The following is a 57,671-nucleotide window of genomic DNA, read 5'->3' as shown; positions in this document are numbered from 1 at the left end:
TATTATGATCCTGTTACCAGGACGGTAAAGACAGGCGAGAAGATAGGTGAGACTTCAATTACCATCACAGACAGCGGCTCAACTATGACATTCACGGTAAAGACGGAAGTCAACGAAGCCAGTGCGAATGTTCCCGTAGGAGCTCAGAAGATCCAGGACATCACAATAACGTCAGATAATAACTGGCTTAGTGATACAATAAGCAATCTTCCTAAGACTGACGGAAAGGGCAATACCTACCGTTACTTCATAAAGGAAGAATCGACCGGTTCATATATACCGGTTGCATACAGTACAAGCGAGGGTGGTGCTGTTTTGGGTGATTCGGTATTACAGCTCGATCTCACCAATGCAGCAACACAAAGTCCCGTTACTCTGCCGGAATCAGGCTCAACAGGTACAAGGCTCTATCACACCCTCGGAGCATTGATGTTACTCCTGGTGGCTGCCGGATACGCAGAGTTTAAGCGTCGGAGGTGGTATAATGAATGATTAGACTGCCTTTACATCATGGAAAGACGCTCAGAATCATAAACGAATGATTGTCCGGAGGAGAAGGGGGGCAAACTCCTTCGGACACCTGCCAAAACTATTATAAAGGAGAATTATTATGAAAGAAAAAAGAAGATTCACTGCGATCATCGCAGCAATGGCTTTAGCCGCCACAATGGCGATCCCGAGTATAATGATGACAGCAAATGCTGCAACGGCAAATAAGGTCACGATCACCAATGAGCAGGGCGAAGGCAGCGAATATACACATAAGTATACTGTTTACAAGATCTTTGACGGTACAGTGACAGACGGTGCCCTTGAGGGGATCACATTTGCTAAGTCCGGAGGATTTTCAGCTTTCCTTACAGCGTTGAAGGCGGATACGACAATTGGCGGAGATTTTACTTCTGCAACAAATGAAGCAGCTGTTGCAAATATTCTCAGCGGATATACAGCAGATTCTGATAAGCTCAAGGCATTTGCCGCTTTCGTAGCAGCTAATCCTTTGCTGGTAACGACCGCTGCTTCAGCTGCGGCCAGTCCTATCGACCTTGCAACAGACGGTTATTACCTGATAGTTGAAGATCCCACCACAGGCACTCCCGAGGATGTGGGAATGACAAGGTATCTGCTTACACAGTATGATGCTTCTGCAGGTGTTGACATTGATGCAAAGTCGGCTATTCCTTCTGTTGAAAAGAAGATCAAGGAAAATGCTTCTTATACAACTGATGACGGTTACGGTGCAGGATATAATGATACAGCTGATTACTGTATCGGAGATACTGTTCCCTTTGAGCTGATAGGTTCACTTCCTTCCAATATCGGAGACTACAGCACATATAAGTACGTTTTCCACGACACTCTCGGCACACAGTTCACCTTGAACACTGACAGTATAGTTGTTACTGTTAAGAACGGCTCAACGACAAAGACCGTTAAACCTACTTCATACAGCACGACCACAGCTGATGGAGATACGCTTACAGTGACCTTCAATGATCTTCTCAGCATTAAGGATACCGATGAAACAGCCATTACTATTAACAGTGACTCAAAGATATATGTAAATTATACGGCAGTTCTTAATGATTCTGCTGTGATCGGCCGCAACGGTCAGACAAATGAAGTTTATCTGGAGTATTCAAACAATCCTGATGCAGGTGGCAGTGGAACGACTTCAAAGACACCTGTTGATAAGGTCGTTGCATTTACATATGAGCTGGATGTAAACAAGAAAGACAGTGCAACAAATGCAGCACTGGATGGTGCACAGTTTGTACTTTATAAGACGATTGACGGTGTTGATTACTACGCTAATCTTTCAAGTTCAAAAATAGTTGACTGGGTACCCGGTTCTTACAGCGGTACGACCTTTACCAAGAGTTCCGATAATACTAATCTGAACGGAACCGCAGCAGCTGCTCCGACTCTTACAAGCGGAAGCTCATTCTCATTTATCGGTCTTGATGACGGCACATACAAGCTGAAGGAAATTACAGCTCCCGATGGATATAACAAGCTTGCTTCTGATATAACCGTTGTTATCGATGCTGATACTTCAAATGCTCAGAATAAAGCCGGCGACGGTACAGAGCTTGTAAAGCTGGAGCTTAAAGTCGACGGTGAATCAGTGCAGTCATTTGACGCAAGTATAACAGATGATACGTCTACCACTGACGTAGATGAGGCAGCTGAACAGGCAGCAGGCCTTACAGCAGGTCAGCTGGCATTTGATGTAGCGAATACATCAGGTTCAACTCTTCCCGGCACCGGCGGTATGGGTACAAAGCTCTTTATCCTCGGCGGCGGCGTAACTGCTGCGGCAACAGGTATCTACCTTATCTCCAGAAAGCGTGCAAAGAAAGAAGAGGAAGAGTGATAACTGCTCATTTATCCCTTCTTTGAACTGAGATAAAAACAATAACGAATAATTAAGACCTGCGCCTCCGTGAAACGCTTATATCTCACATTGATGAGATGCGGTAACGGAGGCGGTCAGGGAGAAACTCATAAGGAGGCAGTCAGCTATGGAGCCGAAGCGCAGAAAGCGTGATATAATTATACCGTTTATCTTCGGCGTGATCTTTCTTGTGAGTCTCTCCGTGATGTTTTATCCGACTTTTTCTAACTGGTGGAATAAGCGCCATCAGGCGCGAGCCGTTGCGAGCTATAAAAGAGCGGTTGCGGAAATAGACACCGGTGAGACCGATCGTATGCTTCGTGAAGCCCACGATTATAATGAAAAACTGGCAGGACTTTATGCTCCCTTCACCAATTTCAAGCAGATCGCGGGCTATGATGATATTCTTGATATATCGGGTACAGGGATTATGGGATATGTTTCGGTTCCCAGCATCAATGTGGAGCTGCCCATATATCACGGCACCTCGGAAGGAGTACTTCAGATAGCCTCGGGACATATACAGGGTTCGTCCTTCCCCGTGGGCGGAGTTTCCACCCATGCGGTAATATCGGGACACAGGGGACTTCCCTCAGCGCGGCTTTTCACCGATCTGGACCGTATCGTCGAGGGGGATACATTCACTATCAACGTGCTGAATGAAGTCCTTACATATGAGGTGGAGAGCATCATGGTCATACTTCCCGATGATACCGACAAGCTAGCGATTATACCGGGAGAGGACGAAGTAACGCTCATGACCTGTACTCCCTACGGAGTAAATTCGCACCGGCTGCTGATAAGAGGTCATCGCATAGAAACATTTTATGACAGGAAGATAAAGGTGGCAGCAGATGCACTTCAGGTGGATTCAATGACGGTCATACCTGTAGTCTTCGTGCCGCTGCTCATGATGCTGCTGGTATACTGGCACATCAGCGGAAAACGCCGCAAGAAAATACGTATAGACAAGTACACCGTAAGAAAGCTCATAAAGCGGGATTGACAGGGCAATGCCGTTTTGATATACTTTGAAAGGAGGGCGGAACATGAGAAATAATGCAGCAGAAATACTTTCAAAGCGCATCACTGCGCTGTTCTGTGTAATGGCTGCGCTCCTCTGTATCTCAGCTGTGCTGCTGAGGCGTGTGTGTACCGCCTCCGCCGCAGATGGTCAGGGTAAACTGGCTGTCTGGTGCGTAAGGGATGATGACATCGTCTCTGAAATGCACTGGCAGATATACCGTGTGGGATACCGCACTGACAGAGACTATGTGTTTGAGGGGGATTTCAGTGACTATCGTCCCACTCTCGGAGACCGTACAAAACCTATGCTGGAATGGGACGCTGAGACAGTTGCCGATGCGGGAGAAACTCTGAAGCGGATTATTATCGCGGATAAGGTGCCTTCCATAGCAGAGGGTGTGACGGACAGCAAGGGCTGTGTCACATTCAGCGGCCTTGCCGACGGATTATATCTTGTATGCGGCGATATTCTCCGTAAGGAAAACACTATTTACATTCCCTCGGCGATATTTCTTGAGATGAACGGCGATGATGCCGCTGTGCTCAATGCTTATCCCAAGATCGTTCTGCGTACAATGAGTTCGGAAACGGTAAGCTATTCCGTGCGCAAGGTGTGGCAGAATGACGAGGATCAGCCTCAGAAAAGAAGTACAGCCATAACTGTTGAGCGTTACTGCGATAACGAGCTGTATGACGAGTTTGTGCTGAGTGATGAAAACGACTGGACATATAAATGGACAGACAGTGAGGGACATCAATGGTTCGTGCATGAAAAAGCTGTCCCCGAGGATTACACGGTGGTATACAAGGACAACACGACGCAGTTCCTTATCATCAATACCTATGAGGGGGATAAGCAGACTGTTACTACGACCACAACTGTGACTACCGCAGGGGGAACTGTCAGCACTGAAACGAGCAGAACGCAGACGACTGTAAGCAGTACCGCAAAAACAGTCACTACTACAGGCGGAAAGATACCGCAGACGGGACAGCTGTGGTGGCCTGTTCTGCCTCTTGCCTGCGGAGGAGTCCTGATGACTGGTCTGGGACTGAGACTTCGCAGGAAAGACTCTGATGACGATGAAGAATAAAGCTTGGGGTACAGGCTGGAGCTTTTAAAAACTATGCAGCTTATCATGCTGTTTCTTGTTATGATTTACATCGCAGAAAGAAAAGCAGCCGAAGCGATGAGAACGGAGGAATGAAATGCGCAGAGGAACGATATTTGTTACAATGGCTGTTCTGAGCATTGCATTTTCGGGCTGTGCGGGAAAAACTAAAGCTGATGTAAGACCGCTGCTCGGTCTGAAGTGGTTTGCAAGCTGTGATGATGTAAAAGCAAGCCTTGGAAGCTATAAGCTTCTTGACGAGCGTGAAAACAAAGACAGCGGAAACTCTGTTCATCAGATAATGCTGGATTACAGCGATGTCAGGCTGTATGAGACGGATTGCGATCTTACCCTTTGTTTTACGGATTCGGGACTGATAGGACTCAACTATCACGATATGGATAAGCAAAAAAGCTATAAAGAATGGTTCGGTACCTTAGAGACGAGATACGGCCTTCCCACGGAGGAGGGCAGCGGCATGGCTTCATGGTACGGCAACCCTCTCGGCAAGGACACGGCGATATACCTTTTCAACCTTCAGGAGGGAGTACAGGTGTCCTTTTATGCGACGGCCGATTCTCCCGATAAAAGCTATGAGCGAGCTGTCCCGGCTCCCGAGATAAGGACTCCCGTTATTCCTGTGAGCGATAATTCGGAAGAGCCCGTTTCCGAAAAGGCAAGTGAGACTGAAAACGCTGAAGTTGCCTCTTCAGGCGGTGAAATGCTCCGTTCAAATCTGAGAGAGGGCGATATAGTTTCTCAGAATATTATCGGGACAGACAGCGTGGGAAATATGAGCATTGTTGTTACGGATACCGCAGGTGAAGCAGTTACCGACGCTGTGGGCGAGACTGTAACGACTGTTGTGACCGCAGTTACAAGTGACGCTGTTACGGATAAAAACGTCAGCTCCGCAGCATCAGGGACGACAGCCGCTGCCGTGACTGCTTCGGTTACGGTGAACAAGACGACGGAGCCTGTAACGTCAGCTCCCAGGACAGATAAGAAGAACGCCTTCCTTATAAACGGTCTGACCTTTTACGGTTCTCCCGAGACCGAGCTGAAGAAGCTTAAACGCTATTCAAAGACCTACGAATACCGTACAGAAGAACCCGGACAGCCATGGGAGCTTGTTATGGAGTACGAAAATGTTACGTATCTCGGCAGGAAATGTAACAGCGTACTGTGCTTTACGAGTCTGGGACTTGTGGGTATAAATTTCTTTGACAGCAGAAAGACGGACTTTGATTACTGGAGGAGGACATTGACTGATATATACGGAACTCCCGATGAAGTGCAGTATGACTATATTTCATGGAGCGGCGCCGTAGGTGAGGGTACAATGGTTTATGTGTTCGCACTTGATGACGGAGTGCAGATCTCATTCTTCACGGATGACACAGGTTCGGAGATCGTGTAAATATATGACAGGAGCCTGACGGCTTCACGGTATAAACAGAATACTTACCTCTTGCAGCATTCGGCTGCGGAAATTTCTTAATAAGGGAAATGGAAGGGGAATGGAAGCTGTCGGCACAGTTCGGTGCCGACAGCTTTTTGTATGTTACGGCAGTATATGCGGAAATAATTCTTCGGGAAGCTGCACGATGCGGCAGAAAATACATGGGGAAAAGCTCGTATTCCCTCTTTTTTCGCCGGCATATGCCGGGAAAGGCCGATGATACGCAGAAAGAAAAGCTTTCCAATGAGTGTGACAGCGGGGTATACTTATTCGGAAGGAGGATTTGCCATGAAGATGATATTTGCAGTTGCTGCTTCGGTCATGACTTTGCTTGCACCCATGACCGAAATTGAGACCGCTTCTGCCGGTAGCTTTGATTACAGCATATTTGAAGGGGAGGTAACGGTGACGGGCTATAGCGGTGAGCCCGAAATTATAGAGATCCCCGAATTTATCGGGGGATGCCCCGTTACTGAGGTGAGAGACAACGCATTCTATAACTGTCATTCGCTGAAAAGTATCAGTCTGCCTGATACTGTACTGAAGATAGGACATCACAGCTTCTATGCCTGCTATGAGCTGGAGGAGGTCAGGCTTCCTGCTGAGCTTGAAGAGATAGGCATAGGCTGCTTCTGCGGCTGTGCGGCTCTGAAAGAAATCGATATACCCGAAACACTGAAGGTACTGCCCGACTCCTGTTTCAGAGCCTGCGGTTCTCTGGAGGCGGCAGTGCTGCCCGAGGATCTGGAGGCTGTGGACAAATTCTGTTTTGCGGGCTGTACGGAGCTAAGGTATGTGCAGACGGGAAGTTGCCTCGGGAGTATAGGCGAGAGGAGCTTCTATATGTGCGGCAGGCTGGAAAGCATAGTCGTACCGCCTTCTGTCCGTACTATCGGCGCTGAAGCGCTGGGGTATACCTGTGACGGAAATCTCATGCTCAGGCAGACGGATATGCTTATCGTAGGCCGGGAGGACTCTGCTGCGGAGGAATATGCAAAAGAAAACGATATCTCCTTTGCTGCCGATGAAGAAAAAGAAGTCTTTGCGGAGATAAGCAGCGGCTCTGTGACAGACTGTGAAAACGCGGCATCCTGGCTGGGAGCAGCCGTGTTTCTTCTGCTTGCTGCGGTGTTTTTTCTCTTTTTTATCAGGGAAAACAGACACAGCTTAAATGATGATGAGGACGTCTGACCATAAATTGCGCTTTTTTTCAATCAGACCATTTTTAGGAATGTTTCATAAAAGAGCTTGCAATTTCAGAAAAAATGTGATATTATAGATATGTAAGTATGCGTTAAGTCGATTTTTAATCTGGGCACTTAAAATATCGGCTTAACTTCGCGAAATTTAATATACCGATCTGGAGGGATCAGATTGAAGAAAGATATTATTAAGCGGTCTGTCTGCACTGTGGCAGCTGCTTGCATGGCCTTTGGGGCTGTGGATTTTCCCTCTGTAAGCAGGATCTGTAAGAGGGCTTCGGCTGCCGATAATATACTGAAGTATGAGTTCGAGGACGGCAGCACGGAAGGCGGCAAGATCTACGCCAACGGTACTGAAGGGGTTAAAACCGATGATCTGCCCGAGGAGACCGATCTCAGCGGTTTCTCGGGGAAGGGCTTTTCATATCTCGATCAGAAGGGCACTTCCATCAGTGTGGATGTGGATGTCCCGAATGAAGGCCTCTATGAGCTTACCGTATGCTACTGTGAGCCTTCCGATCCGAACAAAAAGGTCCAGTATCTCAATGTCAACGGCTCAAATCAGGGCGAGCTGACCTGTCCGTTCAGCGCCTCCTTCACGGAGATCTCGGGAGGAGTCGTAAACCTTAAAAAAGGAAAGAATACTATTGAGCTGAAGGCTTACTGGGGCTATGCTTATTATGATTATATCACTCTCAGGCCTGCCTCGGAAAAGCTGTCGAACCTGTCGCCCGACAGGCGGCTTTCTAATCCGCAGGCTTCACAGTCTGCAAAGAGACTTTACAGCTATCTCTGCGATACCTACGGAAATCATATAATCTCAGGTCAGCAGGAGTACTGCGGTGACCATAACTATAATCTCTGGAACAGTCCCGATGTGTTCATAAAGGACAACGAGGCTGAGTTTGAGTACATTCTTGAAAAAACAGGCAAGCAGCCCGCGATCCGCGGTATCGACTTTCTTGCCTATAATACGTCTTCGGACTGGCGCGATCACGCCCCCGAGCGTGCTATCGAGTGGACAAACAAGTACCACGGTATTGCTACTGTGACCTGGCACTGGAACGTTCCCTGTGAGAAGGACAGCAGCGAGATCGCCTTTTATGTTAAGAACGCAAATCCGAAGTACACTACGTTCAGTATTTCCAGGGCTCTTGAGGAGGGCACATGGGAAAATAAGGTGCTTATGGCTGATATCGCCCTTATCGCAGGGGAGCTCAAAAAGCTGAAAGATGCTGATGTGCCTGTTCTCTGGAGACCTCTCCATGAAGCTGAGGGCGGCTGGTTCTGGTGGGGAGCGGAAGGTCCCGAGCCCTGCAAAAAGCTCTATCGTCTGCTTTATGACCAGCTCACCAATGAGTACGGTCTTGATAATCTTATATGGGTGTGGACAGGCTATACCTCGCCTGCATCGGCTTCCTGGTATCCGGGAGATGACGTTGTGGATATAGTCGGCTATGATAAGTATAACGCTGCCGACGGCCTGCCTAACCTGAGCTCCATAGCCTCAACCTTTTATAGTCTTGTACAGGGAACTGACGGCAGGAAGCTTGTGGCAATGTCGGAAAATGATACCATTCCTTCACTGGAAAATCTGGTGAACGACAAGGCGGCATGGCTGTATTTCTGCCCGTGGTATATGAACTATCTTACCAGTGAGCAGAATAATCCCGTCGATAACCTCAAGGAGATATACAACAGTGAATACTGCATAACCCTTGATGAACTTCCCGACCTGAAGAAATATCCCATAAATGAGGGGGATCAGCCTTCAGGTACGACTTCGGCGACTACTGCTGTCACGATCACAACGGTTACTTCAACCACTGTTTCTGACGTCACAACTTCCGCAACGACTTCACAGCCTGTGACATCGGATACCGTTACAACTCAGCCCGACAACCTGAAGAAGGGCGATGTGAACTGTGACGGCAAGGTGGATCTTGCCGACTCCATACTTATTATGCAGGCGCTGGCAAATCCCAATAAATACGGCCTTGAGGGTTCATATGAGAAGCATATCACCTCTCAGGGACAGATCAATGGTGATGTTGATAAAAGCGTGAAGGGACTTACTCCCAATGACGCTCTGAGAATACAGGAATACCTGCTTGGTATTTCCGAATTTGACTAAATAAGCTTTTTATGATTCAGATCACTATAAAAGGGAGGAAAACATGATGAATCACAAAAAAACCATTGCTGCGGTATTGAGCATTGCTACTGCGGTAACAACTCTTACATCTGTGGCGCCCATACAGGCTGCGGATACCGAAGAAGAGCAGAAATTCTGTGCCCCCATAAGTGAGGTCGTAACAGACTCGGGACTTGATATCGACTATGCCCGTGCGCTCCAGTATTCGCTCTATTTCTATGATGCGAATATGTGCGGCTGCGAGGTACATGATCATTCACGTCTTGAATGGCGTGACAACTGTCATACCTACGACGCTCACGTTCCCATGATCGAATGGGACAAGATCACCAATCAGTCCAGCAAGGGCGGTACTAACCTTTCGGCTTCGTTCATGACAAAGTACAAGGATATACTCGATCCCGACGGCGACGGCACTATCGACGTTTCGGGCGGTTTCCACGACGCCGGCGACCACGTTGAGTTCGGTATGCCCGAAAACTACACGGCTGCCACACTCGGCTGGGAATACTACGAATACCGCGATGTTTTTAAGAAGCTGGAGCAGGACGATCATATGGAGGTAATTCTTCGTCATTTCAATGATTACCTTATGAAATGCACCTTCCGTGATAAGGATGGTACTGTTATTGCACACTGCTATCAGGTAGGCGATGGTGAGATCGACCATGCTATCTGGAACAGCCCCGAGGTGGATACGATGCCTCGTCCCGCTTTCTTCCTGACAGCTGACAAGCCGCAGATAGACTATGTTGTTTCTGCCTGTGCTTCACTGGCTATCAATTACCTCAACTTCAAGGATACTGATCCGGAATATGCAGAGAAGTCGCTTGATTACGCAAAGTCTCTCTGGAACTTTGCAAATGAAGCTATCAAGAAAAATCCTCCTAAGGAGGGACAGGAGAAGGATCCGCTCCTCTCCGATAACGGCGACGGCCCCGGTCGTTTCTACAAGTCAGACAAGTGGCAGGATGACTACTGTTGGGCTGCTGCATGGATGTACATCGTTACAGAGGACGAAAGCTGCTTCGATAACGCTGTTAAGTATTTCGACTACTATGCTCCTTCCGGCTGGTGCTACTGCTGGAACGATATGTGGAGCGGTGCAGGCGTAATGTGGGCTGTTGTAAACCAGCAGCACCCCGAGCTTGATCTCGTTCAGAAGATAAGAGATGCACAGGGTAAGAACCAGTACGTTTTCAAGGATTTCTGGGACAGTGACTGTGTTGGAAAGTGTCTCAATGCATGGAAGCAGAAGGAGACTCCCGGCGGATTTGCTCACCTCGATACATGGGGCAGCTGCCGTTACAATACAGCTATGCAGTTCATCTGCCTTATATACGATAAATACGTAAACGACAGCAAGCCCAGCGAGTGGAGCGAATGGGCAAAGAAAGAGATGGATTATGTTCTCGGTAAGAATGACATAACCTATAAGGAAACAGCGAAATATGCCGTACTTGCAGGAAAGAACGGTACTCATGGCCCGAGAGCATTTGTTGTCGGCTACAATGACAACGCTGTAAAGAATCCTCATCACCGTGCTGCTTCGGGACTTCTCATGGCTGAGGATCCACGTGAGCAGAAGCATATCCTCTGGGGCGCTCTCGCAGGCGGTCCTGACGGAGACGACGGACACGATGACGCAACAAAGGACTGGACAGAGAATGAGGTAACTATCGACTATAATGCTTGTCTCCCCGGTGCGGCAGCAGGTCTCTATGCAGTATACGGCACACCCGAAATGGCTGTAACTCCCAACTTCCCGCCTAAGGATGAAAAGCGTGTTTACGGCATAGGCGGAGGCGATGAAGGCGGTTCCGGCTTCTGGATAGAGGCTGTTGGTATAGACAGCCGCAACAATGACGGAACAGGTGCGGTTGAGGTCTCACTTAAGGTGCTTACAGGCTCTGCAAAGCCCAAGGGCAATATTACCGTAAGATACTTCATTGACGCTTCCGAGGTACAGGATCCTTCTATCATTGAAACAAAGAAGCTGTACGATCAGTCGGAAATGGAGATCGAGGGTGCTGTATGTACTGTCAGCGAGTTAAAGAAGTATAAGGATTCCGACTCTATCTATTATGTAGAGCTTTCATGGGAAGGCTGTTCTATCGCAAACAACGGCAAGAAGAGCCAGTTCTCCGTAGGATTCTACGGAAAGGGCTATACAGATCCCGAATCTCATCAATATATTGTTTATGACTGGGATCCTACAAATGATTATAGCTATAAGGCACTGAAGCTGGGCAAGAAAACAGACTTCTTCGCAGTTGATGATCCCCCTGAGGTACGCTGCGACGCTATCTGTGTTTATGATGACGGCGTTCTCGTAGGCGGTACCGAACCCGACGGCACAAAGCCCGAAGAGGAAAAGAACGATACAACGTCCACAACTACAACTACTACTTCCAAGACAACAACATCTACAACAACAACTAATGTAACCACAACTACAACTACATCTTCCGGTTCTTCCGATACACCTGCTGTATCTATGTGGGGAGACGCTAACTGCGATAATATAGTTGATCTTGCAGACGCTATTCTTGTTATGCAGTCACTGGCAAATCCGAATAAATACGGTGTCGGTGGTTCTGCTGCAAAGCCCATTACAAAGCAGGGACAGGCAAATTCAGATGTTGATGTTTCCACAAAGGGCCTTACAGGCGATGACGCTGTTCGTATACAGATGTATCTTCTCAAGAAGATCTCAAGTCTCGACCCTGCCAAGGCATAAAACAGGCTGCTGTATGTGCAGCTGATATACAGAAGATCATGCCGCAGTACTTCCGTTTCGTTACGGAACGCTGCGGCGTTTCTTTTGCGTCGGACGAATATTATATGCCCTTATACGGGAACGCAAGGGCAGCGTTCCTTACATTATTAATACAGCGCTGTATGAGCGGCCTCCGTTTACAGATGGGAGAGCCCTTTATCACCCCTTTCTGTATATGGGCGGAAAAAGACTGAAATTCAATGGAAAACCGTTGAATTTCAAAAAAACTTTTTCAGTTTCTGTGTTTTGCATAAAAACGGAGATATAAATATGTAGGATATTACCAATGGGACGACGGCTGTCTGTATAAGCTGATCGGTTTCTGTCAATGATAGCCTTTGAGGTGATATTTATGAAGAGAACTTCATGGAACGTCATGGCGGCGGGACTTATTATCGCTGTACTTATTTCTAATGCGGGCAGTTTTATCAGGGACGGGCAGAAGCTGGATGAGCTCCGCGGAAGTGTGCTGAGGCTGCATATACTTGCTAATTCCGACAGTGAAGAGGATCAGAGACTGAAGCTCATGGTCCGTGATGAGCTGCTGAGAAGGAATATATTCGCCGATGCTGAGGATCTAAGCGAAGCGGAGAGAGCTGCGGAGGAAAGACTGGAGGATATTGAGGCTGCTGCCGAAGAAGTGCTGCGTAGGAACGGCTGCGGCGATACCGTCAGGGCAGAGCTGGAGGACACTGTCTTCGATGAGAGGGTATACGGCGGTATAACTATGCCTCCCGGAAGATACAAAGCCCTTCGTGTCAGGATAGGCAGAGCTGAGGGACATAACTGGTGGTGCGTGATGTATCCACCGCTGTGTCTGCCTGCTGCCTGCGACAGTGAAGATAAGGCCTGTATTGCCGATAATACAGAGGAGGAAGAAGAGTTTTTTGACGAAAAAGAGCTGGATATTCTGAGAAAGCCGCGAAAATATAAGGTGAGATTTGCAATATGGGATAAAATCAAGAGTATTATAGATGAGTGAATTGTGAAATGTGCCAAAAATTGTTGGGGCTCTTGACTTATTCGGGACAGTGGTGTATACTATTTAAGTAAACAAAGCAGGACTATGCGTTCTCACCGTCGGGCTATGCTGAAACGGTCAATATGTATCGGATATTACGGGTGTTCTTGCGGCAGCCGTAAACTGTTCAGTGTGTATTGGTGAGTGCGGATAATTTCTGCACTCATTTTTGTTTTTAAATTATATTGCTTGGAGGTGCTTGACTATTAGCAAACAGGAACTGCAGATCAACGAAGAGATAAGAGACAAGGAAGTTCTCGTAATCGACGCTGACGGTAAAAAGCTCGGCGTATTATCCGCCAAAGAGGCTCAGCAGATAGCCTTCGAACAGGATCTGGATCTCGTTAAGATCGCTCCGCAGGCAACACCGCCCGTATGCCGTATCATGGACTACGGAAAGTATTGCTTTGAGCAGGCTAAGCGTGAGAAGGAAGCAAGAAAAAATCAGAAAGTCGTTGCTATCAAGGAGATCAGAATGTTCTCTACCATCGATACTCACGATTTTGAAACGAAGGTAAATCAGGCTGTCAAATTTTTACAGGGCGGCGATAAGCTCAAGGTATCAGTAAGATTCCGTAAAAGAGCTATTGCACATCCCGAACTTGGAAACGAGTTGCTTGATCGTTTCAAGGAAGCAGTTTCTGCGGCAGGCACTGTGGATAAGCCGGCTAAAATGGAGGGACGCAGCATAGTTATGTTCGTTTCCCCTAAGGCCGCTAAGTAAGGAGGATAAAATAATGGCAAAGGTAAAGGTTAAAACTCACTCGGGCGCTAAGAAGCGTTTTAAGATTACAGGAAGCGGTAAGGTAAAGTATCAGCACACCAACAAGAGACACAGACTTACTCAGAAGGACACTAAGCGCAAGAGAATCGCTCGTAATGCAGGCATTGCAGATTGCACAAACGCTCCTACAATCAAGAAGCTCGTTCCTTATATGTAATCTGGGCGGCATTGTCCGTAAAGTTTTGAGCTAATTCCCGTAATTTTAATTTTGGAGGTAAAAGACTATGGCACGTATTAAAGGTGCAATGATGACTCGTAAGAGAAGAAATAAGACTTTAAAGCTTGCTAAGGGCTACTGGGGCTCTAAGAGCAAACACTTCAAGATGGCTAAGCAGGCCGTAATGAAGTCAGGCAATTACGCATATATCGGAAGAAAGCAGAAGAAGAGACAGTTCAGACAGCTCTGGATCACAAGAATCTCAGCTGCTGCTAAGCTCAACGGCATGAACTATTCAACATTCATGAACGGCTGCAAGAAGGCTGGTATCTCTCTTAACAGAAAGATGCTCTCAGAGATCGCTATCAACGATGCAGCAGGTTTCACAGCTATCGCTGACAAGGCTAAGGCTGCTCTTTAATTGCAATTAAAAACACGCTTCTTAATTAATTTAAGAGCGTGTTTTCTTGTAGGAGGCAGAACAGTTCTGCTTCCTGCAAGCTACGTTTCTATAAGTATAACGGAGGTGTGTGTAGTATTGGATAATATTATAACCTCTAAAGATAATCCTACTGTCAAGCTGTATCAGAAGCTTTCTTCTTCAAAAAAAGAAAGACTTCAGTACGGCTTATTCGTGTTGGAGGGTCTGAGAATAGTTACCGACGCTCTCCGCGAGGACAGCGGCATTACTCAGCTTATCCTTACGGAAAAGGCAATGGAACGCTTCGGTGATGAGCTTTTACAGGCTGATTTGAGAAACACAAGGACTATTGTCATTTCAAATGAGCTTGGAAACAGGATCGCTTCCACCGACAGCCCCCAGGGTGTCTTTGCGGTGTGCAGGATACCTGTGCAGAGAAGGGTAAAGGATATTCTCAGAGAGGGCAGCAAGTACCTCGTTCTGTTCGGGCTTCAGGATCCGGGGAATGTGGGCATGATGATAAGAACTGCCGACGCTCTTGGCATTGACGGCGTTATCATGTCGGGAAGCTGTGATCTGTACAGCCCGAAGGTGATACGCTCAACTATGGGTTCGGTCTTCAGAATGAGGATCGCTGCGGAAAATGACGCCGATACCCTTTTCAGTGAACTTGAAGCAGCAGGAGCTGTCACCTCAGCGGCAGTCATTGACAAGGATGCTCAGCCCGTTACGGAGTGCAGCTTCGGCGGAACTCAGGCCGTATTCATCGGCAATGAGGGCAACGGCCTTCCTGACAATGTCGCACAGCGCTGCACAAGACGCATAATAATCCCGATGCACGGTAATATAAACTCCCTCAATGCCGCTATGGCTGCGGGCATACTTATGTGGGAGCTCAGCAAATAATTTTTTCTCGGATAAGGAGGTACGGCTATGGACGAAACTAAATACTGGGTATGGCTCAATATGGTGTTCGGTACGGGAAATCACCGTATCTGGGAGGTGATGAGCTTCTTCCGTACTGCGGAAAAGGCATATCTTTCACTTTCGTCGGAAAGTCCCATAGTCAGCCTTAATGAGAATGAGAATAAAAACGTTCACGGTGTGACGCTGCAGCGTGCGGAGGTATTCCTCGAAAACTGCGCAAAACACGGTATCGGTACAGTGGCTTTCACAGGCAACGATTATCCTGCCCAGCTCAGGCATATATACAATCCGCCCTCGGTGCTGTACTATAAGGGAAATATCTCCTGCCTGAAAAACGAGTTCACGGTAACTGCCGTGGGTACGAGAAAAGCCTCGGCTTACAGCCTGAAGGCCGCAAAGGAGATATGCTCGGAGCTTTCCGCAAGGGGGGCGGTCATAGTCAGCGGATTTGCCGTCGGCATAGATCTGGCTTCGAGTATGGCGGCTGCCGATATAGGACGGCCAACAGTGTGTGTCATGGGCTGCGGAGTCGATGTAGACTATCCGAGACAGAATTTCTCTTACAGAGATACCATACTCTCTGCGGGAGGTGTATTTATATCTGAGTTTCCTCCCGGGACTCCGCCAAATTCGCCGAACTTCCCGAAAAGAAACCGTATCCTTGCGGCTCTGGGAAAGGCTACTGTGGTCTTTCAGGCAGGTGCCAAGAGCGGTTCGCTGATAACTGCCAATCTTTCGGCGGGTCAGGGACGTGAGGTGCTTTGTCTGCCGCCGGCAGATATTTTCAGCGGCGATTATGCAGGCAATGTAAAGCTGCTCCGAGACGGTGCGATACCCATGTATGACGCTTCGGACGTGGTGGAGTGTATTACCGGCAGGAAAAATCAGCCTGCTGAGCCTGCTGCCGTTAAAAGAGGCGCAGAGCTGTTCGGCGGGGATAAGGATGATGCCTCAGCAGAGGCGTTTGCGGCTTTTGATGTGCCGGACAGTACATACGAAAGGGCAGAGGAGAAGCACCGCGATAATAATGCTGCGGAGCTTCCCGACGATCTTACTGACAGTCAGAGAAGTATAGCCAATGAGCTGGCAGACGGTCCTAAACACGCCGACGAGCTGTCAAGAGCTCTTGATATGGATTCCTCGGCGCTCATGACGGAGCTTACCGAGCTGGAAATATTCGGCGTTGTACGCTCGCTGCCGGGAAAAATGTTTGAACTTATTAGATAAGGGGATAAACCAATGTCAGATTTAGTTATAGTAGAGTCGCCTGCAAAGGCAAAAACTATTCAGAAATATCTTGGCTCCGGATATGAAGTTATTGCTTCAATGGGCCATGTCCGCGATCTTCCGAAGTCAAAGATGGGCGTGGACAAGGATAATGACTTCAAGCCTCAGTATACCGATATGAAGGGCAAGGAGGACGTTATCAAGGAGCTTAAGAAACGAGCTAAGAAGTGCGATAAAGTATATCTCGCTACCGACCCCGATCGCGAAGGGGAAGCGATCTCGTGGCATATAGCTCAGATGCTCAAGCTCGATATGAACGAGGACAACCGCGTTGCCTTCAACGAGATCACTAAAACAGGCGTAAAGAACGGTATGAGCCATCCTCATAAGATAGACGTTGATCTTGTAAATGCACAGCAGGCAAGACGTATCCTTGACCGTCTGGTAGGCTACGAGCTTAGTCCTTTCTTGTGGAAAAAGGTCAAGAGAGGCCTCTCCGCAGGACGAGTACAGTCAGTTGCGGTGCGTCTTGTAGTTGACCGCGAAAACGAGATAAGAGCCTTTGTACCCAAGGAATACTGGTCTGTGGACGCAAAGTTCATGGCTCCTTCGTCAAGAAAGGTATTTGACGCCTCTCTCATCGCCGTAGACGGCGAAAAGCTGGAAATACCCAACCAGGCAGAAGCCGACAACCTTCTTGCAAGACTTGAAAATGCGGAATATACCGTCAAGACGGTAAAAAAGAGAGTCACCAAGAAACAGCCGGCACCTCCCTTCATTACCTCTACACTTCAGCAGGAAGCTTCACGTAAGCTCAGCTTCAGTGCAAAGCGCACCATGAAGGCTGCACAGGAGCTTTACGAAGGTGTGGACGTTCAGGGTGTAGGTGCAGTAGGTCTTATCACATACATGAGAACAGACAGCCTGCGTATCTCTGACGAGGCAAAGAAGGCTGCCGCTGATTATATCGGTACGGTTTACGGCAGCGACTATCTGCCCCCCGAGCCGAGAAGCTTCAAGACCAAGAGCAATGCTCAGGACGCTCATGAAGCTATACGTCCTTCTACTCCCGAGCTTACTCCGGAAAGAGTAAAATCCAGCCTCAGCTCGGATCAGTATAAGCTTTATAAGCTCATCTGGGAGCGCTTTATCGCCAGCCAGATGGCAAACGCTCTGCTGGATACGGTGTCTGCGGACATAGAAGCAAACGGCTGTACCTTCAGGGCTTCGGGCTACTCTGTAAAGTTCGACGGTTTTATGGCTCTCTATGTGGAGTCAACCGATTCCGAGGACGGTACAAAGAAAATGCTCCCCGAGCTCAAGGCAGGAGATAAGCTCAAGCTGAAGTCTGTATCGGGTAATCAGCATTTTACACAGCCGCCTCCGAGATATACGGAAGCTTCTCTTATAAAGGCTCTGGAGGAGAACGGCATTGGCAGACCGAGTACCTATGCTCCTACCATTACCACTATAACCTCACGCCGCTATGTGGAGCATGAGGGCAAGGCGCTGAAGCCTACGAATCTGGGCGAGGTAATCACCGAGCTTATGAAGGATCACTTCAAGAAGATAGTCGATGCGAAATTCACTGCCGAGATGGAAAACAACCTCGATGAGGTCGAGCACGGCGAAAAGAACTGGGTAAGCACTCTTCACGAGTTCTATGATGATTTTTCAAAGACTCTGAAAAAGGCTGAAGAGGCCATGGACGGCAAGCGCGTAAAGGTGCCCGATGAGGAGACCGATGTGGTATGCGAGCTCTGCGGCAGGAACATGGTGATAAAATACAGTAAATTCGGTAAATTCCTTGCCTGCCCGGGATTCCCCGAGTGCAAGAATACCAAGAAGATAGTTACAGAGGCGGACGGAAGCTGTCCGCGCTGCGGAAAGAAAATGCTGCTGAAAAAGTCCAAGAAGGGCAGAAGCTTCTACGGCTGCGAGGGCTTCCCCGAATGCAGCTTCATGACATGGAACGTTCCCACTAAGGAGGTTTGTCCTCAGTGCGGCAAGACACTCTTTATGAAGGGCGGAAAGTCAGGAAAGCTGGTCTGTGAGACAGAGGGCTGCGGCTATGAAAGAGAGCTGAAGAAATGAGTATATGCGTTAACGTTATCGGTGCGGGACTTGCAGGCTGTGAGGCTGCATGGGCTGTTGCCGGAGCGGGGATAAACGTTAGACTTTATGAGATGAAGCCGGAGAAGTATTCTCCTGCTCATAAGTACGGCGGTTTTGCCGAGCTGGTATGCTCAAATTCGCTGAAGGCGGCAAGACTTGAGTCCGCTGCAGGACTCCTGAAATATGAGATGGAGATGCTCGGCTCACTGACTGTTCCCTGTGCTAAGGCGAATTCTGTGGAAGCAGGAGGTGCTCTTGCAGTTGACCGCGAGAAGTTCTCCGACGCAGTTACCGAGAAGATAAAGAACCACCCTCTCATAGAGGTGATAGGCGGCGAGGTGACAGAGCTCCCCGAGGGTACGACTGTTATAGCTACAGGTCCTCTTACTCAGGGGGCTATGGCGGATATAATAAAAGAGCTCTGCGGTGAAGGACTCAGCTTTTACGATGCTGCTGCGCCTATTGTTACGGCGGAGAGCATAGATATGGAAAAGGCCTTCTATGCTTCAAGATACGACAGAGGCGACGCTGATTACGTTAACTGCCCCATGAACAAGGAAGAGTATCTTGCCTTCCATGAGGCTCTTATCGGTGCGGAAAAGGTTCAGCTGAAGGACTTCGAGACGCATCCCTTCAGCGTTTATGAGGGGTGTATGCCCATTGAGGAACTGGCTTCGAGAGGCGTTGATACCATGCGCTTCGGTCCCATGAAGCCTGTGGGTATTGACGATCCGCGCACGGGCAGAAGACCTTATGCAGTGGTACAGCTGAGAAAAGAAAACCGCGAGGGTACTCTTTTCAATCTTGTGGGCTTCCAGACCAATCTTAAATTCGGCGAGCAGAAGAGAGTATTCTCAATGATACCCGGACTTGAAAATGCCGAGTTCATGCGCTACGGCGTAATGCACAGGAATACATTCATAAATAGTCCCGAGCTGCTTAATGCTGATTTCTCAATGAGGGAGCGTCCCGGGATATACTTCGCCGGACAGATAACAGGTGTGGAGGGCTATATGGAAAGCGCTGCCAGCGGCCTTATAGCCGGGATAGCTGTGTCAAGGAAGATAAAAGGCCTTGAACCTCTCAGGCTTCCCACAGATACAATGACGGGAGCACTTTCACACTATATCAGCGATCCCTTCAACAGCGGCAGCTTTCAGCCTATGGGTGCGAATATGGGCATCCTTCCCGACATCGGCACAAGGATCCGTGACAAAAAAGAACGCTACGGCGCATATGCAGAGCGTGCCGTTAATTCCCTGAGAGGAGAACTTGATAGAATTGGCTTTGAAAATAATAGTTGATGCCTTCGGAGGAGATAATGCTCCTCTGGAGGTGATTAAGGGCTGTGAAAGAGCAGTCCGTGAGCTGGGAGTGAGCATAATCCTCACAGGCAGCGAGCCGAAGATAAAAAAATGTGCCGGGGAGAACGGCCTGAGCCTCAGCGGTATAGAGATAGTTCATACCGATGATGTTTTTGATATACATGAGGAACCGAAGGAGATAATCAAGTCAGGGAAGAATTCTTCCATGGCTATGGGACTGTCTCTTCTTGCGGAGGGCAGGGGCGATGCCTTTGTTTCGGCAGGAAGTACGGGCGCTCTCGTTATGGGAGCTACCTTCATCGTCAAGCGTATCAAAGGTATCAAAAGGATAGCTCCGTCACCTGTGCTGCCCGGTGACAACGGCAGCTTCATACTCCTCGATGCAGGCGCCAATACCGAATGCAGGCCTGAAATGCTGGTGCAGTTTGCCATAATGGGCAGCGCTTACATGGAAAAGGTAATGGGTGTGAAGGATCCGAAGGTCGGTCTTCTGAATATCGGTTCGGAGGAGACCAAGGGCAGAGAGCTGGAGATAGAGGCATACAAGCTCCTGGAAAAGTCGGGACTCAACTTTACGGGCAACGTCGAGGCACGTGATATGCCCCGCGGCGATGTACAGGTAGTGGTGACGGACGGTTTCACAGGAAATATCGCCCTTAAGCTCTATGAGGGCATGGGCAGCTTCTTTGCCAAGAAGGTAAAGTGGATATTCTCGGGAGCAGGTAAGCTGGGGGCGCTGTTCTCTATGGGCAAGATAAAACAGTTCCGTAAACAGATGGATTATAAGGAAGTGGGCGGTTCGGCGCTTTTAGGCGTCAGAAAGCCCGTTATAAAGGCGCACGGAAGCTCTGACGGTACAGCCTTCTTCAATGCCGTAAGGCAGGCGAAACGCTGTATCGAGGGCGATGTCGCAGGGGTGACAGAAAGCTATGTTGCTCGTATGTCAGCCGCAGACAAGGAGTGATATGATGGAAGATCTGACAAAATTTGAGGATATACTCGGTTATAGATTCAAGGATATACAACTGCTTAAGCAGGCGCTTTCTCATTCTTCTTATGCAAACGAGAAGAAGCGTCCCAACGGCAGCAATGAGAGACTTGAATTTCTGGGAGACAGTGTGCTTTCAATAGTCGTTTCCGACTTTTTGTATAAAAATCTCAATGTTGCAGAGGGAGAGCTCACCAAGATGAGAGCTTCTCTGGTATGTGAAAAATCCCTGCATATCTTTGCAAAGCAGATAAATCTGGGAGATTTCCTGCGCCTCGGCAAGGGCGAGGAGAATACAGGCGGAAGGGAGAGACCTTCGATCCTTGCGGACGCTTTCGAGGCCGTTATCGCGGCTATATACCTTGACGGCGGAATGGAGCCTGCTGCAAAGCATATCCTCCGCTTTATGCCAAGTGATATACGCCATGCCAAGAAGCCCGTATTCAACGATTTCAAGACCGTTTTGCAGGAGATCGTACAGAAAAACCCCGAGGAAAAGGTGGAGTACGTTCTTATCGGCGAGGAAGGTCCCGATCATAACAAGCGATTCGTAGTTGAAGTATGCCTTAACGATCAGGTTATCGGCAAGGGCAAGGGCAAGAGCAAGAAGGAAGCAGAACAGCTGGCGGCTAAGGAAGCTCTTGAGCTTATGGGCTATGAAGCACAGTAATATCTCCATATTCATCCCGCATATAGGCTGCCCTCATATGTGCAGCTTCTGCGATCAGCGCACCATAAGCGGCGCTCAGCACCTTCCTGACGGCAATGAGGTAAGGGAGATATGTGAAAAGGCTCTGGGTGAAGTCAGAGATCCTCGGAATACGGAGATCGCTTTCTTCGGCGGCAGCTTTACGGCTATACCCCGTGATTATATGCTGGAGCTCCTTGAAGCGGCTCGTGAATATGTGGGCGAGGGAAGGTTTGCAGGTATACGCTGCTCTACCCGTCCGGACTGTATTGACTTTGATGTGCTGCAGCTCCTTAAAAGCTATGGCGTAAGGGCCATAGAGCTTGGAGCACAGTCTCTGGATGACGAGGTGCTCGTGCTCAATGAGCGGGGACATACCGTCAGTGACGTCGGGGACGCCTGTGAGCTCATCAGAGCCTTCGGTTTTGAGCTGGGTCTGCAGATGATGATAGGACTGTACGGCAGCACTCCTGAAAAGGAGTGGGCTACCATAGAGCGAATTATCGCTCTGAGTCCCGATACTGTACGCATTTACCCCGTTGTCGTGCTGAGAAATACACGCCTTGGAGAGCTTCTGCTGTCAGGGGAATACAAGCCCTTCAGCTTTGACAAGGCTGTGGAGATAGCTGCTTCTGCAATGGCGATGTTCGAGAACAGCGGCATAAAAGTCATAAAATGCGGACTTCATGCCAGTGAGTTCGTGGAGCATGATATGGTGGGCGGTTTTTATCACCCTGCCTTCCGCGAGCTTTGTGAGGCTCTTATCTATCGCCATAATATGGAATTTGAACTGAAAAGCGAGAAGGCCATGCCGCGTATTGCTGTGTTTGAGGTCAATCCGGCCTGTATCAGCAAGGCGGTCGGACAGAAAAAAGCAAATATCATCTATTTCAAGGAGATTGGAACAGATATAAAGATAATAGGCGACAAAAACGTCCCGAAATACAGATGTAAGCTGAGGAGGTGAGAGTATGTACCTGAAATCATTGGAAATACAGGGCTTCAAGTCCTTTCCTGATAAGATAAGTCTGACTTTTGACAAGGGACTTACCGCGGTCGTCGGTCCTAACGGAAGCGGAAAGAGCAATATAGGCGACTCGGTTCGCTGGGTACTGGGCGAGCAGTCCACTAAGACTCTCCGAGGCAATAAGATGGAGGACGTTATATTCTCAGGTACCGTTGCAAGAAAGCCTATGGGCTTTGCGGCTGTAACACTGAATATCGACAACCGCGACAATACCATACCCGATATCGGCGACGAGATCGCCGTTACACGAAAGCTGTACCGCAGCGGCGAGAGCGAATATATGATAAACGGTAAGCCATGCAGGCTTAAGGATATAAATGAGCTATTTATGGACACAGGTCTCGGCCGTGATGGTTATTCCATCATTGGTCAGGGACGTATAGCCGAGATCGTCGGCGCAAAGAGTTCCGAGCGCCGTGATATATTCGAGGAAGCGGCAGGTATCTCAAAGTTTCGCTACAAAAAGCTGGAGGCGGAGCGAAAGCTCACAGCAGCACAGGAGAACCTCCTGCGTCTTACGGATATATTGACGGAGCTGGAAAGCAGAGTGGAGCCGCTGAGGATACAGTCCCAGAAGGCCGAGAAGTTCATAAAGCTTGCCGAGGAACGCAAAAAGCTGGAAATATCCGTATGGGTGAGCAGGCTTGACGAGATGAAGATAAAGCTCGATGAGCTGGAAAGCAAGATACTCATCAGCAAAAATGAATACGAGAATATCGAGAACGATATACAGCGCGAGGAGCAGAAGATAGCTGACGGTATAAGAAAAATGCAGGAAAGCACTATCCGCTCCGATGAGCTGCGTAAAAAAATGCTGGAGGAGGAGCAGACCGCTTCGGATATGAAGTCGGGTATCGCCGTCCTCGAAAACGATATTAAGCACTGCAATGACGCTATCGAAGCTGCTCAGAAGAGCATAGACAGCTCTGAGGAGTCAAAAAAGGCTCTGGAAGCCGAGCGCAAGGCTGCTCTTGATGGACTTGCCGAGCTGGAGGAGCAGAAGAAGGCTCTGGAGGCCGATATAAAGGCTGCGGAGGAAAGCTTTGAAAAGGCGGAGAGCGAAAGCTCAAAGCTGGGCGACTCCGTTGACAAGGCTGGCAGCGAGATAAACGGACTTTACATAAGACAGAGTGAGTGCCGCTTCAATATCGAATCCTCAAAGGCTATGATAGAAGAACAGACCGCTCACCTTGCAGAGCTGCGCGAGAACAGCGGAAGCCTTGGAAAAAGACTCGAGGAGTATGAGAAAAGGACTTCCGAGACAAAGATACAGGCGGAGAAGAATTCTTCAAGAGCAGAGGAGCTGCGCAACAGGCTCAGCGGACTCGAAAGGCTGTGGAAGTCACGCCGTGAAGGCTTTGAACAGGCCAAGAACGACTTTGAACGCGCCCTTTACGAGCTCAAAGACAAACAGCAGCGCAAAAAGATACTCACCGACCTTGAAAACAATATGGACGGCTTTGCAGGCAGCGTAAAACAGGTCCTGAAGGCTTCCAAGCAGGGAAGGATAGGCGGTATTTTCGGCACAGTCGCACAGAATATAGGCGTTGAACCGAAGTATGCCGTTGCCATAGAAACTGCTCTCGGCGGCGCTATGCAGAATATCATCGTCGAGAATGAGGACATTGCCAAGCGCTGTATCCGCTTCCTCAAGGAGCAGAAGGGCGGACGCGCCACATTCCTGCCCATAACCTCTGTCAAGGGCTATGAGCTGCGCGAGCAGGGGCTGGAAAACTGCGAGGGCTTTGTGGCCAACGCCAATAAGATAGTTACATATGATCCAAAGTTCAGCGGCATAATTGCCTCACTTCTGGGACGTATAGTTATTGCCGAGGACATAGATACCGCTACTCTTATCGCCAAGAAGTACGGCTATAAGTTCAGGATAGTCACTCTTGACGGTCAGGTCATAAATGCGGGAGGTTCCTTTACCGGAGGCTCCGCGCAGCGTTCAGGCGGTATAATCACACGTAAGAACGAGATAGATACTCTCGATACAGAGATAGTCAAGCTTGAAGGAGAGCGCGATGCTCTCCGCGAAAGAGCTGAAAAGCTCCGTGCAGAGTCCGAGAAGCTGCGTTATGATACGGAGGCTGCCAAGGAGGAACAGACTCAGTGTGAGGCTGAGAGAGTACGTATCGAGGCAGAGCTGGGAAGTCTTGCTTCGCTGGCTGAGCAGCTCCGCACACAGTCGGCGGATTCGGAGAGACTTGTGGCCGAGACCGAGCAGCGCATCGCAGCTGCAAGGGAGAGTATTGCCGAGTCGGAAAAAACTCTGGCAGATACGGATGCCGAGATAAAGGCTGCCGAGGAAAAGCTTGCTGAGGGACAGGATATACGCGAAAAGCTGAGGCTCAGGCGTGAGGAACTGTCAGACAGGCGCTCGGAGCTGAAGATCAAAGGCATGGAACTGGCCAAGGACGTTCAGGCTCAGGAGCTGGAGCTCTCACGTATCGACCGCAGGGAAGAGGAGCTGAAATACGGCGCTCATCAGTTTGAGGAGGAGATATTCCGTCAGCGCGAAATGATCGCCGGCAAGGAGTCCGAGATAGAAGGACTTAAAAAACAGCTTGCCGATTTCAAGGACAATACCGCTGCCTATAATGAGGAGATAGCACGCTGCCGTGCAACCCATACCGAGCAGAACCGTCTTGTTAACGAGATGCAGAACGGCCTGAAGGCTATAAACGACTCCAAGGAGAAGCTCTCCGCCGAGATCACAAGGCTGGAGGAGCGCAGGGAGACAGTTTGCCGCGATACAGACAATATCATCAGGCAGCTCATGGAGGTATATGAGCTCACCCGCTCAGAGGCTGTAAAGCTGGCGGAGAAGATAGAGGATATGATGGCTGCTCAGGCAGAGCTCACAACTATCAAGAATAAGATACGCGCTCTTGGAAGCGTAAATGTTGACGCTATCGAGGAGTATAAGGAAGTATCCGAGCGTTACCGCTTCATGTCGGAGCAAGTGGCTGATATACAGAAGTCAAAGACAGAGCTGGAAAAGATAATCACAGACCTGACAGCAGAGATGTGCAGGATATTCTCGGAGAGCTTTGAGGTCATAAACTCAAACTTCAAAAGCATATTCGTCGAGCTTTTCGGCGGCGGAAAGGCTGAGCTCATACTCACCGATCCCGAGAACGTTCTGGAATCAGGCATTGAGATCAGCGTGGCGCCTCCCGGAAAGGTCATAAAGAACCTTATCTCACTTTCGGGAGGAGAGCAGTCCTTCGTTGCCATAGCAATATACTTCGCAATACTCAAGCTAAGACCTGCGCCGTTCTGTATTCTTGACGAGATCGACGCGGCTCTTGATGAGGTAAACGTCAGAAAGTACGCTCAGTACCTGAAAAAATTCACCGATACCACCCAGTTCGTCCTTGTAACTCACAGACGAAGCGCTATGGAGGAGGCAAATGTCCTCTACGGTGTTACCATGCAGGAGGACGGTATTTCCAAGCTACTGAAGATGGAGCAGGTGGATTTCCAGGAAGATGTTGCGGACGTACAATAATTTTTTTGTTACAGTTGTGCACTTCGGTGCGATTAGTATAATAGACCATGTTTGGAGGATATAATGGGACTTTTTTCTAAAATTGCCAGCGGTCTCAGAAAGACCAAGGATTTTCTTTTCGGCGGTATCCAGCGAGTACTCAACTCCTTTACCGTCATTGACGAGGAGCTTTTCGATCAGCTCGAAGAGCAGATGATAATGAGCGATATCGGTGTGGAGACCTCAGAGGAGATATGCGACAGGCTCAGAAAGAAGATAAAGGAACGCGGTATCACCGATCCCAAGGAGATCATGGGTCTCATACACGAGGTCATTTCCGAGATCATGGGCGATGATACGGGACTGGATCTTACTGTATCCCCCGCAGTTATCATGGTCATAGGCGTAAACGGCGCCGGAAAGACCACTACTATCGGAAAGATGTGTCATCAGTTCAGGCAGGAGGGCAAGAAGGTCCTTGTTGCCGCAGCTGATACCTTCCGTGCGGCTGCCATAGATCAGCTTGAGGTATGGACTCAGCGTGCAGGCGTTGATATAGTAAAGCACGCAGAGGGCTCGGACCCCGGAGCTGTTGTGTATGACGCTCTCGAAGCTGCAAAGGCAAGAGAATGCGACGTAGTGGTCATAGATACCGCAGGACGTCTTCACAATAAGAAGAACCTCATGGAGGAGCTCAAGAAGATCAATCGTATCATCGATAACAAGGCAGGGGACTGTTCAAGAGAGGTACTCCTTGTACTTGACGCTACAACAGGACAGAATGCTGTAAATCAGGCTAAGCTGTTCAGTGAGACAGCTCCCATCACGGGTATCGTCCTCACCAAGCTGGACGGTACTGCAAAGGGCGGTATCGTTATCTCCATTAAGAATGAGCTGGGCATACCCGTAAAGCTCATAGGCGTAGGCGAGAAGATCGACGATCTTCAGCCATTTGACAGCAATATGTTCGTTGATGCCCTCTTTGCAACTCCCGAGCAGATCGAGCAGCTTGAGGAAACAGAGGAGACGGAGGAAGAGGAATACGGCTATGATGACGCTGGTGAGACCGAGGACGATAACACAGTCGAGGTCGACGGCGTTAAGGGCTATTATAACGAGTACGGCGCATTTGTTGCCTATGAAGATGAAGAAGAGCCCGAGTACGTGGAAGAAGAGGACTACGAAGAAGAATCTGACGGGGAAGAAGCTGAGACTGACGATGAGCCGGAGGATACTTACGATGAAGATACAGAGACTGAGGACAGTGAGCTGACCGAGGAATCTGATGAGGATTCAGGCGAAGACGATTCAGATGATGAAGAAGCTTATGATGAGGCTGAGGATGAAGAAGCAGAGGAAGAGACAGAAGCTGCTCCGGAGCCCGAAAAGAAGAAAAAACGCGGCTTCTTCAGCAGACTGTTCGGAGGTAAGGACAATGATTAAGCAGCTTGTAATGGCTACAAATAACGCAAACAAGCTCCGTGAAGCCTGTGAGATACTTGCGCCTTTAGGTATAGAAGTGCTGTCACAGCGGGAAGCGGGAGCTAACTGTGATCCCGAGGAAAACGGGGCTACATTTGCGGAGAATGCCCTTATCAAGGCCAGAGCTGTATATGAGGCTGTGGGACTTCCCACCGTCGCTGATGACAGCGGTCTCTGCGTTGACGCTATGGACGGACGTCCCGGAGTATACTCCGCCAGATATGCTCCCGAGGGACAGCACTGTGCGAAGCTCCTTGATGAGATGAAGGACGTTCCTCAGAGCGAAAGAGGCGCGGCATTCGTATGTTCCATAGCATTTATAGATGAAAACGGTGAAAACTTCGGTGTGAGCGGCAGATGCGAGGGCAGTATAGGCTTTGAACAGAGAGGTACCAACGGATTCGGCTATGACCCTGTGTTCATGGTAGGTGACCGCACAATGGCAGAGCTCACTGCCGCGGAAAAGAACAGTATAAGCCACAGAGGTGCGGCTCTGAGAGGGCTGTACAGCTTCCTTAAAGAAAGATACGGTGATTGAATGTTAACAAGCAAGCAGAGAGCATACCTGCGCGGTATCGCTTCTAACTATGAGACCATATATCAGGTGGGCAAGGGCGGCGTTACCGAGGCTATGTGCAGGGACATCGCTGAAGCTCTCCGTAAAAGAGAGCTCATAAAGCTGAGAGTTCTTGACAACTCGGGCTGGACTGCAAAGGAGGCCGCTGAGGCCATTGCGGAGCAGACTGAGTCGGATGTGGTACAGGTAATAGGCAGCAAGTTCGTGCTTTTCAAGCGCAACGAGAAAGAGCCTGTTATCGAAAATATCCCCAAGGCAAAGTAAGCAATGAAGGTCCTGATAATAAGCGGTACGAACCACAAGGGCTCGACCTACAGTATCGGGCGGATAGTTGCCGAGAAGCTTACCGAAGCAGAAAACATCAGCGAGGTTTTCCTGCCGCGGGATTTTGACGAATTCTGCTGCGGCTGCACCAATTGTTTTGCGAAGTCTGATGACAAGTGTCCGCACTACGCAAAGCTACGCCCAATAACGGAGCTTATAGATGCTGCCGATGTTATAATACTTACATCGCCTGTGTACGTTTACCATTGTACGGGACAGATGAAGGCTCTCCTCGACCATTACGGCTGGCGCTGGATGTCACACCGTCCCGACGAGAGAATGTTCAGCAAGCAGGCGGTAGTTGTTGCAACGGCTGCGGGAGCAGGAGTAAAGTCGACTATGAAAGATATGGCGGACAGCTGTTTCTTCTGGGGGATACCTCAGACCTACAAGCTTGGAAAGGCTGTAAGAGCAGTTGACTGGAACAGCGTATCTCCCAAGATGAAGGACAGCATCAACATTAAGGCAGACAGTATCGCTAAAAAGATACAGAAAAGGCAGGGGAAAGTACCTGTCGGCATAAAAACAAGGGCGTTTTTCAAGATAATGAGCCTTATTCAGCGTAACGGCTGGAACAAGGCTGATATGGAATACTGGAAGGAAAAAGGCTGGACAGGCAGCAAGAGACCATGGAAATGAACGGAGAGTGGATATGCGCATAGGAATTTACGGAGGAAGCTTCAACCCCGTACACAATGGACATATACATTTGGCGGAGACCGCTGTTGCGGAATTCGGACTTGACAGGCTTTATCTCCTGCCTTCAAAAAAATCTCCACATCGTTCGAGTGCGGAATACGCTCCCGACGAGGACAGGCTTGAGATGCTGAGACTGGCAAGCAGACACAATGAAAAGCTTTTTGTCAGCGATTATGAAATAAAAAGCGACCGTGTGAGCTATACTATATACACAGTAGAGCATTTCCGCAGGGAATTTCCCGATGCTGAGCTGTTCCTGCTTGTGGGAAGCGATATGCTGCTCAGCTTCGATACATGGTATCGCTATGAGCAGATACTGGAAAATGTTACCCTGTGTGTGGTGTCCCGTGAAAAGGGCGATCTGCCCGAACTCAGGAAAAAAGCCGGGGAGCTCGGAAAAATCGGGAAAATACTGGTTTCGGAGACGGCTCCCACTGTTGTTTCGAGTACAGAGGTAAGAAAAAAAATTGCAAAAAATAAGGATTTTACTTGCTATCTGGACGAAAATGTAGTACAATATATAAGATTGAAGGGATTATATTCGGTAAGAGGTGAAGGTGAATTGCTGTATAACCCCGATGATAAAAAGAAGTACCTTAAAGCACATCTCTCGGCAAAACGCTTTGCTCATTCCATGAATGTTGCGGCTGAATGCAGAAAACTTGCGGAAAAGTACGGTGAAGATCCCGAAAAAGCCTATTTTGCAGGACTTCTCCACGATATTTGCAAGGAGCTGCCTGACGACGAGCAGAAGGCTCTCGTGCTGGAGAGCGGCTATACGGTGTGCCGTGAAGAGATGGAGACACGCTCCCTCTGGCATGGTATAGCAGGTGCTTATTATATAAAGAAAGAGTTCGGAGTGGAGGATATAGATATCCTCAATTCCATCAGATTCCATACCGTAGGCAGGGCTGGTATGTCACGCCTTGAGGAGATTGTTTATATCGGCGACCTTGTATCTGCCGAACGCGACTATAAAGATGTGGACAAGATGCGCAAGCTGGCATATACCGATCTTAATGCGGCTATGCTTGAGGCATTTGCTTTTTCCATGAAGTCTGTGATCAAAAAGGGCGGAGTTATCCCTATATGTACCGCCGAAGGATATAACTTTTACACCAGACTTATTAAAGAAGATAAAAAATAGTGGAAATTTGAAAAGAGGACTCAGATGAACCGAGAAGAACTTAACGAGGAGTATATAACAAGGAAAAATGGTGCTTCGAAGCAGGTTAAGCCGCTCAGGAAGCTTAAACGTATAGATAAAAAAACGTCTTATGAGCCTGAATATCAGGGACAGCATGAGGCTCCGTCCATTGACATAAGGATAGAAGGAGAAAAGCCTCCGAGAAAACCACGCCCCGAGGAGCAGCTTTATCACGGGCTCCATGAAAAGGGTAATGATGAGGATATGGATGAGGCTGAAGATTTTGACGGCTCTTTCGGCAAAAGAAAGAAAAAGAGCAAAAAGGATGCAGTGATAAAGTGCGCTGCCATACTGATCAGTATCGTTTCTATCATAACACTTTTTCTTAATATGCCTATATTATGGTATAAAAAAAGCGGCCAGCCCGATGAAAGGGTATCCATTATCACTTATTTCAAGAAGTGGCAGCCTACCGTTGAAATCGAAGGCGAGCTGGAAAAGCCTTCCAAGGACTTTAATGTGGATACCGATATTGTAAATACTGATTTTACCGACGGACTTGATCTTCCGCAGCTGGTTGAGGGACAGTATACTGTTCTGTTCCTTGGCTTTGACGAGGATCAGGAGCTGACGGACGTTATCTGGATATGCCAGTTCGATATTGCCGCTGCAAAGCTCAATATATTACAGATACCCAGAGATACAGCCGTACCCAACTATACCAGCAATCCCACTACAAAGATCAACAGCGTATACTATGAGGGAGATCAGAGCATAAGCAAGATACAGCGCGTCGTAAACTGCGTACAGGATAATTTCCAGGTACCTATCGACGCATATATCACAACAGCCTGCTTTGATATCGTGGATATCGTTGATCTTGTAGGCGGAATCCCTATACACCTTGATAATGAGATAATCTATGAGGCTGACAAGAGGATACCCAAGGGCGATGTGGTACTTGACGGTAAACAGGCGGAATGGTTCGTGCGTTTCCGTCACGAATGGCTTCAGGGTGACATCGGACGTGTTCAGAACCAGCGCCGTTTTATGGCAGCTGCTATGCAGAAGATACTGAGCATAGTAAAGGACGAGGGCAAGCTCAAGCTTTACAGCTACCTTAATACCATCTACAAGAACAAGTGGATAGCTACGAATATGAGCGTCGATGATCTCAGCAAGCTTGCCGATTTCGGTGCGACACTCACTACGGATAATGTAAGCGTAGATATGGTACCCGGTGAGGATGCTATGTATTATGCTTATGACGGAGTAGAGTACAGCATTTACTCTATCCATAAGAAAGCAACCATAGATAAGCTCAACGAGAAATTCAGACCTTATCAGAAACCTCTGCTCCCGTCTGAGAGCAATATCATCGAATATGTTGACGAATACAATTATCAGTACGATCTTTATGATGACACGGGAATGACCTTTGAGGAGCTCGAAACTGCTACCGAGCCTCTGAGAGATCCCGACAAGAAACCATGGTGGAAGGAAGATGAATAAATGACAGAGCAGGAAAAGCTTGAACTTATCATAAAAACTCTTGACCTTAAAAAGGGTGAGGATATACAGGCGATCAGGATCTCGGATCTTACTATACTTGCCGACTATTTCGTTATAGTCAACGGTACAAGCAATACCCACGCAAGAACACTTGCAGATGAGGTAGAATTCGTTCTTTCACAGAAGGGCATTGAGCCGCAGCGCCGCGAAGCCGATACCGGAAATACATGGATCATCCTTGACTATGCTGATATAATCGTCCATGTTTTCTATAAGGATACCAGAAACTTCTACAAGCTGGAGGGACTCTGGGCTGACGGCGAACAGGTGGACATAAGCGGACTTCTTATCAAGGAATAATATGAGCTTCAGAAATAAACAGGGAGGTGCCCTTATAACTGCCATGGCGGTCTACGTTGTGACAAAGGCAGTGCTGAATATGGTGCTGGCAGGGCATTTCTCACTCAGCAGTCTCCTTATTGCGCTGGCTGAGGCGGCAGCATTCTTCCTCTGGTTCAGGTATGTAAACTACGTTCTGGCAGCTATCCTTGCCTTCTTCGCGTTTATTTACCTGCCGCAGAATATAGCCAATATAGGTTCCAACTGGATATATCTCCTGGAGGGAGTGCTGGACATGGGCTGCGCAGTGCTGCTGTGCTTCAGCAGCAATGTCAGGGAGCATTATTCAAATCAGTGGAATAATAAAAATTAAATAAAGGAATGATATTAAAATGAGCAGATATGATTTCACATCTGTTGAAGCCAAATGGCAGAAATACTGGGAAGAACACCAGACCTTCAAGACCGATGTATGGGATTTCAGCAAGCCTAAGTTCTATGCGCTTGATATGTTTCCTTATCCGTCGGGAGTAGGTCTCCACGCAGGACATCCCGAGGGGTATACCGCAACAGATATAGTTTCACGTATGAAGCGTATGCAGGGCTACAATGTCCTTCACCCCATGGGCTATGACTCCTTCGGACTTCCCGCAGAGCAGTATGCCGTAAATACGGGCAATCATCCCAACGGCTTTACTCAGGAGAATATCAAGACCTTTTCAAAGCAGCTGAAGGAGCTGGGCTTTGACTATGACTGGTCAAAGATGGTGGCTACATCAGATCCCGAGTTCTATAAGTGGACTCAGTGGATATTCAAGCAGCTCTACAAGGACGGCTATGCAAAGTATATAGATATGCCTGTTAACTGGTGTGAGGAGCTGGGAACAGTTCTTTCAAACGACGAGGTCATCGACGGCAAGTCCGAGCGTGGCGGTTTCCCTGTTGTAAGAAAGAACATGAAGCAGTGGGTAATAGATCAGCCTGCATTTGCCGAGAAGCTCCTTGAGGGACTGGACGAGATAGACTGGCCCGAGTCCACAAAGGCTATACAGCGCAACTGGATAGGCAAGTCAACAGGTGTTGAGGTTGAATTTGACATCGTAGGCGGCGGAAAGTTCTCTATCTTCACCACCTGTATCGAAACTATCTACGGTATCACATTCATGGTGCTCGCTCCCGATGGTGCCGTAACAGAGAGCCTTCTCGACCGTGTAAAGAACAGGGAAGAGGTAGAGGCTTACATAGCCGAGACCAAGAAGAAGAACGATATGGACCGTACTGAGCTCAACAAGACCAAGTCAGGCTGCGAGCTCAAGGGCGTTACCTGTATAAATCCCGTTAACGGCAAGGAAGTCCGTATGTTCATTGGCGATTTCGTACTTGCAAGCTACGGTACAGGTGCGGTTATGGCTGTTCCGAGCCACGACCAGCGTGATTTTGAGTATGCAATAGCTCATAATATCGACATGATTCAGGTAATCGACGGCAAGGACGGTCACATCGACGTATCTGAAGCCGCTATGGAAAAGACCGAGTATCTCGGCAAGGGCTATAAGCTCATCAACTCCGAGGAGTTTACAGGTCTTACAGTGGAGGAGGCAAAGGAAGCTATCACTCAGAAGCTTGAAAAAATGGGCAGAGCAAAGCGCACTGTCAACTATCACTTCCGTGAGTGGATATTTGCCCGTCAGCGTTACTGGGGCGAGCCTGTTCCCGTAGTACACTGCGAGGACGGAACTATCCATGCCCTCGACGATGAAGAGCTCCCGCTCATTCTTCCCGAGCTTGACGACTATAAGGGCAAGAACGGAAAGGCTCCTCTTGAAAATGCAGCAGAGTGGAAGAAGTACGACAAAAACGGCATCAAGGGTACTCGTGAGACATCTACTATGCCCGGAAGTGCAGGTTCAAGCTGGTACTACTTCAGATATATTGATCCCCATAACGACAAGGAGTTTGCAAATCAGGAGCTCCTGAAGCACTGGATGCCTGTAGATCTCTACATAGGCGGTCCCGAGCACGCAGTAGGACATCTTATCTATTCGCGTATCTGGAACAGATACCTCTACGATAAGGGCCTTGCACCTACAAAGGAGCCCTTCAAGAAGCTGGTGCATCAGGGCATGATCCTCGGTGAGAACGGTATCAAGATGGGTAAGCGTTTCCCTGAGTTTGTTGTAAATCCTTCCGATATAGTAAGAGACTACGGTGCAGATACTCTCCGTCTCTACGAGATGTTCATGGGACCTCTTGAGGTGAGCAAGCCCTGGAGCAAGAACGGTGTTGAAGGCGCAAAGAGATTCATCCAGAGAGTATGGAACTTCTTTACAGAGGCTGAAAACCTCACTGACGACAACGACGGTGCACTCACCAAGGTATACCATCAGACTGTCAAGAAGGTAACGGGAGACTTTGAAAAGCTGGCATTCAATACAGCTATCAGCCAGATGATGATATTCGTTAATGAAGTGTACAAGAACGGCAAGTGCCCGAAGGAATACGCTGAGGGACTTATAAAGATGCTGTCCTGTATCACTCCACATATGGGCGAAGAAATATGGAGCATCATGGGTCATGATGATACCATAGCTTATGAGAGCTGGCCTGCTTACGATGAGGAACTCTGCAAGGAGGATACTATCGAGATAGTAGTACAGGTAAACGGCAAGGTAAAGGCAAAGCTGAATATCGCTGTTGACGCAGACAAGGATTCCGTAATGGAAATGGCTATGTCTGAGGAGAAGGTCAGGGAGTCAATCGACGGAAAGACCATTATCAAGCAGATATATGTACCAAATAAACTTGTTAATATTGTAGCAAAATAACGAAATTTTTCTGAGGCAAAAAAACGCTTGACAACCAACGCAAAATATGGTAAACTTATAGTATATTCTTTATAGCTATTTATAGTTCTGCTATGTATTGGGGTATGAGCTGACTGACACCCCTTAGGGTGATTAGTATAGAGCGTCGGAGCATTGTTCCGATCAACCTCTGGACAAGGGAGGGAAATTTAGTGGCAGAAGTTCGTGTTGGCAAAAACGAGTCTTTAGATACAGCTCTTAAGAGATTTAAGAGATCATGTGCAAAGGACGGCGTAATTGCTGAGGTTCGTAAGAGAGAGCACTACGAGAAGCCTTCGGTAAAGCGTAAGAAGAAGTCTGAGGCAGCTCGTAAGCGTAAGTATTGATCTTGCGAAATTATTAATGTTGATAAAAGCGGGCTGCGGCTCGCTTTTTCATTTGTAGAACGGAGTTGACAAGAAGCTTGAGCCTTTTACAAAGAATAACAAAAACCGACGTTGATTTCGCATTCAGAAGAACTGTTGACATAAAACCTTCATTTCTGAAAAAACACGGTATAAAAGGTCTTATCCTCGATGTGGACAATACCCTTACCACTCATGATAATCCTGTGCCTGCAGAGGGTATAGCCGAGTGGCTGGAGAGTATGAAGGCAAACGGAATAAAGCTTATCATAGTTTCAAATAATCATCCCGAGAGAGTAAAGCCCTTCGCTGAGCCTCTGGGACTTGATTTTGTCAGTGACAGCGGAAAACCGCTCAGTAAAGGATATAAAGCTGCCATGAAGAAAATGGGGCTCTCCCCTGAGGAGACTGCTGCTGTCGGCGACCAGCTCTTCACGGATGTATGGGGCGCCAATTTCTCGGGAGTAAAAATGCTTTACGTTGAGCCTATTGAAATGGAGCCAAGAAGCAAACGCTTCATACGCTTCAAGAGAGTGCTTGAGAGGCCTTTTCTGCCAAAAAAGTTCGTTAATACAGCAAAGGAGTAAATATGATAAAGAAGATACTTGTTATACACGGTCCCAACCTTAATCTGCTGGGAGAGCGCGAGCCGGGAGTATACGGCAGCGCAGGGATAGATACCCTCAACAGCAATATTATCGACCGTGCAAAGGAACAGGGACTGGAATGTGAGATCTTCCAGTCAAACCATGAGGGAGCTATAATAGACAAGCTCCACGCCGCAAGAAATACCTTTGACGGCGTTATCCTCAATGCAGGCGCATACACACATTACAGCTATGCTATACGCGACGCTATAGCTGCTATAAAGATACCCGTTATCGAAGTTCATATCAGCAATGTGTTCGCAAGGGATGAATTCCGTTCCAATTCGGTCATTGCTCCTGTATGCAAAGGAAGCATAAGCGGCTTCGGCTTCGGCAGCTATTATCTTGCTGTTCAGGCTCTTGCAGAGCTCTGAGAGGTGCTGCATGACAAGATTTGACAGACTGTTTGAGGTCTTTGAAGCCGCTGACTGCGTGCTCATAACCTCGGATATAAACAGGAGATACTTCACAGGAATGAAATCCTCCGCAGGAGTTGTCCTTGCATTCCCTGAAAAAGCTTATCTGCTCATAGATTTCCGTTACATAGAAAAGGCGAGAGCAACAGTGAAGGACGCTGAGGTCATAGAGGCCAAGAAGCTATATCCGCAGATAATGGAGCTGCTGAACAAACACGGCGCAAAGTCTGTGGCGATAGAGTCCGAGACCATGACCGTCAAGGAGCTCAATGCCTATGAGCATTTTTTCACAGAGATGACCTTTGTTCACAATGACTCTCTGAGCAATGCCATAGCTTCCCTCAGAATGATCAAGGACAGCGATGAGATAACTTGTATACAGAAAGCTCAGGATATAGCAGAAAAGGCATTTGATGAGCTTCTGGGCTTTATAAAGGCGGGAGTTACCGAGCGTGAGATCGCACTGGAGCTGAACCGCCTGATGTTTGCATACGGCGCGGAGGATCTTTCGTTTGATACCATAGTTCTTTCGGGAGCAAATACTTCCATGCCTCACGGAGTTCCGTCCGATAAGAAGGTGGAGAAGGGAGATTTCGTCCTTATGGACTTCGGTGCTGTATATAACGGCTATCACAGCGATATGACAAGGACTGTATGCGTCGGAGAACCTACCGACGAGATGAAGCAGGTTTACGATACTGTGCTCAATGCTCAGCTGGCAGGTCTCGAAGCTGCAAAAGCCGGGGTGCTCGGCTGTGACCTAGATAAGGTCTCCAGGGACGTGATAGAGCAGGCAGGCTACGGCAGCTGCTTCGGTCATTCTCTCGGCCACGGCGTTGGCCTTGAGATACACGAAAAGCCCAATGCTTCCCCTAATTACAAGCTTGCTCTCAACGAGGGATCTGTCGTTACGGTGGAGCCCGGTATCTACATTGCAGGCAAATTCGGCGTGCGTATAGAGGATTTTGTCATTTTAACTGAAAACGGCTGCAAAAACTTGACAAAAAGTGCAAAAAATCTAATATATTTATAATAATCTCGCTTTAGGTATTGCAAAAATTACTGAAATGTGATAAAATAAAGTATCATATTAATTTGAAAAATACGGAGGTATTTATAATGATTTCAGCAGGAGATTTCAGAAACGGTGTTACCTTTGAGCTCGACGGACAGGTAGTTCAGGTTATTGAATTCCAGCACGTTAAGCCCGGTAAGGGAGCTGCTTTTGTAAGAACTAAATACAAGAATGTAATTACAGGTTCAGTTGTTGAAACTTCTTTCAACCCCACAGCTAAGTTCCCGACAGCTTTCGTTGAGAGAAAGGATATGCAGTACAGCTACAACGACGGCGATCTGTACTATTTCATGGATCTTGAGACATATGAGCAGGTTCCGATCAGCGCTTCTATCCTCGGCGATAACTTCAAGTTCGTTAAGGAAGAGATGATCTGCAAGATCCTTTCATACAAGGGCAGCGTTTTCGGCGTAGAGCCCCCCAACTTTGTTGAGCTCAAGGTTACTCAGACTGATCCCGGCTTCAAGGGCGATACAGCTACAAACGCTACAAAGCCTGCTACTCTTGAGACAGGCGCAGAGATCAAGGTTCCGCTCTTCATCGACGAAGGCGAGATAATCCAGGTTGACACAAGAACAGGCGAGTATATGTCAAGAGCATAAGCTCTTGAGTATATTCAAGATATTATTCTGAGAGGAGGAGCTTGTTATGAAGCTTACCGAGAAAATGTCATATTTACAGGGACTTATCGACGGTCTTGAGATCGACGCATCTACTAAGGAGGGCAAGGCTCTTATTCAGATGTCTGAGGTAATGTCCGAACTGGTACTCTATGTTGAGGATCTTCAGTCACAGGTTGACGAGCTTACAGAGCTTTGTGATATACTTGATGAGGATCTCGGCGCAGTTGAAGACGATTTCTATGAGGATATGGACTGCGAGGAGTGCGAAGGCGATTGTGATTCCTGCGACGATGACGATGACTGGGATGACGACGAGTTCGATTTTGATGACGAGGACGATGAGCTTTATGAGATCACCTGCCCTACCTGCGGAGATACTATTCTTCTTGATGAGGGTATGATCGAAGAGGGTTCCATAAACTGTCCCAATTGCGATGAGCTCCTTGAGTTTGATTATGACGATCTTACTATCGAGGACTTCGAAGGAAAAGACGAAGAGCCCGAGAAAAAGTGATCGGTTTATTATCAGTAAACTGGCTGCGGATAGACGTTTATCCGCAGCTTTTTTATTCATAAAAAAATTTTTGGAAATTTCTGTAACGAAAGTAATGCAGCGTAGTCTTATAGTTGAAGGCGGTGAGAAGAATGGAAAAGGTCGAAGAGCTCTACAATGATTATTTCCACGATGTATACCTTTATATCAGATCTTTGTCTGCGGACGAGCAGCTTGCTGAGGATATAACTCAGGAGACGTTTTTTAAAGCGCTTAAATCTGTTGACAGCTTCCGCGGAGACTGCGATATAAGAGTCTGGCTGTGTCAGATAGCAAAAAATTTGCTTTACTCACATTTTAAAAAGAGCAAACGTTATACCGGAGAGGATATACCTGATACGTTTCCTGACAGTACAGCTTCTTTTGAGGATATGATAGCCGACTCAGATCAGTCAATGGAGATACACCGCATTCTTCATACCCTCGGTGAGCCGCATAAGGAGGTCTTTACCCTGAGAGTATTCGGGGAACTGAGCTTCAGGCAGATCGGAGATATATTCGGCAGGACCGAGAGCTGGGCACGAGTGACGTTCCACCGCGCAAAGCTGAAGATAATAGAAGAACTGGAGGTACAGAAATGAGCAAGAACTGTAATATGATTAAGGACCTGCTTCCGCTGTATGCAGATGATGTGTGCAGTGAAGAGAGCAGAAAAGCAGTTGAAGAGCATATAAAGGAGTGCTCCGACTGTAAGAATGAGCTTGAAAAGCTCCGTAAAAACGTGTCTGTAAGCCCGCAGAAGGACGCAGAGGTGCTTAAACGCATAAAGAGTCGTCTGCGCATAGAGAAGCTCATTGTGGGTATTATAAGCGTTCTGGCAATATGCGGAGCTCTGTTTCTGGGGCTTATCTACCTTATCAATACAGATAAGTCAATGGATATGGAGAAGTACAAAATAATTGATAACGTCAGCGTCACCGAGCATGACGGCGCATTATGGCTGAATGTAAAAGGAGCAGCTTCGTCATTTGTCAGCTTATCTCCTACCATAAGCGATACTGACGGCAATCATATGGGATATGACAAGGGCTTTGATAGGGAAAAGAAAAACGGCTTTGGCGTTACTCTGAAGCAGCGAAAGATAGACAGCTTTGAGTTCTATCCCAGAGCAAGCTCAAAGTGCTTCGAGCAGAAGCTTTTTGACATAGGTGAAAAGGAAGATATCGTCAAGCTTTTCTATTACGATGATGTCAACAACAAAGAGTATGTATTATGGGAGCGTGATTCAAATGACTGAGAGAAAGTTTAATATACCGCTGATAGCGCTTGCGGCAGTCTCCTTTGCCCTTAGTTTTTTTGGCCTTCCTGTGGGAAGCATACTTCTGGCTTTGGGTGTCATAGTAATATCTCTGAAAATGCGTGAGAAGTATCTCACAAAGATACAGATACTGATAAGCGTGATAGCGATTGCAGCCTCGCTGCTGTTCCTGGGAGTCCTTATATGGCAGGAAGTTAAAGGCATAGGCGCATCGAGCTACTGGCTCATGCGGCTTATATTTGGTGAAATGAAATAACAACAGCCACCCGGCATTGACGGGTGGCTTGTTTTATACTGTAAGTTCTATTTGATTTCCTTCAATTGCCACGATACAGCTCTCATAGTATCCGTCGCCCGTAGTGCGCGGATCGCTGAGGACTTCGTATCCGTCGGCTTTAAGCCTTGCAGTAAGCTCGTCTACCTTCTCACTGCTGCCGAGACTGAAGGCGATATGGATATATCCAAGCCTGGCAGTATCGTTTGCGGAACTTTCAAGCTGTGGACGAGTCATTATCTCAAGCCTTGCACCGCTGTCGAAGCTGAGGAAATACGAGCGGAAATCTGTTGATTTGTTATGGTAGCCGCTGTTTGATGAAGCGTCGAGGTACTTTATGAAGAAGTCCCGTGCGGCCTCAAGATCGGCAACGTACATTGCTATATGTTCAATGTTCATTTTTTGTCCTTTCGGGAGCCTGTGGGTATATGCGTAAGTATGATGAAGGCTGCCGCGAATACGGCTATACATATACGGACGGCGGTGTATTTGGTTTTAACGAACCAGATAAAAAGAAGAATTATCGCTGCAAGAAAGATTAGCAGGCAAATCAGCATGAATATAGAATTAGCGCCAATGATCTGTCCGATATTTGTATCGGTTATAACCCCGTCTTCCACTGTGATCTCTATGGTGCTGCCTTCTTCTACTGCCATTGAAGAAGCCCCGAAAAAAGACGCAGTCTGTTTACTGCCGTCCTTTTCGTATTCGCAGGTGTATTCGGTAGCCTTTTTTTCTCTGTCATATTCGGTCTTAACGATCAGAGCCTTGTATTTTTCAATCATATCATTCATACTGTGCAAGTATGCGCACAGCTACCTCAAGTCTTGTCTGACGGTTGTTCATGGCTTGTTTTTCTATGTATTTATGAGCCTGCGGCTCTGTAAACTTCAGATACTTCATAAGAGTGGTCTTGGCGCGGTTGATGGTGCGCATCTCCTCGATGCGGCTGAGAATATCCGTGCTTTCCTTTTTTACTCCTGCCATTCGTACTCGTGTATTCAGCACCAGTCTGAGAGTGCGCTGAAGCACCTCTCTTTTGACGGGCCTTGCAAGAACGTTCACGCCGCTGTCCGAAAGTCTGTCGGCAATATCGTCCGCAACGTCCCCGCTGCATATAAGTATCATACCTGCTGAGGTAGTTTCTGAGATCATTTCTGCAAGCTCCTGACCGAATTCGTCAGGCAGTGGAGTATTTATAATGACGATATCAGGCTCTGCTTCATTCTTGACAAGCCTGCGTGCTTCACTGCCGCTTGCTGCAACAGCCGTTCTGCCGCAGCCCTCTATGCGCAGGAGCTGTTCGGCGGTCTCGGATGTTTCTTTGTTTGCAGATATTATAAGTGCTCTTTCCATTCAATGCCTCACACAAATTTGAAATAGGACTCTTCCTCGAATCTATCCTTATCGGGAGCAGCTGCGTAATCGCTTATCTGTCTTTCGAGCTGACTGAAGATATTGCTGCGTATCTCTGAGGAAAGAGTTCGCTCTACGAATTCGCTGTCAGCGGCAATGGCAGCAGCCTCATCAAGGGAGGACGGCAGCTTCTGGAATACATTCTTTTCCTCACCCATATGCACAGCGCTCTCAAAGAGCGAGCAGTCACCTGTGTTTATGCCCTCGATACCTGCGGCGAGTATAAGCTTGAAGGTGATATAGGGATTGCAGCAGGCATCTGCGGAGCGTATCTCTATACGTGGAGATATACCCACAGGTTTGGGAACTCTTATTAGCTGTGAACGATTTTCCGAGGACCAGTTGACGTATTTCGGAGCATAGCCTATGCCGAAGCGTTTATAGGAATTTGTGGTGCAGTTGAGAAAAGCCGTTATTTCACGCATCCTGCCGAGGATACCTGATATGAAGCATTTTCCTTCATATGGCATTGTGTTGATGTCGTTGCCGAAGATATTTTCCCCGCCTTTTCTGAGGCTTATGGAAATGCTGAGAGCGCTTCCGTGCTCATCGGGGAGAGGCTTCGGCATGAACGAAGCGAAAAGCCCGTTCTGTGCGGCGATGGACTTAACGACGGTCTTGTAGTGTACCATATTATCCGCAGCTGTTATGGGCTCACTCTCGCGAAATTCTATCTCGTTCTGGGCAGGACCGTGTTTATGGCAGGAGCTTTTCGGACTCATGCCCATTTCCTCCAGCGAGAGACATATCTCACGCCTTGCGTTTTCGCACTTATCAAGGGGGGCAACGTCCAGATAGCCGCCCTTGTCGTGAGGTATCTTTGTAGGCTCGCCCCGCTCATCCAGCTCAAAAAGGTAGAACTCGCACTTTGTGCCCATTTCGCAGGAATATCCGTCCAGACGGAGCTTGTTGATATAGTCCGTGAGCTCTGTACGCATATCGCCTACGTAGTCGCTTCCGTCGGTGTTTTTCAGCGAGCAGAAGAAACGAACGACCCGTCCCGACTTAGGTCTCCAGGGGAGAACGGAAAGAGTGGATATATCGGGCACAAGAAGCAGGTCGGAGCAGCTCTCGGCGATACATGAAGCATCGAAGGGTATGCCGTACTCGAATGCCCTCGGCAGCTCATTGGGCATGATAGCCACGTTTTTGAGACTGCCGAACATATCACAAAAAGTAAGTCTTATAAATTTTACGTCGTTCTCTTCAACGAATTTCAGTATCTCTTTAGGAGAAAAGCTCATTGAAAGACCTCCAGTTTAATAATGTAGGGGCGGATAAATCCGCCCGTTAATATGACTTGTTTATCTCAATGTCATTGTAGATACGGCACTGCACATCACTATTCCGGTATTCTGTCCGCCACGGACAGGATTCTGTAAGTCAGGTTGTTGCTATGTCTGTGATATAATCAAGTACTTCATAAAAATCAGAAAACATAAGACATTCTTCACTTATATCATCATAGTCTTCATATTCATAAAAAATGAAGGAATCATATCTTTTATCAAAGCATATATGCTGTGAATTATAAAAGCCAAGTATCAGCAATTCATCTGGAACACTTCCGTTTGAAAAATCATAATTTATCCTGAACTTGACATTCATATCGGCGCTGTACAATTTGCAGTCACCGCCGAATAATTCAGCACCGTTTGAAAGCCTCAGAAAAACCTTGTAAGACTCGGGAATAATGACATTGGCAGTCTTCTCAAAAGCTTCTATCTGAGAATCGGTTGCAGGAGAAGCAAATTCGGACTGCATCCAGTTGTCTTGAACAGCTTTTATGTGTTCAATACGTTCTTTCATATTATACATTAAATCTGAACAGAACTATATCTCCGTCCTGCATAACGTACTCCTTGCCCTCGAGGCGGACAAGTCCCTTTTCCTTGGCGGCAGCCATGCTTCCGCAAGCCATAAGGTCGTCGTAGGAGATTACCTCGGCGCGGATAAAGCCTTTCTCGAAGTCGGTATGTATCTTACCTGCTGCCTGGGGAGCCTTAGTTCCCTTGGTAATAGTCCAAGCGCGTACCTCCTGCTTGCCTGCGGTAAGGTAGGAGATAAGTCCCAGGAGTGCATAGCCCTCCTTGATGATACGGTTGAGACCTGATACTTCAAGTCCCAGCTCGCTGAGGAACATTGCCTTGTCCTCGTCGCCCATATCCGATATCTCAGCCTCTATCTGAGCACATATAGGCAGTACAGCGGAGTGCTCCTCTGCTGCGAGAGCGCATACAGCCTTGTAGTTTTCGTTTGTGTCGATATTGTTTGTGAAGTCCTCCTCACTGAGGTTTGCTGCATAGATGACAGGCTTTGCGGAGAGCAGGGGAGTTGACTTTATAAGCTCTCTTTCTTCGTCTGTAAAGTCGAAGCCTCTTGCAGACTTGCCGTTTTCAAGGTGAGCCTTCAGTCTTTCAAGGAACTCAGCCTCTGCAAGATACTTCTTATCGCCTTTAGCAGCCTTCTTTGCGCGGTCGATACGTCTGTCCACCATTTCTATATCCGAGAATATAAGCTCAAGATTAATGGTCTCAATGTCACGGAGAGGGTTTATGCTTCCGTCAACGTGGATGATATTGGGATCCTCGAAGCAGCGCACAACGTGAACGATAGCGTCCACCTCGCGTATATCGGCAAGGAACTTATTTCCCAGACCTTCACCCTTTGAAGCGCCCTTTACCAGTCCTGCGATGTCCACGAACTCAAGAGTTGCGGGAGTAAACTTATCCGGCTCGTACATCTCAGCCAGCTTGTCCAGTCTCTCATCGGGGACGGAGACTATACCAACGTTCTTTTCGATAGTGCAGAAGGGGTAATTCGCAGATTCCGCACCTGCGTTGGTGAGTGCGTTGAAAAGAGTGCTTTTGCCCACGTTGGGCAGACCTACCATACCAAGTTTCATATTTATTCTTACCTTTCATATCATATGTTTCCCCGCCGTAAAGGCGGGGAGAATAAGCTTTTAATTACTTGCGTAAGTTGTACGCTTGCTGTTTACCACAGAGGTAACATTTGAGTTCTGTATCTGGACATCGCCGTTTTCAGTGCCGATGTCTTTGGGATTTCCTGCATTGAGCACTATGGAAACCTTGGAATCAATGATGTTTACATTTCCTGTACCCGAAGCATCGCCGATGCCTGTAACGTCGTCGCCTTCGCAGTCGATGGAGATCTCGGCATTCCTGATCTTAGTATTTACGCTTCCCTTCATAGCTCCTATGCAGGAGTGCTTGGCAGAGCGCATCTTCATATTGATCTTGCCGTTTTTGATGTAGATGCTGCCTTCTCCTTCTTCGAGAACGCCTATACCTACGGACTGAGCGCCTGTACAGGACATGGTGATATCAGCGCCGGAGCTGATAGTGGATATACCCTTGCAGCTTCCGATACCGGTGACTTTTATGCCCGAGATAGCGATGTCAAGGGAGCATTCCTCACCGATGTCGATATTGGCGTCGCCGTTGAAGCTTCCGATAGCAAGACCGCTATGAGAATACATGAATATCTTTATCTTGCCCGAGCGGAGATTTATATCCGAATCGTCATCGTTATATCCGCCGCCGATACAGAGCGACTCCACGCTGTTGGAGATTATTTCAAGGTTACCGCTGAAATCTATAGTGATATCGCCGTAGCCATGGTCGTAGTCGTTTCCTATTCCGATACCCTCGGAGGCATAGCAGTCTATGGAGAGATTGCCCTTACCGCCCAGTTCGAACTGTGAGCCCATAGGAACGTATATACCCGAGTAGCTGAGCTTGTTGTTCTTGACCACATTGAGGACGAGCCTTGCGTACTCTCCCACGGATATAGTGGGCTTGCTGTTGCCGCTTATCATATTCACATTCTTGAGAGTGAGCTCACAGCTGTGGTTGTCCATGATGGATATATTCATCTTCACGGGCTTGTCAGGATCGCCGACGATAGTGAGCTTGCTCTGGTAGATATGAATGTCGGTATACTTTTCCAGCGCCAGCTTCAGCAGATCGAGTTCAGTATCGTTCTGAGCAGCGTATATCTTCTTGACGCCGTCAGGACGGGTTTCAAGATTTGTCTTTATGATTTCATCCTTTATATCAGCGGATATACTGTTCAGGAAGAGAGGTTTTGGCTTTGAAGTATAATAACCCTGAACCAGATCCACTCCAAGACGTATAACGGTCTTGAGCTCGTGGAGAGTCTCAACTCCCTCGGCCAGGGATTTCAGCTGATTATCGTGACAGAACTCGATTACAGAGGTCACCAGCTGCTGTTTTTTCAGGTCGTTATGGATATCGCTTATGAGGGAGCGGTCTATCTTGATATAATCGGGTGAATAGTTCAGCAGATTCGAGCTGTTGGAATATCCCGTTCCGTAATCGTCGATAGCAAGCATTGCCCTTGCGAAGCCGCAGCGCTTCTTCAGTGTCTCTATGCCCTTTGTGGAGGAAGCTGATTCCTCTACTATCTCTATGACAGTCTTTTCGAGGAGCTCGCCGTAAGTGAGATAGAGCTCATTGAAATCCTCGTCAGTGAGAAGGTGATTGGGCAGGCAGTTTATGAAGAGCTTTCTGTTCTCGAAGATCTGCTGATTGTCACTGAGAAGCTTCATAGTGTTGAAGAATGTGAGCTTTTCAATGGCGTACAGGTCATTCTGCGCATCTGCGATCTTGAGTATCTGCTTGGGAGCCATTTTTATATCTCCCACAGTTCTCATAAGAGCCTCATAGGCTACGATCTCGCCGGTCTGTGTCTCCACGATAGGCTGGAGATAGTAGGTGAGCAGGTTTTCCTGGACGATTCGTGAGAAGGTCTGCGCATTGCGGTAGGAGTCCTTTTCGCGGACGTAATTCTCCTCGGAGAACCAGTTTATGACAGAGCGCTTGTCCGTTCTGGCTTCAAAGAGGGCGAATTCGGAATAATTCACCAGCATATTGAAGTCGGAAGCCTCCTCGGGGAAGGAAGCGCAGCCTATGGAAAGGCTTATGCGGCTCTTGTCGGAAATATCTATTATCTCGCCGAAATCATCGGTAAGCGTGCAGTTCTGTACAGCCTCGTCCATACTGTTGAGGATGTTATATATGGTCATCTTGTCGCAGTCACAGAAAAAGACGCATATCTCATAATTGGACTTTGAGCCGATAATAAGAGTATCGCTGGCAAAGCTCTTCAGAGCTTCGGCGACTGAGGTTATACAGCTGTTGGTATTGTCAACTGTAAGGTAGGAGCCCAGCTTGTCTATGCCGTTTATATATATAGTTGCCAGACAGGCGTGCTGAACATCCGGAAGTATCTTCTTTATCTTCTGTGAGAAGGAAGGATAGGAGGGGAGCCTTGTAATCGGATCGTACTCCACGAAGGACTGACGGTCGTTTATTTCCGAGATCTGTCTTGTGAAGTCCTGGACGAAGCCCAGCCATTCATCGCTGCTCTCATAGATATTCATTTTTATGAAGCGCGAGGTGTTTCCGTCAGTGAATTTATATATATGCTTCTGACCTTCCACAGGACATTTGGAAATCTTCTCAAGCAGATTGAAAAATTCAAATTCGTTTATCTTTTCACTCGGGCATCCGAGCATATGACAGGCTGCAGAATCAAGATAAGCAGCTTTTTCCTTTGCAATGTAGGTAAACGCACCTATATTGCCTACAAACTGCTGGAATACCTGCCAGTCATGGCTCAGCGCGGGAGGAGTTTTACTGAAATCAAAAATACCCATACTCTCTCCTTATACCTTGGGAGACATGAGAAGGGGAATGCGCTCTCTGTCTCTTTGCGTACCTGCTTTTCTTCGGTCAGCAGGAGACCGTGATAACGTACATTTATACAATTTAATTATACTACATAAGAGCGTGAATGTCAATAAAAAAGCCGCCATTTGTGGCGGCTTCGGAAATACTTATAAGAGGATCAGTCAAGGAAATCCTTGACCTTTTTGCTTCTGCTGGGATGGCGGAGCTTTCTGAGTGCTTTTGCCTCTATCTGGCGTATACGCTCACGGGTAACGTCGAAACGCTGTCCCACCTCTTCAAGGGTTCTTGACTTTCCGTCCTCAAGACCGAAGCGGAGCTTGAGCACCTTTGCCTCACGGTCTGTAAGTGTTGAGAGGACCTCGTTGAGCTGTTCCTTGAGAAGTGTGTGTGAAGCAGCCTCGGCAGGAGCAGGAGCGTCATCGTCGGGAATGAAGTCGCCCAGATGGCTGTCTTCCTCTTCGCCGATAGGTGTTTCAAGGGATACGGGATCCTGAGCAACACGCATGATCTCACGTACCTTATCTACGGGCATATTGAGCTTGTCCGCTATCTCCTCGGGGCTGGGGTCGTGGCCGTTTTCATGGAGAAGCTGGCTTGATACCTTCTTTACCTTGGTTATAGTCTCTACCATATGGACGGGGATACGGATAGTTCTTGCCTGATCCGCGATAGCACGGGTGATAGCCTGTCTTATCCACCATGTTGCATATGTGGAGAACTTGAAGCCCTTGGTGTAGTCGAACTTCTCAACAGCCTTTATGAGACCGAGATTTCCTTCCTGGATAAGATCAAGGAACTGCATACCTCTGCCGACATACTTCTTTGCTATAGATACAACAAGTCGGAGGTTTGCTTCCGAAAGACGCTTTTTGGCATAGGGATCGCCCTTTGCCATTCTCTGTGCAAGCTCAATCTCTTCTTCTGTGGTGAGGAGCGGTACACGGCCGATCTCCTTGAGGTATATCTTTACTGGGTCGTCGATAGCTATACCCTCTGTTGAGAGAGCCATTTCCAGGTCGTCAGTCATATTTGAGTCGAGGCCGATCTTGAGGTCGGCGTCAAGGTTCATATCCTCGATGATCTCAATATTAAGGTTTTCGCAGCTTTCATAGAAGGAGTCAATCTGATCAACGTTAAAATCAAGCTCCTCCAGTGCGTCGGTGATCTCCTTTGTAGTGAGCTTGCCGTTGGCCTTGCCCTGTTCCATAAGGGCTTCGATGGTGTTTTTCTTTTCCATATTTTATATCCTCCTATTTGTTTTTGGAACGGAAGAGCTCCAGCAGCTCGTCGTTGCTGAGTTCTCCGTTTACCGCGGGCCTGGTGCTTTTTAGCACCTCTGCGCAGTCCGCCACTACGTCAAGCGTAACGGCAACTTCGCGCTTTTTTGCTGCTATTCCGCTTATTCTGCCCATTTCCTCCGTGGAAAATTCATCCGAAAGCAGGGATAGGGAGAATTTATCGGAATTTTTCATCCTTTCAAGAAGAGCTCTGTATACCTTCTTATTGAAGGCGGTCACAAAGCACTCCACAGGAGCAAGTTTTTCAACGTCCTCATATTCCTGAGGACGTTTCAGCAGATAGCTGATTATAGTTTCCTCAGCGCGCGCCTGCTTTTTGTTGCTGACGGCGTCGGGGTTTATATCGTCGCGTATGTATGAGGTCTTGGCCTTGATGTTTCTCCACTCGTTCTTTTTTGCGCTGCTGCTGTTCTTTTTCAGCATGGCGTCGATATGAGTCTTCAGCACCTGTACGGGGATGTCGCATTTCTTTGAGGTGCGGGAGATATAGACCTCTCTTTCGAGGGGGGATTCTATTCCCGCAAGGACCTTAGAGGTACGCTTCAGCAGCTCCACGCGGCCTATATCCGTGGAAAGATCCAGACCGTCCTCGCATTTGTCGAGCATGAAGTCATTGGCGTCGTTGGAACCGTCAAGGAGCATACGGAAGCGGTCTTTGCCGAACTTCTTGATATACTCATCAGGATCCTTTGCGCCCTCCATGTGGATTATCCTGGTACGCAGTCCCACATCGGCAAAATGGTTTATAGCCTTCTGGGTGGCCTTCTGGCCAGCGCCGTCACTGTCGTAGGCGACAATGACCTCCTCGGCGTAATGGCTTATCAGCCGCGCCTGATCGGGGGTAATGGCGGTTCCCAATGTAGCTACCACGTTATCGAAGCCTGCCTGATTGACAGCGATAACGTCCATATATCCCTCGCAGAGTATCAGACGCTTGGCGTTAGAATTCTTTGCGAAGTTCATGGAGAAGAGGTTTGAACCCTTGTCGAATACGGGAGTTTTTCCCGTGTTCAGGTATTTCGGCTGTGAGTCGTCAAGGACTCGGCCGCCGAAGCCTATTATATTGCCGCGAAGGTCTATGATAGGAAACATGACTCTTTTGCGGAACATATCGAATATGCGTCCGTTTCTGCTGCCTGCCAGCCATGCGTCGGTGATCTCGTCATCGGAATATCCCTTTGAGCGGAGATGATCGGTGAGAGCGTTCCACGAATCTGGAGCGTATCCGAGCCCGTATTTCTTTATGGTCTGGGGGCTGAGCTTACGGTTTGCAAAATATTGCAGCCCTGTCTTGTCGCTGCCCTTGAAAAGGTTGGTATAGAAGAAGTTGGCGGCAATGCGGTTCATCTCGTATATACGGGTCTTGCGTTTAGCGTAGCCGCTGTCCTTATTTCCGTATTCGGGAACTTCCATACCCGAGCGCTGAGCAAGGAGCTTGACAGCTTCCGAAAAATCGAGGTTCTCGATCTTCATGGTGAAGGTTATGACATCGCCTCCCGCACCGCAGCCGAAGCAGTAAAAGCTCTGGGTATCGGTGAATATGGTACAGGAAGGAGTTTTCTCTGAGTGGAAGGGACAGGAGCATACATAGTTCCGCCCTCGTCTCGTCAGATTAACATAGCCGCCCATGACTGTTTCGATGGGATTGGCATTTCGCAGATTATAGAGGAATTCGTCGTTCTGGGGCATGGCTGTTACTCACTTCCAGAATTTCGGAACAAATATCTCTGTGTAAAGATCGACGGCGTAGGAGTCGCTCATACCCGATATATAGTCGCATACTGCGCGGTCTGCGTCGGTCTTTTTCATAATGTCGCGGTATTCATCGGGGAGCATATTGCTGTGCTCGATGAAGTACGCATACAGCTTCCTTACAAGCTGTTCGGCTTTGCTCTCTTCGGCCTTTGCGGAAGGATTGGTGTAGACCTTGTCAAACATGAATCGTTTGAGATCGTCGTGAGCCTTTCTTATATCGGGAGCAAAGTCTATATCAACGGCTCCGTGTTCGATAACGGAGGCGATGAGCGTCGTTATACGCTGTGTCTTGGTCTTTCCGAGAGTTCTTACGCAGTCCCTGGGGAGATCATTTGGGCTGAGTATGCCTGCGCGGATAGAGTCCTCAATGTCGTGGTTTATGTAGGCGATAGTGTCAGCAAGTCTGACAACATTGCCCTCTTTGGTATCGGCAGTCATATTCGTATGGCAGAGTATGCCGTTGCGGACGGCGTGTGTCAGATTGAGACCTTTGCCGTTCTTTTCGATAGCTTCCACAACGCGGACGCTCTGTTCATAGTGCTTGAAGCCGTGGGGGCAGATATCGTTCAGTGTCTTTTCTCCGCAGTGACCGAAGGGGGAGTGACCTAAGTCGTGTCCGAGGGCAATGGCCTCGGTGAGATCTTCGTTGAGGCGCATACCGCGGGAAATAGTCCTTGCTATCTGTGATACCTCCAGGGTATGTGTCAGCCGCGTCCTGTAATGGTCGCCCACGGGCGATAGAAAGACCTGTGTCTTACGCTTCAGGCGTCGGAAGGATTTACAGTGGAGTATGCGGTCGCGGTCGCGCTGGAATTCGGTGCGGTACGGGCATTTATCTTCATAGCTGTCGCGCTTGGTACCGACCTCGTCTACGCTTGTGCAGGCGTACTTGCAAAGAATACCGTTTTCGCTGATCTCTATCTGTTCGCGTACTGTCATACCTTCTCCTCCTGACTTGAAATAAACGGCGGCCAAAGTAAAAAAACAGTGAAAAACAATGTACGGCAGAATTGTATTTCCGCTGTACATTGATCTCCTTATGACCGCTTCTATATACTTATACTAAAACGGGACAAAAAACCCTTTATTTTTTTCAGGAATTTTTTTTCACCGAGGAAAAATCTTCAAAAAGCTCTCCGCAGTCCTCGATATCTGCCGAACCGCCCGTTACCTCGGTGAGTTCCTTTTTGAGAGCCTCCAGCTTTTCCGAGAGTACGAGTATTTCAAGAGTAACATCGCTGCCGAAATCCGAATTGACCGTTATGGTCTCATAATTTGGAAGCAGATAGGATATTTTGCCGTACATACCGTAGTCTGCGGTTATTTTCAGACGGTGGCAGAGGCACATATCCATGATATGGGCTGCATCGCAGGCAAGGGAAGCAGCATGGGAATAGGCTCTTACCAGTCCGCCTCCGCCCAGGAGTATGCCGCCGAAATATCGGGTAACTACCACGCATACATCGGTGAGACCGCGCTTCTTCAGCACGTCGAGCACAGGGACTCCCGCTGTGCCCTGGGGCTCTCCGTCATCGGAATAACGGGAAATATTGTCTTCACGCAGAATATATGCGTAAACATTATGCTTTGCCTTGCGGTGCTCGGCTTTTATGGTATTTATAAAGGCCACGGCTTCGTTGTTTGTCTTTACGGGAGCGATATAGCCGATGAATTCCGAGCGCTTTTCGATGAACGAATCCTTTGCGCTCTCGGATATAGTCAGATAGTTCATAATACTTACCTATGTACGAAAAGCCCCGTCAATGACGGGGCTTGTGACTTACTTGTCCATATTGAAACGCTTCTTGAATCTGTCAACACGTCCGCCTGTATCAACAAGCTTCTGCTTACCAGTATAGAAAGGATGGCACTTTGAGCAGATTTCAACCTTGATGTTTTCCTTTGTAGACATAGTCTCGATCACATTACCGCAGTGGCAGGTAATTGTGGTCTTCTTGAACTCAGGATGGATTCCCTCTTTCACGATTTTCACCTCTTTACAATTAAATTGTAGATCGTGCAGCCCATCATTTCCTTTAGACAGTAGTGCCGAATATACATTACAGTTATAAATTATATCACACTGTGCCGTGTGTGTCAAGCTGTTTCTGATTTTTTTTTATTTTTTAACTCTTGCTACTGTGTATCCGTCTATCTCTTTCACATCAAGTCCCATGACATCAAGGGGAGCGTCTTTCTTATTGAAGAATACGTAAAGGAAGTCTCTGTTGCCGTTTCCGCTTTTCAGATCTGAGTATTTCTTATCGGCATAAGATGTGAGTATGCTGTTGTCAGTGCGGGCAAGATAAAAGGAGCTGAGTCTCATATCCTTATTGCAGGCAAGCTCGGCAAAGTCGAAATAAAGCTTCATTTTGGCCTTATAGTCGGGGATAAGGGGAAGAAATACTATTTCTTCGGCTCCGTCTGTGAAATCGTCCCACTCAGCACTGCTCAGAGCGGTCGTATAGTTTTTGTTCCTCTCATCTGCCTGGCGTATCTCGTCGCAGTAATTCTGCATATCGCCCAGCTGAACAGCGACGCATAGAGTCAAAGCCGTGAAAAATGACTTCTTGTTGAGCTGTGAGCATATCCATAATGCGCAGGTCATGGTCATAAGGCAGGGGAGCCAGATAAACCTTCCCGATGAACGGAAAATACCCAGCTTGCACAGTACGAACTGAGGCAGCGGAATGGTGATCGCTATATCCTTGTTCAATGTTAATTTGTTGCTTGCTGCCCATAAAAATGCGGTCATGAATATGACGCAGAAAGCGATGACCTCTGTTTTCCGGGAACTGATGACAGCTGAGGCGTTTTTGAAAAAGCTTCCATCCTTGTTGCTTATCCTGCTGATGGTTATTATCAACGCCAGAAAGCAAAGTATCAGCATACCTATGCCGAGGTATCCGAAGCCTTCGTACTGGCCGTTGAAGTGCTCCAGAGAACGAAGGTATCTTGCCTTTCCCATGCTGTTGAAGAAGGCATTGAAGTTGGCGGAGAATATTCCGAAGCCGCCGTCAGAGTAACTGCCGCTGCTGTAAAATCCGCCTATTATCCACAGTGCAAGAACTGAAAAAACAGTGGAAGAGCCGAATGTAATCATTGCCTGTGCACGCTTTTTATCCTTGAATACCAAAAGTATCATGTATCCCAGCATGACGCAGTAGATCATGGGTATGAAGTAAAGGTGTATGAGCGATGCAAGAATACAGGTAACTGTCCACAGTACTACAGGGGTGAATCGGTGCTTGTATTTGCGGTCATGGTCAATGGTGAGTATGAGCGGTATTATTACCAGCCATATGGCTCCGAGAGCGTTGTGGTGCGTTATTCTCAGGAGCGTCGGCCAGAAAGCCGAATAAAACAGCGAGCCTGCCGATGTGAAGAAAAGGTTCTGTTTTATACGGGTGAGCAGCAATGCTCCGAAGCCGCCGCTGAGCATATAGCACATAAGTCCCCATATGCCGAAATATTGGAAGTTTTCAGGCAGTATAGGTGAAAGCAGCTTGAATATCAAAGCGAAAAGCGGTATTGAGTCCGTATACATACATGAGACCTTTTCATCCGCCGAGATACCTTCTATAAGGCCGACAGGAAAAGTCCACGGAGTCTTGCGGAAAAATACCCAGCCTACATAATGCTGTGTGATATCATCGTGCTGAGCAAAGATCCATTTTGTATTGACAGGGGAGATTATTCCTGTGCCGAAGATTACAATGAACACTGCGGCACCGAGCAGAGCTCCTGCGATAAAATATATGTATTTATTTTTCTTTGTTGTCATTTGTTGTTTGTCTCCTGTATTTGTTCATAGAGAATAAAATGATATAAAGGGGCAGACTAAATGCCTGCCCCCTGTTATAAATTATTTCATGCTCTGAGTGAAGTCTGCGTAGATCTTCTGCTCGATAGCCTCGGCTTCTGCCTTTGTAGGTGCCTTGGCTGTGATGTATGTCTTTATCTTGGGCTCTGTACCCGAAGGACGTACTATTGCCTTGCAGCCGCCCTCGAGGTAGAATGCCAGCACGTTTGACTTGGGAAGTGTAAGCTCCTTTATCTCGCCTGTAGCGATATTCTTGCAGGTGCTTGCCTTGTAGTCCTCAAAGCGCTCCACCTTCAGGCCGCCGATAGCGGTGGGGTGGTTGTTGCGGAGATCTGTCATGATCTCTTCCATATGCTTCATGCCGCTTGCACCCTCAAACTCAAAGCTGTAAAGAGTCTGGAGGAACATACCGTACTTCTTGTACATATTCTCGCGTGCCTGCATGAGAGTTATACCCTGTGTGCGGTAGTAAGCAGCCATTTCGCAGATGAGCATCGAAGCGTCAACAGCGTCCTTGTCTCTTACATAGCCGCCGGAAAGGTAGCCGTAGCTCTCTTCAAAGCCGAAGATATAACGCTTTTCCTCGCCCTTTGCTTCAAGGAAGCCGATCTGCTCGCCGATGAACTTGAAGCCTGTGAGTACATCTATGACCTTTACGCCGTATTCCTTGGCGATGAGATTTACTATATCAGTAGTTACGATAGTCTTGACTGTTACGGGATTCTTCGGCATTGTGCCCTTCTTTATGCGCTGCTCACAGATATACTCCAGAAGCATAGCTCCTACCTCGTTGCCGGAGAAGAGAGCATATCCGCCGTTGCCGTCGGGAACTGCTATACCTACACGGTCACAGTCGGGATCGGTAGCAAGGAGAAGATCGGGTTTAACTTTGTCACAGTAGCTGAGACCTACCTTGAGAGCCTCGCGTATCTCGGGATTCGGATAGGGGCAGGTAGTGAAGTTGCCGTCGGGATTCTCCTGTTCCTTTACGATGGTAACGTCTGTAATGCCGATGCGCTTGAGTATCTCGCGTACAGGCTTGTTTCCTGTACCGTTGAGGGGAGTATATACCACCTTGAGTCCGCTTGAAGCGCAGAGGTCTGTATTTATTCCCTCGGCAAGGACTCTCTGGTAGAATTCCTCGATAACATCATCGCCTATATAAGAGATAGTGCCCTTGGCAAGTTCTTTTTCAAAATCAGAAGTCTTAACTCCTGTGAAAACGTCCAGTGAATTGATCTTCTCGAGGATTATCTCTGCACCTCTGAGAGTGATCTGGCAGCCGTCCTCGCCGTAAACCTTGTAGCCGTTGTACTTAGCGGGGTTGTGGCTTGCTGTTACCATGATACCGCCCTGACACTTGAGTGCGCGTACAGCCCATGAAAGGCATGGAGTAGGCATGAGTTCTTTATAAATATGTACCTTTATACCGTTTGCTGCAAGTACCTCTGCGGCAGCCTTTGAGAATACGTCGCTTTTTATACGGCTGTCGAAGGAGATAGCTACGCTGGGATCCTTGTATTCCTGGTTGAGGTAATCAGCGAAGCCCTGTGTAGCGCGTCTTACTGTATATATATTCATACGGTTGGTTCCTGCGCCTATAACGCCTCTGAGACCGCCTGTACCGAATTCAAGATCACGGTAAAATCTATCGTTTATTGCTTCACCGTCGCCCTTAATCCCCTCGAGCTCAGTTTTAAGATCGGGATCTTCCTTGGCGTTTTTGCACCAAAGGTCATAAAGTTCCATTTCTGACATTAAAATAACCTCCTGAACAGATATATAGTTATTATAGCATATTTGAAAGGTTTTGGGAATAGCTTTTTTCATTGAGAGGGAAATTTTTATGTTTTAACAATTAAATAAACAGATATTTTAGCGAAATACAGGTGTATCAAGTGTGACATATCAATTTTTAATGATAGTATTATAAAAATATATATTACTGTTTGTATAACATGGAGCTTACAAAAAACAGCCCCGAAACTGCTTCCGGGGCTGACATTATTTAACAGGTGGATTTTTTTCAAGGCTTATGATACTTCAGGGAAGTATCAGTCACCGAAGGAAACGCCGATGTCACGGGCTGCAATGACCAGATGATTTTCTGTATCCACGAATTTGGTCCTGCCTGCGATGTCCTCGAGCTTGTTTGAGGTTATCTTGTTTCCAATCTTGGCAACTGTTCTTCCGTAGCGTTCCTTGGCTATGAGGTAGGCAGCGTGAACTCCGAACTGTGTTGAAAGTACGCGGTCATAAGCACTGGGAGCGCCGCCCCTGAGCATATGTCCTGGTACGCATACTCTTGCTTCGAGCCCTGTATTTGCCTGTATCTGAGCTGCAATACGGCTTGTGGCGGTGATTATGCCTGCCTCTGCACGTTTCTTTGCACGCTCCTTCTTCTTCATCTTAGCTTCGTTCACGTCGAAGGCGCCCTCGGCAACTGCCACTATAGAGAAGGTCTTTCCCGAAGCGCTTCTTGCCATTACGGCGTCGCATATCTTATCTATATCGTAGGGGATCTCGGGGATTATAATAACGTCGGCTCCGCCTGCGATGCCTGCATTCAGTGTGAGCCAGCCTGCCTTGTTGCCCATTATCTCGCAGAGAAGTACTCTTGAATGGCTGGCAGCTGTGGTATGAAGACGGTCAAGGACGTCAGTTGCGATGTCCACTGCCGTATGGAAGCCAAAAGTAACGTCTGTGCCGTAGATGTCGTTGTCAATGGTCTTGGGAAGTCCGATCACATTGAGGCCTTCATCCGAGAGAAGCTTTGAGGTCTTGTGAGTGCCGTTGCCTCCGAGAGTGAGGAGACAGTCGAGCTTCTGCTTCTTGTAGGTCTCTTTCATATTCTTGACCTTGTCAATATTGTCTTCACCGATGACCTGCATCATCTTGAAGGGCTGACGCTTGGTTCCGAAGATCGTTCCGCCCTGGGTGAGTATTCCCGAGAATACGGAGGGGGACATATCCTTGCAGAGATTGTTGATAAGTCCGTAGTAGCCGTTGGAGATACCGACAATTTCTACATTGTCCTCGCCGAAACGCTCGTAGCAGGCCTTTGCCACGCCGCGTATTGTAGCGTTAAGTCCCGGACAATCGCCGCCGCTTGTCAGTATACCTATTCGTCTTTTCATGTTAATGACCTCCGTTTAAAATATATTGGGCTGCGGTGTCAGCGTTTGCTGTTTCTGCCG

Annotated in this window: 53 protein-coding genes and 1 pseudogene (2 of these 54 running past the window's edge); 38 read left to right on the top strand and 16 right to left on the bottom strand. The window is 47.9% G+C overall.

What is annotated here, in order from left to right:
* The 38 genes and pseudogenes from RF007C_RS05150 to RF007C_RS04960 form a co-directional block, all read left to right on the top strand.
* Positions 1-492, top strand: the 3' end of a protein-coding gene (locus tag RF007C_RS05150; RefSeq protein ID WP_037297818.1) for a Cna B-type domain-containing protein. It extends 9,903 nt beyond the left edge of the window; only the last 492 of its 10,395 coding nucleotides appear in the window; its start codon lies beyond the left edge, outside the window; it ends in the stop codon at positions 490-492.
* A gap of 118 nt (positions 493-610) precedes the next feature.
* Positions 611-2,377 (top strand): isopeptide-forming domain-containing fimbrial protein, encoded by a 1,767-nt coding sequence (locus RF007C_RS05145; protein WP_037297815.1) that lies wholly within the window; start codon positions 611-613, stop codon positions 2,375-2,377.
* A 148-nt stretch (positions 2,378-2,525) separates the two neighbouring features.
* Positions 2,526-3,404: a class C sortase gene (locus tag RF007C_RS05140; RefSeq protein ID WP_037297812.1), complete on the top strand. Its 879-nt coding sequence runs from the start codon at positions 2,526-2,528 to the stop codon at positions 3,402-3,404.
* A gap of 43 nt (positions 3,405-3,447) precedes the next feature.
* Complete coding sequence (locus RF007C_RS05135; RefSeq protein ID WP_037297810.1) at positions 3,448-4,518, top strand: Cna B-type domain-containing protein; 1,071 nt, start codon at positions 3,448-3,450, stop codon at positions 4,516-4,518.
* A 115-nt stretch (positions 4,519-4,633) separates the two neighbouring features.
* On the top strand, positions 4,634-5,956 hold the full coding sequence (locus tag RF007C_RS05130; protein WP_037297808.1) for a hypothetical protein: 1,323 nt from the start codon (positions 4,634-4,636) through the stop codon (positions 5,954-5,956).
* Between the two features lie 330 nt (positions 5,957-6,286).
* On the top strand, positions 6,287-7,189 hold the full coding sequence (locus RF007C_RS05125; protein ID WP_037297806.1) for a leucine-rich repeat domain-containing protein: 903 nt from the start codon (positions 6,287-6,289) through the stop codon (positions 7,187-7,189).
* A 183-nt stretch (positions 7,190-7,372) separates the two neighbouring features.
* Positions 7,373-9,334, top strand: coding sequence for a glycosyl hydrolase (locus RF007C_RS05120; protein ID WP_430344440.1), 1,962 nt, complete (start codon positions 7,373-7,375; stop codon positions 9,332-9,334).
* A gap of 46 nt (positions 9,335-9,380) precedes the next feature.
* On the top strand, positions 9,381-12,095 hold the full coding sequence (locus tag RF007C_RS05115) for a glycoside hydrolase family 9 protein (RefSeq protein WP_051456523.1): 2,715 nt from the start codon (positions 9,381-9,383) through the stop codon (positions 12,093-12,095).
* Positions 12,096-12,486: 391 nt separating this feature from the next.
* Positions 12,487-13,116, top strand: coding sequence for a stage II sporulation protein R (locus RF007C_RS05105; RefSeq protein ID WP_051456522.1), 630 nt, complete (start codon positions 12,487-12,489; stop codon positions 13,114-13,116).
* Positions 13,117-13,354: 238 nt separating this feature from the next.
* Entirely contained in the window at positions 13,355-13,879 is a 525-nt protein-coding gene (gene infC / locus RF007C_RS05100) for a translation initiation factor IF-3 (RefSeq protein ID WP_019678116.1), read from the top strand.
* A 13-nt stretch (positions 13,880-13,892) separates the two neighbouring features.
* Positions 13,893-14,096: a 50S ribosomal protein L35 gene (gene rpmI, locus RF007C_RS05095; protein WP_037297801.1), complete on the top strand. Its 204-nt coding sequence runs from the start codon at positions 13,893-13,895 to the stop codon at positions 14,094-14,096.
* A gap of 67 nt (positions 14,097-14,163) precedes the next feature.
* The gene (gene rplT / locus RF007C_RS05090) at positions 14,164-14,517 is read left to right on the top strand and encodes a 50S ribosomal protein L20 (protein WP_019678114.1); all 354 of its coding nucleotides are present in this window, start codon (positions 14,164-14,166) and stop codon (positions 14,515-14,517) included.
* Positions 14,518-14,634: 117 nt separating this feature from the next.
* On the top strand, positions 14,635-15,423 hold the full coding sequence (locus tag RF007C_RS05085; RefSeq protein ID WP_051456521.1) for a TrmH family RNA methyltransferase: 789 nt from the start codon (positions 14,635-14,637) through the stop codon (positions 15,421-15,423).
* Positions 15,424-15,450: 27 nt separating this feature from the next.
* The gene (gene dprA / locus RF007C_RS05080) at positions 15,451-16,671 is read left to right on the top strand and encodes a DNA-processing protein DprA (protein WP_037297799.1); all 1,221 of its coding nucleotides are present in this window, start codon (positions 15,451-15,453) and stop codon (positions 16,669-16,671) included.
* A 12-nt stretch (positions 16,672-16,683) separates the two neighbouring features.
* Positions 16,684-18,765, top strand: a complete 2,082-nt coding sequence (gene topA, locus RF007C_RS05075; RefSeq protein WP_019678111.1) for a type I DNA topoisomerase — start codon at positions 16,684-16,686, stop codon at positions 18,763-18,765.
* The gene (gene trmFO / locus RF007C_RS05070) at positions 18,762-20,090 is read left to right on the top strand and encodes a methylenetetrahydrofolate--tRNA-(uracil(54)-C(5))-methyltransferase (FADH(2)-oxidizing) TrmFO (RefSeq protein WP_037297797.1); all 1,329 of its coding nucleotides are present in this window, start codon (positions 18,762-18,764) and stop codon (positions 20,088-20,090) included. The genes topA and trmFO overlap by 4 nt, the downstream gene beginning before the upstream one ends.
* Positions 20,074-21,075 carry a phosphate acyltransferase PlsX gene (plsX, locus tag RF007C_RS05065; RefSeq protein ID WP_037297966.1) on the top strand — a complete coding sequence of 334 codons (1,002 nt, stop codon included), beginning with the start codon at positions 20,074-20,076 and terminating at the stop codon, positions 21,073-21,075. Before trmFO ends, plsX begins: the two co-directional genes overlap by 17 nt.
* Positions 21,076-21,079: 4 nt before the next feature.
* Positions 21,080-21,769, top strand: a complete 690-nt coding sequence (gene rnc, locus RF007C_RS05060) for a ribonuclease III (RefSeq protein ID WP_019678108.1) — start codon at positions 21,080-21,082, stop codon at positions 21,767-21,769.
* Positions 21,756-22,754, top strand: coding sequence for an elongator complex protein 3 (locus RF007C_RS05055; protein ID WP_037297795.1), 999 nt, complete (start codon positions 21,756-21,758; stop codon positions 22,752-22,754). The genes rnc and RF007C_RS05055 overlap by 14 nt, the downstream gene beginning before the upstream one ends.
* Positions 22,755-22,758: 4 nt before the next feature.
* On the top strand, positions 22,759-26,331 hold the full coding sequence (gene smc / locus RF007C_RS05050) for a chromosome segregation protein SMC (RefSeq protein ID WP_037297793.1): 3,573 nt from the start codon (positions 22,759-22,761) through the stop codon (positions 26,329-26,331).
* Positions 26,332-26,394: 63 nt separating this feature from the next.
* Positions 26,395-27,294 (top strand): annotated as a pseudogene (gene ftsY, locus RF007C_RS05045) (signal recognition particle-docking protein FtsY); the annotation flags it as partial.
* Positions 27,295-27,745: 451 nt separating this feature from the next.
* Entirely contained in the window at positions 27,746-28,330 is a 585-nt protein-coding gene (gene rdgB / locus RF007C_RS05040) for an RdgB/HAM1 family non-canonical purine NTP pyrophosphatase (protein ID WP_037297791.1), read from the top strand.
* A complete protein-coding gene (gene yhbY, locus RF007C_RS05035; protein WP_037297789.1) occupies positions 28,331-28,633 on the top strand; it encodes a ribosome assembly RNA-binding protein YhbY in 303 nt (100 codons plus the stop codon).
* 3 nt (positions 28,634-28,636) lie between these two features.
* A complete protein-coding gene (locus tag RF007C_RS05030) occupies positions 28,637-29,332 on the top strand; it encodes an NAD(P)H-dependent oxidoreductase (protein ID WP_082316697.1) in 696 nt (231 codons plus the stop codon).
* Positions 29,333-29,345: 13 nt separating this feature from the next.
* A complete protein-coding gene (locus RF007C_RS16910) occupies positions 29,346-30,539 on the top strand; it encodes a nicotinate-nucleotide adenylyltransferase (RefSeq protein WP_082316696.1) in 1,194 nt (397 codons plus the stop codon).
* A gap of 24 nt (positions 30,540-30,563) precedes the next feature.
* The gene (locus tag RF007C_RS05020) at positions 30,564-32,051 is read left to right on the top strand and encodes an LCP family protein (RefSeq protein WP_037297787.1); all 1,488 of its coding nucleotides are present in this window, start codon (positions 30,564-30,566) and stop codon (positions 32,049-32,051) included.
* Positions 32,052-32,411: a ribosome silencing factor gene (gene rsfS, locus RF007C_RS05015; RefSeq protein ID WP_019678099.1), complete on the top strand. Its 360-nt coding sequence runs from the start codon at positions 32,052-32,054 to the stop codon at positions 32,409-32,411.
* A 1-nt stretch (position 32,412) separates the two neighbouring features.
* Positions 32,413-32,763 (top strand): hypothetical protein, encoded by a 351-nt coding sequence (locus RF007C_RS05010; RefSeq protein ID WP_037297785.1) that lies wholly within the window; start codon positions 32,413-32,415, stop codon positions 32,761-32,763.
* 19 nt (positions 32,764-32,782) lie between these two features.
* Positions 32,783-35,215, top strand: coding sequence for a leucine--tRNA ligase (gene leuS, locus RF007C_RS05005; RefSeq protein ID WP_037297783.1), 2,433 nt, complete (start codon positions 32,783-32,785; stop codon positions 35,213-35,215).
* A 191-nt stretch (positions 35,216-35,406) separates the two neighbouring features.
* Positions 35,407-35,580: a 30S ribosomal protein S21 gene (gene rpsU, locus RF007C_RS05000; protein ID WP_009984057.1), complete on the top strand. Its 174-nt coding sequence runs from the start codon at positions 35,407-35,409 to the stop codon at positions 35,578-35,580.
* Between the two features lie 77 nt (positions 35,581-35,657).
* Positions 35,658-36,185 (top strand): YqeG family HAD IIIA-type phosphatase, encoded by a 528-nt coding sequence (locus tag RF007C_RS04995; RefSeq protein WP_051456520.1) that lies wholly within the window; start codon positions 35,658-35,660, stop codon positions 36,183-36,185.
* Between the two features lie 2 nt (positions 36,186-36,187).
* Complete coding sequence (aroQ, locus tag RF007C_RS04990) at positions 36,188-36,619, top strand: type II 3-dehydroquinate dehydratase (RefSeq protein ID WP_019678095.1); 432 nt, start codon at positions 36,188-36,190, stop codon at positions 36,617-36,619.
* A gap of 10 nt (positions 36,620-36,629) precedes the next feature.
* Complete coding sequence (locus RF007C_RS04985) at positions 36,630-37,694, top strand: aminopeptidase P family protein (RefSeq protein WP_037297781.1); 1,065 nt, start codon at positions 36,630-36,632, stop codon at positions 37,692-37,694.
* A gap of 86 nt (positions 37,695-37,780) precedes the next feature.
* On the top strand, positions 37,781-38,338 hold the full coding sequence (gene efp, locus RF007C_RS04980) for an elongation factor P (protein WP_019678093.1): 558 nt from the start codon (positions 37,781-37,783) through the stop codon (positions 38,336-38,338).
* A gap of 46 nt (positions 38,339-38,384) precedes the next feature.
* The gene (locus tag RF007C_RS04975) at positions 38,385-38,873 is read left to right on the top strand and encodes a CD1247 N-terminal domain-containing protein (protein WP_037297779.1); all 489 of its coding nucleotides are present in this window, start codon (positions 38,385-38,387) and stop codon (positions 38,871-38,873) included.
* Between the two features lie 131 nt (positions 38,874-39,004).
* Positions 39,005-39,493, top strand: a complete 489-nt coding sequence (locus tag RF007C_RS04970; RefSeq protein WP_037297777.1) for an RNA polymerase sigma factor — start codon at positions 39,005-39,007, stop codon at positions 39,491-39,493.
* Positions 39,490-40,149, top strand: coding sequence for a zf-HC2 domain-containing protein (locus tag RF007C_RS04965; RefSeq protein WP_037297775.1), 660 nt, complete (start codon positions 39,490-39,492; stop codon positions 40,147-40,149). The genes RF007C_RS04970 and RF007C_RS04965 overlap by 4 nt, the downstream gene beginning before the upstream one ends.
* Positions 40,142-40,426, top strand: a complete 285-nt coding sequence (locus tag RF007C_RS04960; protein ID WP_019678089.1) for a hypothetical protein — start codon at positions 40,142-40,144, stop codon at positions 40,424-40,426. The genes RF007C_RS04965 and RF007C_RS04960 overlap by 8 nt, the downstream gene beginning before the upstream one ends.
* Before the next feature lie 33 nt (positions 40,427-40,459).
* On the opposite strand, the gene RF007C_RS04955 is transcribed toward RF007C_RS04960, so the two are convergent.
* The 16 genes from RF007C_RS04955 to RF007C_RS16335 form a co-directional block, all read right to left on the bottom strand.
* Positions 40,460-40,843 (bottom strand): VOC family protein, encoded by a 384-nt coding sequence (locus RF007C_RS04955; protein ID WP_037297773.1) that lies wholly within the window; start codon positions 40,841-40,843, stop codon positions 40,460-40,462.
* A complete protein-coding gene (locus tag RF007C_RS04950) occupies positions 40,840-41,229 on the bottom strand; it encodes a hypothetical protein (protein WP_152537142.1) in 390 nt (129 codons plus the stop codon). The genes RF007C_RS04955 and RF007C_RS04950 overlap by 4 nt, the downstream gene beginning before the upstream one ends.
* 1 nt (position 41,230) lies before the next feature.
* On the bottom strand, positions 41,231-41,800 hold the full coding sequence (locus RF007C_RS04945; protein WP_037297769.1) for an ANTAR domain-containing response regulator: 570 nt from the start codon (positions 41,798-41,800) through the stop codon (positions 41,231-41,233).
* An 8-nt stretch (positions 41,801-41,808) separates the two neighbouring features.
* Positions 41,809-43,104 (bottom strand): glutamine synthetase family protein, encoded by a 1,296-nt coding sequence (locus RF007C_RS04940; protein ID WP_037297766.1) that lies wholly within the window; start codon positions 43,102-43,104, stop codon positions 41,809-41,811.
* A 139-nt stretch (positions 43,105-43,243) separates the two neighbouring features.
* Positions 43,244-43,669, bottom strand: a complete 426-nt coding sequence (locus tag RF007C_RS04935) for an SMI1/KNR4 family protein (protein WP_161634871.1) — start codon at positions 43,667-43,669, stop codon at positions 43,244-43,246.
* Between the two features lies 1 nt (position 43,670).
* Positions 43,671-44,765, bottom strand: coding sequence for a redox-regulated ATPase YchF (gene ychF, locus RF007C_RS04930; RefSeq protein ID WP_037297760.1), 1,095 nt, complete (start codon positions 44,763-44,765; stop codon positions 43,671-43,673).
* A 60-nt stretch (positions 44,766-44,825) separates the two neighbouring features.
* A complete protein-coding gene (locus tag RF007C_RS04925; RefSeq protein WP_037297757.1) occupies positions 44,826-47,564 on the bottom strand; it encodes a GGDEF domain-containing phosphodiesterase in 2,739 nt (912 codons plus the stop codon).
* Between the two features lie 191 nt (positions 47,565-47,755).
* Positions 47,756-48,835 carry an RNA polymerase sigma factor RpoD gene (gene rpoD / locus RF007C_RS04920; RefSeq protein WP_019678081.1) on the bottom strand — a complete coding sequence of 360 codons (1,080 nt, stop codon included), beginning with the start codon at positions 48,833-48,835 and terminating at the stop codon, positions 47,756-47,758.
* Between the two features lie 13 nt (positions 48,836-48,848).
* A complete protein-coding gene (dnaG, locus tag RF007C_RS04915) occupies positions 48,849-50,585 on the bottom strand; it encodes a DNA primase (protein ID WP_037297754.1) in 1,737 nt (578 codons plus the stop codon).
* Positions 50,586-50,594: 9 nt separating this feature from the next.
* The gene (locus tag RF007C_RS04910; RefSeq protein ID WP_037297751.1) at positions 50,595-51,590 is read right to left on the bottom strand and encodes a deoxyguanosinetriphosphate triphosphohydrolase; all 996 of its coding nucleotides are present in this window, start codon (positions 51,588-51,590) and stop codon (positions 50,595-50,597) included.
* 154 nt (positions 51,591-51,744) lie between these two features.
* Complete coding sequence (locus tag RF007C_RS04905; protein ID WP_037297748.1) at positions 51,745-52,383, bottom strand: YigZ family protein; 639 nt, start codon at positions 52,381-52,383, stop codon at positions 51,745-51,747.
* A 48-nt stretch (positions 52,384-52,431) separates the two neighbouring features.
* A complete protein-coding gene (gene rpmE, locus RF007C_RS04900) occupies positions 52,432-52,635 on the bottom strand; it encodes a 50S ribosomal protein L31 (RefSeq protein ID WP_019678077.1) in 204 nt (67 codons plus the stop codon).
* 135 nt (positions 52,636-52,770) lie between these two features.
* Entirely contained in the window at positions 52,771-54,435 is a 1,665-nt protein-coding gene (locus tag RF007C_RS04895) for a DUF6311 domain-containing protein (RefSeq protein ID WP_037297745.1), read from the bottom strand.
* An 81-nt stretch (positions 54,436-54,516) separates the two neighbouring features.
* Entirely contained in the window at positions 54,517-56,232 is a 1,716-nt protein-coding gene (locus RF007C_RS04890) for a phospho-sugar mutase (protein WP_037297741.1), read from the bottom strand.
* A 296-nt stretch (positions 56,233-56,528) separates the two neighbouring features.
* Positions 56,529-57,611 carry a 6-phosphofructokinase gene (locus RF007C_RS04885; protein ID WP_019678074.1) on the bottom strand — a complete coding sequence of 361 codons (1,083 nt, stop codon included), beginning with the start codon at positions 57,609-57,611 and terminating at the stop codon, positions 56,529-56,531.
* 38 nt (positions 57,612-57,649) lie between these two features.
* Positions 57,650-57,671, bottom strand: partial view of a putative bifunctional diguanylate cyclase/phosphodiesterase gene (locus RF007C_RS16335; RefSeq protein WP_051456519.1) — the end only. The gene runs 2,240 nt beyond the window's last position; the window shows 22 of its 2,262 coding nt (coding positions 2,241-2,262); its start codon lies off the right edge, out of view — the gene reads right to left on this strand; its stop codon occupies positions 57,650-57,652.

It is taken from the genome of Ruminococcus flavefaciens 007c (genome assembly GCF_000571935.1).
GTDB lineage: Bacteria > Bacillota > Clostridia > Oscillospirales > Ruminococcaceae > Ruminococcus > Ruminococcus flavefaciens_F.
The sequence above is the reverse complement of the archived record's forward strand: the minus strand, read 5'-3'. Positions and strand labels throughout refer to the sequence as shown.

What these genes read in the sequence shown, in the direction of transcription:
- RF007C_RS05145 (WP_037297815.1), top strand. Translation starts at nt 611, where the DNA reads ATGAAAGAAAAAAGAAGATTCACTGCGATCATCGCAGCAATGGCTTTA.
- RF007C_RS05140 (WP_037297812.1), top strand. Translation starts at nt 2,526, where the DNA reads ATGGAGCCGAAGCGCAGAAAGCGTGATATAATTATACCGTTTATCTTC.
- RF007C_RS05135 (WP_037297810.1), top strand. Translation starts at nt 3,448, where the DNA reads ATGAGAAATAATGCAGCAGAAATACTTTCAAAGCGCATCACTGCGCTG.
- RF007C_RS05130 (WP_037297808.1), top strand. Translation starts at nt 4,634, where the DNA reads ATGCGCAGAGGAACGATATTTGTTACAATGGCTGTTCTGAGCATTGCA.
- RF007C_RS05125 (WP_037297806.1), top strand. Translation starts at nt 6,287, where the DNA reads ATGAAGATGATATTTGCAGTTGCTGCTTCGGTCATGACTTTGCTTGCA.
- RF007C_RS05115 (WP_051456523.1), top strand. Translation starts at nt 9,381, where the DNA reads ATGAATCACAAAAAAACCATTGCTGCGGTATTGAGCATTGCTACTGCG.
- RF007C_RS05105 (WP_051456522.1), top strand. Translation starts at nt 12,487, where the DNA reads ATGAAGAGAACTTCATGGAACGTCATGGCGGCGGGACTTATTATCGCT.
- rpmI (WP_037297801.1), top strand. Translation starts at nt 13,893, where the DNA reads ATGGCAAAGGTAAAGGTTAAAACTCACTCGGGCGCTAAGAAGCGTTTT.
- rplT (WP_019678114.1), top strand. Translation starts at nt 14,164, where the DNA reads ATGGCACGTATTAAAGGTGCAATGATGACTCGTAAGAGAAGAAATAAG.
- dprA (WP_037297799.1), top strand. Translation starts at nt 15,451, where the DNA reads ATGGACGAAACTAAATACTGGGTATGGCTCAATATGGTGTTCGGTACG.
- topA (WP_019678111.1), top strand. Translation starts at nt 16,684, where the DNA reads ATGTCAGATTTAGTTATAGTAGAGTCGCCTGCAAAGGCAAAAACTATT.
- trmFO (WP_037297797.1), top strand. Translation starts at nt 18,762, where the DNA reads ATGAGTATATGCGTTAACGTTATCGGTGCGGGACTTGCAGGCTGTGAG.
- rnc (WP_019678108.1), top strand. Translation starts at nt 21,080, where the DNA reads ATGGAAGATCTGACAAAATTTGAGGATATACTCGGTTATAGATTCAAG.
- RF007C_RS05055 (WP_037297795.1), top strand. Translation starts at nt 21,756, where the DNA reads ATGAAGCACAGTAATATCTCCATATTCATCCCGCATATAGGCTGCCCT.
- smc (WP_037297793.1), top strand. Translation starts at nt 22,759, where the DNA reads ATGTACCTGAAATCATTGGAAATACAGGGCTTCAAGTCCTTTCCTGAT.
- rdgB (WP_037297791.1), top strand. Translation starts at nt 27,746, where the DNA reads ATGATTAAGCAGCTTGTAATGGCTACAAATAACGCAAACAAGCTCCGT.
- yhbY (WP_037297789.1), top strand. Translation starts at nt 28,331, where the DNA reads ATGTTAACAAGCAAGCAGAGAGCATACCTGCGCGGTATCGCTTCTAAC.
- RF007C_RS05030 (WP_082316697.1), top strand. Translation starts at nt 28,637, where the DNA reads ATGAAGGTCCTGATAATAAGCGGTACGAACCACAAGGGCTCGACCTAC.
- RF007C_RS16910 (WP_082316696.1), top strand. Translation starts at nt 29,346, where the DNA reads ATGCGCATAGGAATTTACGGAGGAAGCTTCAACCCCGTACACAATGGA.
- RF007C_RS05020 (WP_037297787.1), top strand. Translation starts at nt 30,564, where the DNA reads ATGAACCGAGAAGAACTTAACGAGGAGTATATAACAAGGAAAAATGGT.
- rsfS (WP_019678099.1), top strand. Translation starts at nt 32,052, where the DNA reads ATGACAGAGCAGGAAAAGCTTGAACTTATCATAAAAACTCTTGACCTT.
- RF007C_RS05010 (WP_037297785.1), top strand. Translation starts at nt 32,413, where the DNA reads ATGAGCTTCAGAAATAAACAGGGAGGTGCCCTTATAACTGCCATGGCG.
- leuS (WP_037297783.1), top strand. Translation starts at nt 32,783, where the DNA reads ATGAGCAGATATGATTTCACATCTGTTGAAGCCAAATGGCAGAAATAC.
- aroQ (WP_019678095.1), top strand. Translation starts at nt 36,188, where the DNA reads ATGATAAAGAAGATACTTGTTATACACGGTCCCAACCTTAATCTGCTG.
- RF007C_RS04985 (WP_037297781.1), top strand. Translation starts at nt 36,630, where the DNA reads ATGACAAGATTTGACAGACTGTTTGAGGTCTTTGAAGCCGCTGACTGC.
- efp (WP_019678093.1), top strand. Translation starts at nt 37,781, where the DNA reads ATGATTTCAGCAGGAGATTTCAGAAACGGTGTTACCTTTGAGCTCGAC.
- RF007C_RS04975 (WP_037297779.1), top strand. Translation starts at nt 38,385, where the DNA reads ATGAAGCTTACCGAGAAAATGTCATATTTACAGGGACTTATCGACGGT.
- RF007C_RS04970 (WP_037297777.1), top strand. Translation starts at nt 39,005, where the DNA reads ATGGAAAAGGTCGAAGAGCTCTACAATGATTATTTCCACGATGTATAC.
- RF007C_RS04965 (WP_037297775.1), top strand. Translation starts at nt 39,490, where the DNA reads ATGAGCAAGAACTGTAATATGATTAAGGACCTGCTTCCGCTGTATGCA.
- RF007C_RS04960 (WP_019678089.1), top strand. Translation starts at nt 40,142, where the DNA reads ATGACTGAGAGAAAGTTTAATATACCGCTGATAGCGCTTGCGGCAGTC.
- RF007C_RS04955 (WP_037297773.1), bottom strand. Translation starts at nt 40,843, where the DNA reads ATGAACATTGAACATATAGCAATGTACGTTGCCGATCTTGAGGCCGCA.
- RF007C_RS04950 (WP_152537142.1), bottom strand. Translation starts at nt 41,229, where the DNA reads ATGATTGAAAAATACAAGGCTCTGATCGTTAAGACCGAATATGACAGA.
- RF007C_RS04945 (WP_037297769.1), bottom strand. Translation starts at nt 41,800, where the DNA reads ATGGAAAGAGCACTTATAATATCTGCAAACAAAGAAACATCCGAGACC.
- RF007C_RS04940 (WP_037297766.1), bottom strand. Translation starts at nt 43,104, where the DNA reads ATGAGCTTTTCTCCTAAAGAGATACTGAAATTCGTTGAAGAGAACGAC.
- RF007C_RS04935 (WP_161634871.1), bottom strand. Translation starts at nt 43,669, where the DNA reads ATGAAAGAACGTATTGAACACATAAAAGCTGTTCAAGACAACTGGATG.
- ychF (WP_037297760.1), bottom strand. Translation starts at nt 44,765, where the DNA reads ATGAAACTTGGTATGGTAGGTCTGCCCAACGTGGGCAAAAGCACTCTT.
- RF007C_RS04925 (WP_037297757.1), bottom strand. Translation starts at nt 47,564, where the DNA reads ATGGGTATTTTTGATTTCAGTAAAACTCCTCCCGCGCTGAGCCATGAC.
- rpoD (WP_019678081.1), bottom strand. Translation starts at nt 48,835, where the DNA reads ATGGAAAAGAAAAACACCATCGAAGCCCTTATGGAACAGGGCAAGGCC.
- dnaG (WP_037297754.1), bottom strand. Translation starts at nt 50,585, where the DNA reads ATGCCCCAGAACGACGAATTCCTCTATAATCTGCGAAATGCCAATCCC.
- RF007C_RS04910 (WP_037297751.1), bottom strand. Translation starts at nt 51,590, where the DNA reads ATGACAGTACGCGAACAGATAGAGATCAGCGAAAACGGTATTCTTTGC.
- RF007C_RS04905 (WP_037297748.1), bottom strand. Translation starts at nt 52,383, where the DNA reads ATGAACTATCTGACTATATCCGAGAGCGCAAAGGATTCGTTCATCGAA.
- RF007C_RS04895 (WP_037297745.1), bottom strand. Translation starts at nt 54,435, where the DNA reads ATGACAACAAAGAAAAATAAATACATATATTTTATCGCAGGAGCTCTG.
- RF007C_RS04890 (WP_037297741.1), bottom strand. Translation starts at nt 56,232, where the DNA reads ATGTCAGAAATGGAACTTTATGACCTTTGGTGCAAAAACGCCAAGGAA.
- RF007C_RS04885 (WP_019678074.1), bottom strand. Translation starts at nt 57,611, where the DNA reads ATGAAAAGACGAATAGGTATACTGACAAGCGGCGGCGATTGTCCGGGA.